At 66.0% G+C, this 54634-nt stretch carries 59 protein-coding genes (1 of these 59 cut by a window edge); 31 read left to right on the top strand and 28 right to left on the bottom strand.

Annotation, left to right across the window (positions count from 1 at the left end; genetic code table 11):
* The 4 genes from HTUR_RS11870 to HTUR_RS11890 all read right to left on the bottom strand — a co-directional run.
* Positions 1 to 450 carry the 5' end (the start) of a dipeptide ABC transporter ATP-binding protein gene (locus HTUR_RS11870; protein WP_012943567.1) on the bottom strand. It extends 1785 nt beyond the left edge of the window, so the window shows 450 of its 2235 coding nt (coding positions 1-450); its start codon is at positions 448 to 450; the stop codon falls past the left edge of the window.
* Between the two features lie 2 nt (positions 451 to 452).
* On the bottom strand, positions 453 to 1382 hold the full coding sequence (gene nikC, locus HTUR_RS11875; protein ID WP_012943568.1) for a nickel transporter permease: 930 nt from the start codon (positions 1380 to 1382) through the stop codon (positions 453 to 455).
* A complete protein-coding gene (nikB, locus tag HTUR_RS11880) occupies positions 1379 to 2329 on the bottom strand; it encodes a nickel ABC transporter permease (protein ID WP_012943569.1) in 951 nt (316 codons plus the stop codon). The genes nikC and nikB overlap by 4 nt, the downstream gene beginning before the upstream one ends.
* Before the next feature lie 566 nt (positions 2330 to 2895).
* Positions 2896 to 3144 carry a hypothetical protein gene (locus HTUR_RS11890; RefSeq protein ID WP_012943570.1) on the bottom strand — a complete coding sequence of 83 codons (249 nt, stop codon included), beginning with the start codon at positions 3142 to 3144 and terminating at the stop codon, positions 2896 to 2898.
* 107 nt (positions 3145 to 3251) lie between these two features.
* On the opposite strand from HTUR_RS11890, the gene HTUR_RS11895 reads away from it, so the two are divergent.
* From HTUR_RS11895 to HTUR_RS11915, 5 genes are all read left to right on the top strand, one after another.
* Positions 3252 to 4487 (top strand): HD domain-containing protein, encoded by a 1236-nt coding sequence (locus HTUR_RS11895; RefSeq protein ID WP_012943571.1) that lies wholly within the window; start codon positions 3252 to 3254, stop codon positions 4485 to 4487.
* Between the two features lie 258 nt (positions 4488 to 4745).
* The gene (locus HTUR_RS11900; RefSeq protein WP_012943572.1) at positions 4746 to 5864 is read left to right on the top strand and encodes a GNAT family N-acetyltransferase; all 1119 of its coding nucleotides are present in this window, start codon (positions 4746 to 4748) and stop codon (positions 5862 to 5864) included.
* 279 nt (positions 5865 to 6143) lie between these two features.
* Positions 6144 to 7169 carry an alcohol dehydrogenase catalytic domain-containing protein gene (locus HTUR_RS11905; RefSeq protein WP_012943573.1) on the top strand — a complete coding sequence of 342 codons (1026 nt, stop codon included), beginning with the start codon at positions 6144 to 6146 and terminating at the stop codon, positions 7167 to 7169.
* Positions 7170 to 7350: 181 nt separating this feature from the next.
* Positions 7351 to 8121 carry an NAD-dependent epimerase/dehydratase family protein gene (locus tag HTUR_RS11910; RefSeq protein ID WP_012943574.1) on the top strand — a complete coding sequence of 257 codons (771 nt, stop codon included), beginning with the start codon at positions 7351 to 7353 and terminating at the stop codon, positions 8119 to 8121.
* 107 nt (positions 8122 to 8228) lie between these two features.
* Positions 8229 to 8447 carry a DUF7535 family protein gene (locus HTUR_RS11915; protein WP_012943575.1) on the top strand — a complete coding sequence of 73 codons (219 nt, stop codon included), beginning with the start codon at positions 8229 to 8231 and terminating at the stop codon, positions 8445 to 8447.
* Positions 8448 to 8532: 85 nt separating this feature from the next.
* On the opposite strand, the gene HTUR_RS11920 is transcribed toward HTUR_RS11915, so the two are convergent.
* Both HTUR_RS11920 and HTUR_RS11925 read right to left on the bottom strand, forming a co-directional pair.
* A complete protein-coding gene (locus HTUR_RS11920; protein ID WP_012943576.1) occupies positions 8533 to 9666 on the bottom strand; it encodes a glutathione S-transferase family protein in 1134 nt (377 codons plus the stop codon).
* 71 nt (positions 9667 to 9737) lie between these two features.
* Positions 9738 to 10712 carry a calcium/sodium antiporter gene (locus HTUR_RS11925; protein WP_012943577.1) on the bottom strand — a complete coding sequence of 325 codons (975 nt, stop codon included), beginning with the start codon at positions 10710 to 10712 and terminating at the stop codon, positions 9738 to 9740.
* Between the two features lie 185 nt (positions 10713 to 10897).
* Between HTUR_RS11925 and HTUR_RS11930 the strand changes: the two genes are divergently transcribed.
* From HTUR_RS11930 to HTUR_RS11940, 3 genes are all read left to right on the top strand, one after another.
* Complete coding sequence (locus HTUR_RS11930) at positions 10898 to 12469, top strand: Na+/H+ antiporter NhaC family protein (protein WP_012943578.1); 1572 nt, start codon at positions 10898 to 10900, stop codon at positions 12467 to 12469.
* Entirely contained in the window at positions 12466 to 12738 is a 273-nt protein-coding gene (locus tag HTUR_RS11935; RefSeq protein ID WP_012943579.1) for a DUF7513 family protein, read from the top strand. Before HTUR_RS11930 ends, HTUR_RS11935 begins: the two co-directional genes overlap by 4 nt.
* Positions 12739 to 12823: 85 nt before the next feature.
* Positions 12824 to 13909 (top strand): DNA methyltransferase, encoded by a 1086-nt coding sequence (locus HTUR_RS11940; RefSeq protein WP_012943580.1) that lies wholly within the window; start codon positions 12824 to 12826, stop codon positions 13907 to 13909.
* Between the two features lie 253 nt (positions 13910 to 14162).
* Here HTUR_RS11940 and HTUR_RS11945 read toward each other — a convergent pair whose 3' ends face one another.
* A complete protein-coding gene (locus tag HTUR_RS11945; protein WP_012943581.1) occupies positions 14163 to 14825 on the bottom strand; it encodes a potassium channel family protein in 663 nt (220 codons plus the stop codon).
* A 105-nt stretch (positions 14826 to 14930) separates the two neighbouring features.
* Positions 14931 to 16295: a glycerate kinase type-2 family protein gene (locus HTUR_RS11950; protein ID WP_012943582.1), complete on the bottom strand. Its 1365-nt coding sequence runs from the start codon at positions 16293 to 16295 to the stop codon at positions 14931 to 14933.
* 280 nt (positions 16296 to 16575) lie between these two features.
* On the opposite strand from HTUR_RS11950, the gene HTUR_RS11955 reads away from it, so the two are divergent.
* The gene (locus HTUR_RS11955; RefSeq protein WP_012943583.1) at positions 16576 to 17988 is read left to right on the top strand and encodes an NCS2 family permease; all 1413 of its coding nucleotides are present in this window, start codon (positions 16576 to 16578) and stop codon (positions 17986 to 17988) included.
* 82 nt (positions 17989 to 18070) lie between these two features.
* Entirely contained in the window at positions 18071 to 18328 is a 258-nt protein-coding gene (locus HTUR_RS11960) for a glutaredoxin family protein (RefSeq protein WP_012943584.1), read from the top strand.
* 123 nt (positions 18329 to 18451) lie between these two features.
* Here the strand turns inward: HTUR_RS11960 and HTUR_RS11965 are convergent, their stop codons facing one another.
* Together HTUR_RS11965 and HTUR_RS11970 are read right to left on the bottom strand one after the other, a co-directional pair.
* The gene (locus HTUR_RS11965) at positions 18452 to 18661 is read right to left on the bottom strand and encodes a hypothetical protein (protein ID WP_012943585.1); all 210 of its coding nucleotides are present in this window, start codon (positions 18659 to 18661) and stop codon (positions 18452 to 18454) included.
* A 150-nt stretch (positions 18662 to 18811) separates the two neighbouring features.
* On the bottom strand, positions 18812 to 19783 hold the full coding sequence (locus HTUR_RS11970; protein WP_012943586.1) for a transcriptional regulator: 972 nt from the start codon (positions 19781 to 19783) through the stop codon (positions 18812 to 18814).
* Between the two features lie 251 nt (positions 19784 to 20034).
* On the opposite strand from HTUR_RS11970, the gene HTUR_RS11975 reads away from it, so the two are divergent.
* Complete coding sequence (locus HTUR_RS11975; protein ID WP_012943587.1) at positions 20035 to 21330, top strand: tRNA(Ile)(2)-agmatinylcytidine synthase; 1296 nt, start codon at positions 20035 to 20037, stop codon at positions 21328 to 21330.
* Positions 21331 to 21408: 78 nt separating this feature from the next.
* Here the strand turns inward: HTUR_RS11975 and HTUR_RS11980 are convergent, their stop codons facing one another.
* Positions 21409 to 22392 (bottom strand): arsenic resistance protein, encoded by a 984-nt coding sequence (locus HTUR_RS11980; protein WP_012943588.1) that lies wholly within the window; start codon positions 22390 to 22392, stop codon positions 21409 to 21411.
* Positions 22393 to 22543: 151 nt separating this feature from the next.
* Complete coding sequence (locus HTUR_RS11985; protein ID WP_012943589.1) at positions 22544 to 22747, bottom strand: VNG_1110C family protein; 204 nt, start codon at positions 22745 to 22747, stop codon at positions 22544 to 22546.
* Between the two features lie 258 nt (positions 22748 to 23005).
* Between HTUR_RS11985 and HTUR_RS11990 the strand changes: the two genes are divergently transcribed.
* The 4 genes from HTUR_RS11990 to HTUR_RS12005 all read left to right on the top strand — a co-directional run bounded on the left by HTUR_RS11990 (position 23006) and on the right by HTUR_RS12005 (position 28110).
* On the top strand, positions 23006 to 24115 hold the full coding sequence (locus HTUR_RS11990; protein WP_012943590.1) for an OBG GTPase family GTP-binding protein: 1110 nt from the start codon (positions 23006 to 23008) through the stop codon (positions 24113 to 24115).
* Between the two features lie 111 nt (positions 24116 to 24226).
* Entirely contained in the window at positions 24227 to 25423 is a 1197-nt protein-coding gene (locus tag HTUR_RS11995) for an MFS transporter (RefSeq protein ID WP_012943591.1), read from the top strand.
* Positions 25424 to 25596: 173 nt separating this feature from the next.
* Positions 25597 to 27267 carry a Na+/H+ antiporter NhaC family protein gene (locus HTUR_RS12000; protein WP_012943592.1) on the top strand — a complete coding sequence of 557 codons (1671 nt, stop codon included), beginning with the start codon at positions 25597 to 25599 and terminating at the stop codon, positions 27265 to 27267.
* 48 nt (positions 27268 to 27315) lie between these two features.
* Positions 27316 to 28110, top strand: a complete 795-nt coding sequence (locus HTUR_RS12005; protein ID WP_012943593.1) for a VOC family protein — start codon at positions 27316 to 27318, stop codon at positions 28108 to 28110.
* Positions 28111 to 28253: 143 nt separating this feature from the next.
* On the opposite strand, the gene HTUR_RS12010 is transcribed toward HTUR_RS12005, so the two are convergent.
* Together HTUR_RS12010 and HTUR_RS12015 are read right to left on the bottom strand one after the other, a co-directional pair.
* A complete protein-coding gene (locus tag HTUR_RS12010; RefSeq protein WP_012943594.1) occupies positions 28254 to 28457 on the bottom strand; it encodes a DUF7576 family protein in 204 nt (67 codons plus the stop codon).
* Between the two features lie 311 nt (positions 28458 to 28768).
* On the bottom strand, positions 28769 to 30052 hold the full coding sequence (locus HTUR_RS12015) for a Cdc6/Cdc18 family protein (protein WP_012943595.1): 1284 nt from the start codon (positions 30050 to 30052) through the stop codon (positions 28769 to 28771).
* 648 nt (positions 30053 to 30700) lie between these two features.
* Between HTUR_RS12015 and HTUR_RS27390 the strand changes: the two genes are divergently transcribed.
* Positions 30701 to 30877, top strand: coding sequence for a DUF7563 family protein (locus HTUR_RS27390; RefSeq protein WP_012943596.1), 177 nt, complete (start codon positions 30701 to 30703; stop codon positions 30875 to 30877).
* A 176-nt stretch (positions 30878 to 31053) separates the two neighbouring features.
* Here the strand turns inward: HTUR_RS27390 and HTUR_RS12020 are convergent, their stop codons facing one another.
* From HTUR_RS12020 to HTUR_RS12030, 3 genes are all read right to left on the bottom strand, one after another.
* Positions 31054 to 31299: a Sec-independent protein translocase subunit TatA/TatB gene (locus HTUR_RS12020; protein WP_012943597.1), complete on the bottom strand. Its 246-nt coding sequence runs from the start codon at positions 31297 to 31299 to the stop codon at positions 31054 to 31056.
* Positions 31300 to 31522: 223 nt separating this feature from the next.
* Positions 31523 to 32851: an FAD-dependent oxidoreductase gene (locus tag HTUR_RS12025; protein WP_012943598.1), complete on the bottom strand. Its 1329-nt coding sequence runs from the start codon at positions 32849 to 32851 to the stop codon at positions 31523 to 31525.
* Positions 32852 to 33006: 155 nt separating this feature from the next.
* Positions 33007 to 34302 carry a DUF389 domain-containing protein gene (locus HTUR_RS12030; RefSeq protein WP_012943599.1) on the bottom strand — a complete coding sequence of 432 codons (1296 nt, stop codon included), beginning with the start codon at positions 34300 to 34302 and terminating at the stop codon, positions 33007 to 33009.
* Positions 34303 to 34467: 165 nt separating this feature from the next.
* Between HTUR_RS12030 and HTUR_RS12035 the strand changes: the two genes are divergently transcribed.
* The 4 genes from HTUR_RS12035 to HTUR_RS12050 all read left to right on the top strand — a co-directional run bounded on the left by HTUR_RS12035 (position 34468) and on the right by HTUR_RS12050 (position 36949).
* On the top strand, positions 34468 to 34752 hold the full coding sequence (locus HTUR_RS12035) for a DUF357 domain-containing protein (RefSeq protein WP_012943600.1): 285 nt from the start codon (positions 34468 to 34470) through the stop codon (positions 34750 to 34752).
* 402 nt (positions 34753 to 35154) lie between these two features.
* Positions 35155 to 36126: a transcription initiation factor IIB gene (locus HTUR_RS12040; protein WP_012943601.1), complete on the top strand. Its 972-nt coding sequence runs from the start codon at positions 35155 to 35157 to the stop codon at positions 36124 to 36126.
* A 110-nt stretch (positions 36127 to 36236) separates the two neighbouring features.
* Positions 36237 to 36416: a DUF7836 family putative zinc-binding protein gene (locus HTUR_RS12045; RefSeq protein WP_012943602.1), complete on the top strand. Its 180-nt coding sequence runs from the start codon at positions 36237 to 36239 to the stop codon at positions 36414 to 36416.
* Positions 36417 to 36712: 296 nt separating this feature from the next.
* Positions 36713 to 36949 (top strand): UPF0058 family protein, encoded by a 237-nt coding sequence (locus HTUR_RS12050; protein ID WP_049914513.1) that lies wholly within the window; start codon positions 36713 to 36715, stop codon positions 36947 to 36949.
* 203 nt (positions 36950 to 37152) lie between these two features.
* Here HTUR_RS12050 and HTUR_RS12055 read toward each other — a convergent pair whose 3' ends face one another.
* A complete protein-coding gene (locus HTUR_RS12055; RefSeq protein ID WP_012943603.1) occupies positions 37153 to 37608 on the bottom strand; it encodes a DUF555 domain-containing protein in 456 nt (151 codons plus the stop codon).
* Positions 37609 to 37813: 205 nt separating this feature from the next.
* On the opposite strand from HTUR_RS12055, the gene HTUR_RS12060 reads away from it, so the two are divergent.
* Positions 37814 to 38743 carry a DNA-3-methyladenine glycosylase 2 gene (locus HTUR_RS12060; protein ID WP_012943604.1) on the top strand — a complete coding sequence of 310 codons (930 nt, stop codon included), beginning with the start codon at positions 37814 to 37816 and terminating at the stop codon, positions 38741 to 38743.
* A gap of 75 nt (positions 38744 to 38818) precedes the next feature.
* Positions 38819 to 39136 carry a DUF3784 domain-containing protein gene (locus HTUR_RS12065; protein WP_012943605.1) on the top strand — a complete coding sequence of 106 codons (318 nt, stop codon included), beginning with the start codon at positions 38819 to 38821 and terminating at the stop codon, positions 39134 to 39136.
* A 39-nt stretch (positions 39137 to 39175) separates the two neighbouring features.
* Here the strand turns inward: HTUR_RS12065 and HTUR_RS12070 are convergent, their stop codons facing one another.
* Complete coding sequence (locus HTUR_RS12070) at positions 39176 to 39421, bottom strand: hypothetical protein (protein WP_012943606.1); 246 nt, start codon at positions 39419 to 39421, stop codon at positions 39176 to 39178.
* Positions 39422 to 39887: 466 nt separating this feature from the next.
* On the opposite strand from HTUR_RS12070, the gene HTUR_RS12075 reads away from it, so the two are divergent.
* Positions 39888 to 40166 (top strand): acylphosphatase, encoded by a 279-nt coding sequence (locus HTUR_RS12075; protein ID WP_012943607.1) that lies wholly within the window; start codon positions 39888 to 39890, stop codon positions 40164 to 40166.
* A 24-nt stretch (positions 40167 to 40190) separates the two neighbouring features.
* Here HTUR_RS12075 and HTUR_RS12080 read toward each other — a convergent pair whose 3' ends face one another.
* Both HTUR_RS12080 and HTUR_RS12085 read right to left on the bottom strand, forming a co-directional pair.
* Positions 40191 to 40397 (bottom strand): hypothetical protein, encoded by a 207-nt coding sequence (locus tag HTUR_RS12080; RefSeq protein ID WP_012943608.1) that lies wholly within the window; start codon positions 40395 to 40397, stop codon positions 40191 to 40193.
* A gap of 166 nt (positions 40398 to 40563) precedes the next feature.
* The gene (locus HTUR_RS12085; RefSeq protein ID WP_012943609.1) at positions 40564 to 41061 is read right to left on the bottom strand and encodes a hypothetical protein; all 498 of its coding nucleotides are present in this window, start codon (positions 41059 to 41061) and stop codon (positions 40564 to 40566) included.
* A gap of 128 nt (positions 41062 to 41189) precedes the next feature.
* On the opposite strand from HTUR_RS12085, the gene HTUR_RS12090 reads away from it, so the two are divergent.
* From HTUR_RS12090 to HTUR_RS12105, 4 genes are all read left to right on the top strand, one after another.
* Positions 41190 to 42623 (top strand): bifunctional ADP-dependent NAD(P)H-hydrate dehydratase/NAD(P)H-hydrate epimerase, encoded by a 1434-nt coding sequence (locus HTUR_RS12090; RefSeq protein ID WP_012943610.1) that lies wholly within the window; start codon positions 41190 to 41192, stop codon positions 42621 to 42623.
* The gene (gene moaC, locus HTUR_RS12095; RefSeq protein WP_012943611.1) at positions 42616 to 43161 is read left to right on the top strand and encodes a cyclic pyranopterin monophosphate synthase MoaC; all 546 of its coding nucleotides are present in this window, start codon (positions 42616 to 42618) and stop codon (positions 43159 to 43161) included. Before HTUR_RS12090 ends, moaC begins: the two co-directional genes overlap by 8 nt.
* Before the next feature lie 30 nt (positions 43162 to 43191).
* Positions 43192 to 44229 (top strand): NAD(P)H-dependent flavin oxidoreductase, encoded by a 1038-nt coding sequence (locus tag HTUR_RS12100; protein ID WP_012943612.1) that lies wholly within the window; start codon positions 43192 to 43194, stop codon positions 44227 to 44229.
* A gap of 139 nt (positions 44230 to 44368) precedes the next feature.
* Complete coding sequence (locus HTUR_RS12105; protein WP_012943613.1) at positions 44369 to 44779, top strand: hypothetical protein; 411 nt, start codon at positions 44369 to 44371, stop codon at positions 44777 to 44779.
* 93 nt (positions 44780 to 44872) lie between these two features.
* Here the strand turns inward: HTUR_RS12105 and HTUR_RS12110 are convergent, their stop codons facing one another.
* The 5 genes from HTUR_RS12110 to HTUR_RS12130 all read right to left on the bottom strand — a co-directional run bounded on the left by HTUR_RS12110 (position 44873) and on the right by HTUR_RS12130 (position 48744).
* A complete protein-coding gene (locus HTUR_RS12110; protein WP_012943614.1) occupies positions 44873 to 45616 on the bottom strand; it encodes a beta-ketoacyl-ACP reductase in 744 nt (247 codons plus the stop codon).
* Between the two features lie 140 nt (positions 45617 to 45756).
* A complete protein-coding gene (gene phaC, locus HTUR_RS12115; protein ID WP_012943615.1) occupies positions 45757 to 47349 on the bottom strand; it encodes a class III poly(R)-hydroxyalkanoic acid synthase subunit PhaC in 1593 nt (530 codons plus the stop codon).
* Entirely contained in the window at positions 47346 to 47891 is a 546-nt protein-coding gene (locus HTUR_RS12120; RefSeq protein ID WP_012943616.1) for a poly(R)-hydroxyalkanoic acid synthase subunit PhaE, read from the bottom strand. The genes phaC and HTUR_RS12120 overlap by 4 nt, the downstream gene beginning before the upstream one ends.
* A gap of 50 nt (positions 47892 to 47941) precedes the next feature.
* Entirely contained in the window at positions 47942 to 48427 is a 486-nt protein-coding gene (locus HTUR_RS12125; RefSeq protein WP_012943617.1) for a hypothetical protein, read from the bottom strand.
* On the bottom strand, positions 48424 to 48744 hold the full coding sequence (locus tag HTUR_RS12130; RefSeq protein WP_049941722.1) for an AbrB/MazE/SpoVT family DNA-binding domain-containing protein: 321 nt from the start codon (positions 48742 to 48744) through the stop codon (positions 48424 to 48426). Before HTUR_RS12130 ends, HTUR_RS12125 begins: the two co-directional genes overlap by 4 nt.
* A gap of 265 nt (positions 48745 to 49009) precedes the next feature.
* On the opposite strand from HTUR_RS12130, the gene HTUR_RS12135 reads away from it, so the two are divergent.
* The 3 genes from HTUR_RS12135 to cdd all read left to right on the top strand — a co-directional run bounded on the left by HTUR_RS12135 (position 49010) and on the right by cdd (position 51746).
* Positions 49010 to 49645: a MaoC family dehydratase gene (locus HTUR_RS12135; RefSeq protein ID WP_012943619.1), complete on the top strand. Its 636-nt coding sequence runs from the start codon at positions 49010 to 49012 to the stop codon at positions 49643 to 49645.
* Between the two features lie 211 nt (positions 49646 to 49856).
* Positions 49857 to 51299: a phosphomannomutase gene (locus HTUR_RS12140; protein WP_012943620.1), complete on the top strand. Its 1443-nt coding sequence runs from the start codon at positions 49857 to 49859 to the stop codon at positions 51297 to 51299.
* Between the two features lie 48 nt (positions 51300 to 51347).
* Positions 51348 to 51746, top strand: coding sequence for a cytidine deaminase (cdd, locus tag HTUR_RS12145; protein WP_008894636.1), 399 nt, complete (start codon positions 51348 to 51350; stop codon positions 51744 to 51746).
* Positions 51747 to 51766: 20 nt separating this feature from the next.
* Here the strand turns inward: cdd and HTUR_RS12150 are convergent, their stop codons facing one another.
* Both HTUR_RS12150 and HTUR_RS12155 read right to left on the bottom strand, forming a co-directional pair.
* Positions 51767 to 53083 carry a TIGR00341 family protein gene (locus HTUR_RS12150; protein ID WP_008894635.1) on the bottom strand — a complete coding sequence of 439 codons (1317 nt, stop codon included), beginning with the start codon at positions 53081 to 53083 and terminating at the stop codon, positions 51767 to 51769.
* Positions 53084 to 53181: 98 nt separating this feature from the next.
* A complete protein-coding gene (locus HTUR_RS12155; RefSeq protein ID WP_012943621.1) occupies positions 53182 to 53691 on the bottom strand; it encodes a DUF488 domain-containing protein in 510 nt (169 codons plus the stop codon).
* Positions 53692 to 53749: 58 nt separating this feature from the next.
* On the opposite strand from HTUR_RS12155, the gene HTUR_RS12160 reads away from it, so the two are divergent.
* On the top strand, positions 53750 to 54586 hold the full coding sequence (locus tag HTUR_RS12160; RefSeq protein ID WP_012943622.1) for a nucleoside phosphorylase: 837 nt from the start codon (positions 53750 to 53752) through the stop codon (positions 54584 to 54586).
* The last annotated feature ends 48 nt before the right edge of the window (positions 54587 to 54634 follow it).

Here is a 54634-nt window from a genome sequence, read left to right on the forward strand (position 1 = left end):
GACTTCCGATCGCAGCGCTCGCGAACGGAGCCGCGAACTCGCGCCGCGCGCTAGTTCTCTGAGAAGCGGCTGCCGGTCCGGTTCGTTGCGTACGCGAAGCGCCTCGGCGATCTGTTCGCCGACGGTGTAGACCGGGTTGAGCGACGTCGAGGGGTCCTGAAAGACCGTCGCGAGCTCCCGAGCGCGGAGCCGCCGCAGCGTCCGGTCGTCGGCGGTCGTCAGCTCCCGGCCGTCGAACCGGACGCTCCCGTCGACGATCTCGCCCGGCTCCTCGAGCCGAACGATCGACCTCGCGGTGACCGACTTGCCGCAGCCGCTCTCACCGACGAGGCCGACGATCTCGCCGGATTCGATCCGGAACGACGCGCCGTTGACCGCGCGGACGGGCTCCGATCCCGCCCGGGAGCGGAACCGAACGTGTAAGTCGTCGACCTCGAGCGGTGCGCTCATGATCAGGTCCGCCTCCGATCCGCGTCGTTCACGTGATCAGGATCCAGTACGTCTCGTAGCCCGTCGCCCAGCACGTTGAAGCCGATAACGGTCACCGCGATCGCGATACCGGGGGCAGTGATGAGCCACGGCGCCGACCGGAGGTAGTTGCGGCCGTCGGCGATCATCGTGCCCCACTCCGCTGTCGGGGGCTGTGCGCCCAGCCCGAGGAAGGACAGGCCCGCCGCCGCGAGCACGACGGTTCCGAGGTTGAGCGTCGCGAGGACGAGCACCGGGCTCGCGACGTTCGGGAGCAGATGCCGCGTGACGATCCGTCGCCGGGGCGTTCCGCAGAGCCGCGCCGATTCGACGAACGGCCGGTCCTTGACCGCGAGGACGCTGCTGCGCACGACGCGTGCGTACGTGGCCCAGCCGACGGCCGAGAGCGCGATCACGACGTTGCGCATGCTCGGGCCGAGCGTCCCGGCGATCACGAGCGCCAGGACGAGCCCCGGGAAGGCGAGCTGGACGTCGACCAGCCGCATCAACGCGGCGTCGACCAGTCGGCTCCCGGTCGCCGCGAGCAGGCCGATCGCCGTCCCGACGACGAGGCGAACGAGCGTCGCGCCGACCGCCAGCGCGAGCGAGATTCGGGCGCCGTAAACCAGCCGCGTCGCGACGTCGCGCCCGAGCGCGTCGGTGCCCAGCGGGTGGGCGAGCGACGGCCCCGCGAGGCGGCGTTCGAGCGCCTGGGCCGTCGGATCGTAGGGCGACAGCGCCGGGCCGGCGATCGCGACGATCGCGAGGAGACACACGACGGCGCCGCCGAGCCGGATGTTGCCGTTCGATCGATACCGTCGGCCGAACCGGCGCCGAACGAGGCGTCGCCCCCGCTCGAGGAGCGCTCGCAGCCGGCGCGTCGGTCGGCGGCGCCGCGTCTCGCGGTCGCTCATCGGTGATCACCGCCGCTGCCGCGTTCGATCCGCGGGTCGAGCGCCACGTACGCGAGATCGACCAGTTGGTTCGTCACGACGAAGGCGAACGCCGTCACGAGGACGACTCCCTGCACGATCGGATAGTCGCGCGCGAAGATGGCGTCGACGAGTAGCGTTCCCAGTCCCGGTCGTTGAAAGACGACTTCGACGACGACGGCGCCGTTGAGGACGAAGCCGAACTGGAGGCCGACGATCGTCACGACGGGAACGAGCGCGTTTCGCAGCGCGTGCTTGTAGACGACGAGCCGTTCGCGGACGCCCTTCGAACGAGCGGCCGTCACGTACTCGGCCTCGAGGACCTCGAGCATCGACGTGCGAACGAGGCGAGTGATGATCGCGGCCATCCCGGTGCCGAGCGTGATCGCGGGAAGCACGAGGTGGGAGAGCGTGCCGACCCCGGAGACGGGCGTCACTCCGAGCCGGAGCGAACAGACGAGGATCAGCAGATAGCCCAGCCAGAAGTTCGGCATCGAGACGCCGACCAGCGCGGCGATCTGACCGGTCCGGTCGATCCACGTCCCGCGGTGGACGGCGCTGACGACGCCCAGCGGGACGGCCACCGCCAGTGCGACGGCCGTCGCCGCCAGCGCGAGTTCGAGCGTGTTCGGCAGGTGTTCGACCAACAGCGACGTGACGGGTTCCGACTGGTAGTACGACGTCCCGAGGTCGCCCCGAACCGCGTCGCCGAGCCAGGAGAGGTAGCGGACGACGAACGGCTCGTCGAACCCGTGTTCGGCGCGGAAAGCCGCGACCTCGCGCTCCGACGGTGGGCTCTGTCGCTGCTCTCGGAGGATCGTGTACGCCGGATCGCCGGGCGTGAGGGAGACGAAGCCGAACGTGACGAACGAGACGGTCGCCATGACCGCCGCGAGCGATCCGAGTCGGGCGAGGAAGGCTCGTAGCATCTCAGTCTTCGGTGCTCGAGGGCAAGGGGTTCGAACGATTAGTCGATCGGCGAGACGCGAGACTCGCGGACGTGCCGCCGTTCGGCGGGCGGGCTGAATCGCGAATCGACGGCTCGGGACACGACGGTGTCGCTGCTCGTCGCGACCGTCGCATCGGGCTGGCTTTCTCGAGTCGTACTGAGTCGATTGACACGATGGTCAAACTCACTTTAGTTAACTAAACTTGGATTGAGTATATTGAGCACTTTGGTCGAATTCTCGATTCCTCGTCTCGTGAATCGGGACCCACTTCAGTCGCACTGGTTATGAATTCACTAGACGTGATTAATAAATACTGCTATTTTATCTAATATTTTAATAATTAGGTGAAAGCGGTCTCAACGCTGGGCGACACAGCAGACACAATCAATGAGTGAAGCGTAGAGAGCGGAAAAACAGATACGGACGTCGCGGAGAACGAACGTGTCGCTACGGGCTACCCTGACAGCTCTTCCGGACAACGAGTCGGACGCGGGGCCGCCTACAGTTCCACACTCCCATCCTCGCCCGTCAGGGCGAGGCGGACATCACGCTGACTCGACCAGGATTACCGTCCCGATCCGGTCGTATCGGACGCTCCCCTCGCCGAGCGGTCGGCCGTCGAGCTCGAGATAGCCCGGTTCGATGCCCGTCACCTCGCCGGTGACCTCGGGGTCGTCGCCGCCGGTTCGGTCGCGCTCCCAGACTTCAACGATGTCGCCGACCGTCACGTGGTCACGGACGAGCTCCGCGGCGTGCTCGTCGGTGGCGTCCGGCGGAATCGTGAGTTCGGTCATGTAGCGGGGAGAGGACGGCGACGCGGGTAAGTCCCCCCGCGTCAGGTGACGGCACCTTATAACCGCTCGAACGACGGTTTTTGTGCAATCGACCCGAACAGACGGGTGTGACGACGATAAAGGACAGCGTCCACGACCACATCCGGATCGACGGCGTGGCCGAGGCCCTCCTCGATACGCCCGAACTCCAGCGGCTCCGCCGGATCCGCCAGCTCGGGACCGTCTCGCTGGTCTATCCCTCCGCGAATCACACGCGCTTCGAGCACAGTCTGGGGGTCTACCACCTCGCCTGCGAGGCGCTGGAGCACTTGAACGTCGACGGGCGACAGGCCGATCGCGTCCACGCCGCCGCGGTCCTCCACGACATCGGCCACGGCCCCTTCAGTCACAACCTAGAGCCGCTGACTCACCGGCGCACGGGCCGGTACCACGACGACGTTCACGATCTGCTGACCGACGGCGAGATCGGCTCGGTGCTTCGCGACCACGACCTGGCACCCGACAAGATCGCGGATCTGATCGCGGGCGAGGGGCGATTCGGCCAACTGGTCTCGGGCGAACTCGACGTCGACCGGATGGACTACCTGGTGCGGGACGCCCATCACACGGGCGTCCCCTACGGAACGATCGACCACGGTCGCCTCGTCCGCGAACTGACGTTCACGGACGGCGAACTCGTCTTGGACGAGGGGAACGTCCAGACCGCCGAGAGCCTGCTGGTCGCGCGAGCGCTGATGAACCCGTCCGTCTACAGCCACAGCGTCGCCCGGATCAGCAAGGCGATGCTCCGGCGGGCCGCCGAGCGCCTGCTCGACGCCCCCGAGACGGACGTCGACGCGGCGACGCTCCAGCGGATGGACGATCACGACCTGATCGCCGCCCTGCGCTCGTGTTCGGCAACGGAGACGTTCTCGCGCCGGCTGGACCGGCGGGACCTGTATAAGCGGGCAGTGTGGGCCGAGATCGACGACGTACCGGGCGGCATCATCGAGACCGACCACGAGGCGGTCCGCGAGTTCGAGCGGGAGATCGCCGACGACGCGGCGGTCGATCCCGAGTGCGTCATCGTCGACGTCCAGAGCCGCCCGTCGATGACGGAGTCGACCTCGAGGGTGGTCGTCAACGGCGACATCCGTCGGCTGGGTCAGCAGTCGCCGCTGGTCGAGGCGCTGCGCGCGGCCCAGTACTCCCAGTGGCGACTCGGCGTCTACTCGCCCTCCGAGATGCGCGAGCGAGTCGGCCGAGCGGCCGTCGACGTCCTCGGCCTCGACATCGAGGGCGCGCTGGTCAGCGAGGTCCGGAACGGGCGCGACGCGACGCTGGATCAGTTCGTCGACGACTGACTGCGAACCGCGGCCGGCCGCGAACGGAGTCGCTCGAGGGCGCGACTCACCGTGAGTCGGATCCGATCGGGAATACGAGGCGATCGGGGACGCTGTGCTCCGTTACGCTATCGTTACCGTCTCTATTTCATATTTTTCAGCGCCAGAACCCTTCGATCTCTGTGAAACAGTCCGTCGCGACTCTAGTTATATACAGGCTCGGGAACGTCAAGTTATCGGGCATTAACTTACCAGTCGTCTCCGGTCGTCTGTAGCAGAATGGCGCAGCCGACTGCGGCAACCACTACATCGGATGGGTATGCGGAGGGGCGTACCGACACCGAGACGGTCTCGAGAACGCTCGCGACGTCGGAGTCGGGACTCGAGGTAACAGTGTTCGACTCGATTCGATCTATCTCGGCGGCTCGCTGGAACGAGGTCGTCGAGCGGTCGACCTGCGGGAGCGTCTTTCATCGCTACGAGTGGCTCGAGGCCATCGAGGCCGGACTGGGAAAGACGCCGCGACACCTCGTCGTCGAAAAGGACGGCAACCTCATCGGGTTGTTACCGAACTTCGTCGTCGATATCGAGAAGACGCCGTTCCGGCGACTCTCGTCGTCGTATCCGGGGTTCGGGGGGCCGCTGGTCACGACCGACGTCGCCGAGTCGCTGTCGCTGCTCGCCGAAGCCGTTCCCGAACTCTGTACCGGGCGGACGGTCGTCCACCAGATCCGCGGCCTCGATACGAAGTACATGCGGTACAACAACTACCTGCAGTCGGAGGGGTACGAACCGTACCGGCGCGAGTGTCGGTTCGTGCTCGACCTCACGCAGGGGTACGGCGAGATCTACGACGGGATGAGCAAGACCAGACGCCGGGGGATCGATCGGGGAACGGACGGCGACTACGAGATCGTCGAGGAGGAACTCACGCGGCCGAATCTCGAGCGCTTCCATCGAGTATACGAGCAGGTGATGGACCGCGTCGACGGCGACGGCTATCCGCTCTCGTTTTTCGAACGGCTGCTAGATATGCGGGAGCGGCTGTTGCTCCTGACGATCCGGATCGACGGCGAGTACGCGGGCGGTTTCCTCGAACTGCTCGACGAGCAGCGGTCGTCGATTCACGGCTTCTTCGCGGCGGTCCCCGAGGACTACTTCGGCGATCACGCGTCGGAACTGCTCTACGACTACGTCATTCGGTGGGGGATCGACAACGGGTACGACACGTACGACTTCGGCAGTACGAACGCGAACTTCGAGAACGGCGTCTTCCGATTCAAAGAGGGATTCGGCGGCCGGATCCTCCCCATTCTCGTCTGGGAGCGCGGCTGTAGCCCCCTCTGGAAAATGCTCAAAGCGGGCCGGTCGCTCTACTGGCCACACCGGTACGAGTGATCCCGTACTCGGTCGGAGCGAAACCGAGCGGAAACGCCGAGGTCCGGGTGCGAGAATCGAACTGCGCGTCTCAGTCGGAACGGACTGAAGGATAACCACTACCCCAACCCGGACGCGAGTGCGTCCGAACCGAGTACGGATCGACGGAAAGGCGTTCCGTCGACTCTCCTTTCGTGAGAGCCGGATCGACTGCCGGTGGCAGGTCTCTCACCCCGCTCGAGACGACGCACCGACGGTCGACCCCGACGGTCTTTAGCCCCGAGGCCGATGCCTCACTCGATGCGAGCAGCAGCCTTCACCGAGTTGACCGGTCCCGAGGGAGTGAACGTGATCGAGCGAGAGGAGTCCGATCCCGGCCCCGGCGAGGCCGCGGTCGACGTCGCGGCCTGCGCGATCAACCGCCACGATCTGTGGATCCTCGAGGGCGACTCCGCGATGGTCGACGCCGATGACCTCCCGTTCGTGACGGGGCTGGACGTCGCGGGTACCGTGAGCGCGGTCGGGGAGGGTGTCGACGCCGTCGAGCCGGGCGACAGGGTCGTCCTCTGTCCGAACGAGACCTGCGGCTCCTGTCGATTCTGCCGCGAGGGGCCGGAGAACCGCTGCGAGCGGTTCTCGCTGTACCACGGCGGACTCGCGGAGACGGCCTGCGTCGAGGCCGATCGGCTCGTTCCGCTTCCCGACGGCGTGAGCGCGACGACCGCCGCCGCGATTCCGACCGCCTACATGACCGCCTTCCACATGCTCCGGCGGGCCGACGTCGGGCCGGCGGATCTCGTCTTCGTGCCCGGCGCGACCGGCGGCGTCGGCGTCGCCGCCGTCCAGCTCGCCGATATCCTCGGCGCCCGGACGATCGGAACCTCCTCGTCGGCGTCGAAACTCGAGCGCGTCACCGAACTGGGGCTCGATCACGCGATTCGGGCGACCGAGCCAGATGAGATCCGCGAGGAGGTCGAGGCGATCGGCACCCCCGACGCGGTCATCAACCACCTCGGCGGCGAGTACACCCGGCTCGGCCAGGAGGTCATGCGCCGCGGCGGGACGATGGTCGTCTGCGGCCGCACGGCCGGCGGCGAGTCGACGATCGACGTGCCGGACCTCTTCCTCGGCCACAAGCGCGTCGTCGGCTCCACGATGGGTACCCAGGACGACCTGCGCCGACTCGTCGAGCTGACCGCCGACGGCGACCTCTCGCCGGTGATCGACGAGACGTTCCCGCTCGAGGCGACCGACGAGGCGTTCGCGACGATGCAGGATCGGGAGAGCGTCGGCAAACTCGTTGTCGAACCGGAGAGCGATCGGTAGCGTCGGCTATCGACGCGTTTCGGCCGCTGGGCCACCGTCCACACGTTTCTCCCGGCCGAGCCCCTTCCTTGGGTGGGCTTTCGGTGGGACTGAAAGGGGCGTCCGGGCTCGAGTCGATGACTCGAGCCCGGACGGGGCTTTCAAGCCGGAGCTATTTCCCCGCACTCGGTGTCCGTCGGCTATGACCGAGATCGCCATCACGGGCGCATCGGGGCGGGTCGGCAGGCAGTCCATCGAGGCGTTCGACGACGAGACGCTCACGCTCTTCTCCCACAGCGAGAGCGAGGATTTAGACACCGAGACCCTCGAGATCGCGAACCGCGACGAGTTCGTCGAGGCCCTCGAGGGCCAGGACGTCCTGATCCATCTGGCGGCGAATCCGAGCCCGCGAGCCGAGTGGGACGAGGTCCGTGAACCGAACGTCGACGGCGTCTACAACGCGTTCCACGCCGCTGTGGAGAACGACCTCGAGCGGGTGGTCTTCGCGAGTTCGAACCACGCGGTCAACATGTCCAACGTCGTCTCGCCCATCCGTCCGGAGTCGACGGTCGGCAAGCCCGACATCGTCCGGCCGGACGACGAGATGGATCCCGACACCTACTACGGCGTCACCAAGGTCTTCGGCGAGGCGATGGGCCATTACTACGCCAACCGCCACGGGCTGGACGTGGTCAACCTGCGGATCGGCTGGCTGCTCTCGGAGGACGAACTCGAGGACGAAGTCTCAGACCGCGACGGCGCCGGCGAGCGATACGCCCGCGCGATGTGGCTCAGTCCCGACGACTGCCAACAGGTGATTCGCGCGGCCGCGACGACGACCCTCGAGTCGACGCCGCTGACCGCCCACGGCATCTCCGACAACTCGGAGCGGTTCCTCTCCCTGTCGGAGACGATGCTCGAACTGGGGTATCGGCCCCGAGACGACTCGGCCGACGTGTTGGGTGGCCAGTAGGTCGTCGGTCTCGGGGCGCGTCGGTCGCCGGTTCGATCCGCGAGGGGACGACGACGCCCCGTCGCGAGACCGTAAGACCGAATAGCGACAGGTTCCTACCCTGATGTATGGCCACAGACGTCGCCGACTCCACGGGGATGGGTCCGAACCGACAGATGTCGCTGTTCGGGTACGTTATGGCGGCTATCATCGCCGTCGCCCTGCTTCCGCTGCTCCCGGTGTTGATCCCGGCGTATCTCATCTGGCGGGCGTTCTTCGCGTCCGACGACTTCGAGCACAGTTTCGAATCGTGGCGCGAGTCGGGCAAGCCGCCGAGCGGCTCGTAACTCGCTCGAGTCCCGTTCGGGCCGGGCGAAGAACCGTGAATCGACAATAGAACGCGTATGCGCGCCTCCCGCTGCGTTTCGAGCCTCAGTCGTCGGCGCTGGCCGCGGCCAGATCCGCCGGCGGACTACCCGGCAGTTCGTCCCGCTCGTGGGGCGCCTCGAAGTCCAGATCGGGGCCTCGAGCCACGATTCGGTGGGGATTCACGTCGGGATGGGTCGTGTAGTAGTGTTCTTTGATGTGGTCCATGTCCACCGTCTCCGCAACGCCTGAGTCACGGGTCGCTTCGCTCACGGGTCGTTCCTCCCCGTTCGCTTCATCGAGGCGCTCCCCCGGGTCGCGCCTCGCACCGCTCCCCGTTCGTCCGTCCGGCGTCCCCTCTCTTCGGTCGTCGACGCCCGTCTGATACAGATCGCGCAGATACGGCCAGAGATTGTCGTACTCGCGGACGTACTGGACGTTACACATGAAGTGCGTGTGATAGACGTTATCGAACCGAACCAGCGTCGTGAACATCGCGACGTCGGCCTCGGTCAGCCGGTCGCCGGCGAGGTAGCGCTGGTCTGCCAGCACCTCGTCCCAGTGATCGAGCGCCGCGAAGAGGTTGTCGACGGCCTCGTCGTAGGGCTCTTGTCTGGTCGCGAAGCCGGCCCGGTAGACGCCGTTGTTGATCGGCTCGTAGATCTCGTCGATGATTCGATCGACCTCGTCGCGGTAGCCCTCGGGATAGAGGTCCACGTCTCGAGTCGCATAGTCATCGAACTCGGTGTCGAGCATCCGCATGATCTCTTCGGACTCGTTGTTGACGATGGTGTCCTCCCGTTTATCCCAGAGGACGGGCACCGTCACTCGACAGGTCGCGTCCGGGTCGGCCTCGACGTACAGCTCTCGGAGGTAGTCGGCGCCGCGGACGTGATCGCGCGTACAGCCCTCCTTCTCGGGCGCGAACTGCCAGCCGTCCTCACCGCGGTAGGGATCGACGACCGAGACCGAAATCGCGTCCTCGAGTCCCTTCAGCGCCCGCGTCACGAGCGTCCGGTGGGCCCAGGGGCAGGCGTAGGAGACGTAGAGGTGGTACCGTCCCGCCTCGGGCTGGAATTCGGCGTCGGGATCATCGCGGACCCGGTCGCGAAACGTCGTCTGCTGTCGCTGGAACGAGCCGTCGTCGTCGTTGGCCTCGTACGCGTCGGTTCGCCACTCGCCGTCGACGAGCATGTTCATAGACGAGAGAAGGGGATCGAGGCTCAAAGCCTCTCGCTAACACCGATGTTACCGCGAACCGCCGTGCTGCGTTAGCCGAACCCGAGAGCGCTCGCGAGCCAGTAGCCGAGGCCGATCGCGATGAGCGCGACTCCCTCCCGGCGGCTCACGCGTCGGCCGGTCGCGAGCAGCGCCGTGCCGATGGCGGTCACGACGAGCAACCACGCGAGGCTGCGCCCGACGGCCGGATCGACGGTCATCGGGCGCACGACCGCGGCGACGCCGAGCACGCCGAGGAGGTTGAACACGTTCGACCCGACGACGTTGCCGGCGGCGATCCCCATGTCGCCGCGTCGCGCCGCGACGACCGACGTCACGAGTTCCGGCAGCGAGGTCCCGGCGGCGACGACCGTCGCGCCGACGAGCCACGCCGAGATCCCCAGCGAGAGGGCGATCCCAGTCGCCGCGTCGACCAGCACGCGACCGCCCGCGACGACGAGGCCGAGGCCGGCGAGCAGCCGAACGCCTTCGCGACCGAGGGAAACCGTCTCGCCATCGGTCCCGCCGGTCAGCGCCACAGCGGTACTGTCAGCGGCGGTATCGTCGCTGTCGGCTCGCCGGATCGCGAGTCCGATTGCCCCGAGATAGCAACAGAGCAGGGCGAGCAGCACCGCTCCCTCGAGTCGCGACGCGTGACGGTTCGAGAGGATGACCGCGCCGATCACCGTCGTTCCGATCATCGCGAGCGCGTCGCGACGGAGCAGTGCGCTCGTGACGCGAAACGGAGCGATCACGGCGACGATACCGAGGATTACGCCGAGGTTGAACACGTTCGACCCGACGACGTTGGCGACCGAGACGTCGCCCTGTCCCTCGAGCGCGGCGGTGACGGAGACGGTGACTTCCGGCGCCGAGGTTCCGAACGCGACGACGGTGAGACCGACGACGAGCGGCGAGATCCCCACCGACGTCGCCAGTCTCGAGGCCCCGTCGACGAGCCAGCGGGCGCCGAACCAGAGGGCGGCGATCCCGACGGCGAGCAGCGCGGCATCTCCAAGGACTGTCATTGAGTGACCTGTCTGACGGAACCACTAAAAGCGTCGGGACGATTCGAAGGCGACCGCAACCGGCCCGCGAGGGCCAGATTCGTCGGACCGCTATCGTCCGAACAACCTGTCGTCTTTCCGTAGCTCTTCCCTTCCGTAGTAAGATTTTTCAGCAGTCGTTTAGTTAGACCGCATCGTGTTGTACGATGAGTGGTGCTAATGACGGTACACCGGACGGCGATCCGACCGATGCGTTCGTCGAGGGAACGGGCGATGAAGAGCCGCAAATAACGTTTTACGGCGGTCGGGGGATGAGCGCGCTGCCGATCGGCGTGTTCATCGTCTGGGCGATCGTCCAGACGGCGCTGTGGCGCATCTCGGATACCGGCGGGCTGATCGTCGGGATGCTGTTCGGACTCGTGATCGGGATGTTCTTCGTCCGCGGGAACTGGGCGTCCTACGCCAACACGATCTTCGAGGGGATGACCCAGCCGGTCGCGGTGACGGCCATCGTGGCCTGGATCTGGGCCGGCATCTTCGCGCAGCTGTTACAGGACGGCGGCTTCGTCGGCGGCCTCGTCTGGCTCGCCGACCTGGCCGGCGTCGGCGCAGCGCTGTTCCCGGCCGTCACGTTCGTCCTCGCGGCGCTGTTCACGACGGGCATCGGGACGGGATACGGCGCGGCCGTCGCGTTCGTCACGCTGTTCTTCCCGACCGGACTCCTACTGGGTGCGAGTCCGGTCCTCATGTTCGCCGCGATCCTGTCGGGTGCGATCTTCGGCGATAACCTCGCGCCCGTCAGCGACACGACGATCGTCAGCGCCGTCACGCAGGATTCGGACATCGGTGGGGTCGTCGCCTCGCGGTTCAAGTACGTCATTATCGCCGCGGTCCTGACCTTCGTCGGGTACGTCGTCGCGGGACAGACGATGGGCGGCATCGAGACCGGCGCGAGCGCCGGCGACCTCCTCGCCGAGTCGAGCGACCCGATCGGACTCGTCCACCTCGTCTCCATGGGGATCGTGATCGGCGCGGCGATCGCCGGTCGACACATCGTCGAGGCGATCTCGTGGGGGATCGTCGTCGCCATCGCCTTCAACCTCGTCCTCGGGCTGGCGAGCATCGGCGATATCGTCACGTTCTCCGCGCCGGAGGATGCACCACTGGCCGAACCGCTCGCGGGCCTGCCGATTCTCGAGATCGTCAGCGATCCGGATGCGGTCGGCGTTTCCGGCAGCGTCATGGACGGCGCGGCCGGCTTCTTCGAACTCTCGATTCTGGTCTTGCTGATCATCGCGGCCGCACAGATCATGATCCGCGGGGGCGCGTTCGAGGCGATCCTCGACTGGTCGCTCGAGAACCTCGCGACGAACGTCCGTAACGCCGAACTCACGATGGTCGCCTCGGCGGCCCTGATCAACGCGATCATCACGATCAACACGGCAGCGGAGGTCGCGATCGGTCCCTACATCTCGAAGATCGGCGAGCGGTTCAACCTGAACGGCTACCGCCGGGCGAACATCTTGGACGGACAGACCGCCGCGCTGGGGTACATCTTCCCGTGGTCCGGCGGCGTCCTCGCCGGCTACGGGGCGATGGAGCAACTCCCCGGGGAGTACGAGTGGCTGGACGCGGGGATGCTCGTCACCCCCATCGACGTCGTGCCCTACGTCTTCCAGGGCTGGCTGCTGGTAGCGGTGTTCGTCGTCGCGGCGTTCACCGGCTTCGGCCGCGAGTACGTGACCGACCGCGAGAGCGAGGAGGTGGCTCGCGTATGAGCCTCTTTGGCAAGTACCTCAAGGGCTGGCGGTTCCGCAGTTCCGAACCGACGTTCGAACCCGGCGACGAGATCAGCGTCTTCGTCGCCGAGTCAAACGGAACCGACGGCCGCGCCTACGTCGGCGACACCCGCCTGACGATCGAGGGCGCCGGACCGGAGACCGTCGAGAAACGCGTCCGGGTCCGCGTGACCGAGTTCGACCGGACGGACTCGAGGGGACGCGGCGAGTTCCTCGAGGTCGTCGGCGAGAGTTCCTACACCGACTGACGACTGCCGGCGGTGGGATCGACCCGTCGTCGTCTTGCGAGTGAGAGACACGCTTTTATGACCCAGCGGTTCCCATGCGAAGAATATGGCAGACGACGAGGGGGGCCAGCATCGCCAGAGCCGCCTGTTCACCGACGACGACGGGGATTTCGACGCCGAGCGCGCCCGCGAGGAGTCGCTCCCGGTGGAAGATGGCGAGGTGATCGACACCGACCAACTGGCCGACCACCAGCGCTACGTCGAGGGGCGGGGGATCTACGACGAGCGAAACCGGGTCAACGACCTCACCGGCAAGGAGTGGAAGTACGCGACGAAATCGGTGATCGCCGAGAGCTATCCGCCGGCCCTCCAGCACGACCTGCGCAGCGAACACGGCGGCCAGAAGCCGCCGCGGCTCTGTGCCGAACTGATCGGCCGGTTCAGCAAGGCCGGCGACACCGTCCTCGATCCGTTCGCCGGCGTCGGCGGCACGCTGCTCGGGGCGAGCCTCTGTGAACACGAGGGGACCGGGCTGCGCGAGGCCATCGGCTTCGAGCGGAATCGCCGATGGATCGAGCTCTACGAGACGGCCCTCGAGCGCGAGAACGAGGAGCGCCGCGAGCGCGGCGAGCCGCCGCTCGCCGGCCAGGAGATGCGCCACGGCGACTGCGCGGACCTGATCGACGAGATCGACGACGGCTCGGTCGACCTCCTGTTGACCGACGTTCCCTACTGGCACATGGACGAACTCGAGCAGACGCGCAACGAACGCGCGACTCGAGAGAGCAAACTGGGGGCGTTCGACGCGGCCGCCGCGCCCGACGAGGGCGACGGTGAGGAGACGGCGGCCGACGAGGGGACGGCGACCGAAACGGACGCGGAGACGGAAACCGGAACGAAAGCGGAGTGGCTCGAGGACATGGCCGCGAAGTTCGAGCGCTTTACCGATGCGGTCGCGCCGGACGGCCACCTCGTCGTCTTCATCGGCGACATGTACCGCGAGCAGTCCTACGAGTTCCTTTCCGCCGACCTCGCGCGGGCGATCGAATCGACCGCGCCGGTGACCCTCGCGGCGAACCTGATCTGGTACGATCCGACGAAGGACCTCCACGTCTACGGCTATCCGTTCTCGTTCGTGCCGTCGATGGTCCACCAGAACGTCCTCGTCTTCCGTCCCGAAACCGACAGCTAATTCGGGTCTGACTATCGTCATTCGGCCGTCTGACGCGGTTTTATGCCGTCAGAGTGTGTGGTCGAAACCGGCGCGCACTTGCCGGGCGCTCCCCATCCCACCTTCCACCCCATCCGCGCGCCAGTCTTCCTTCCCACTCGCTCCCCCTTTGGTTTGGTGCGAACGTTCGACCGTGCTCCCGGCGCTGCCGCCGACAGCGTTCGGTATCGCTGCTAACAGCGTCCAGTACCGCCGCTCCACTGCGATGTGCGCCTCAGGCCCTGGCGGGCAAGAGCGTCTCCCGGACCTCTTCGGCGCGGTCGGTCTCCGTAATGACCGCGATCTCGTCGCCGGCGGCGAGTTCGGTTCCCGGTAGCGGGATCGTCAGCGACTCGCGTGCCCGCCCGTGGGCGTAGATCCGTGCCCCACCGGGGAGCTCGAGTTCGCTCATTCGCTTGCCGACCGCCGGCGAGTCGTCGTCGATCTCGAGGACGGTCAGCTGCAGGTTCGACGCGATGTCGGCGACGACGTTGAAGTCGCCGCCGAGCATGGCCGTCTTGGCTCCGGCGGCGCCGAGGCGCTCGGGGTAGATGATCTCGTCGACGTCCGCGGCGTACTTCTCGTAGATGTCCTGGCGGTAGTCCTCGTCGATCCGGAGGACGGTCCGGCAGCCGTGGTGGTCGCCGACCATGCAGGCCGCGAAGTTGGCGTTCAGATCGGGAGTGAAGGTGCCGATGGCGGCGGCGTCCTCGATCCCCGCATCGACGAGCGTCGCTTCGTCGGCCCCGTCGCCCTGAACCGTCTCGAACCCGTCGGATTCGGCCCGATCGATCCGGTCGGGATCGTTGTCGACCACGACGACGTCGTGCCCCTCCTCGGTCATGATCCGTGCGGTTCGTGACCCGACCCGTCCGTACCCCACGATGACGAATCTCATGATACATGGGTACACGCCCCGAGGTCAAATACGTTGGCTCGCGAACGCCGCCGAGACGCGATGTCAGAACAGTACCGGTCGGCGCTCGAGCGGCGTCAGTGAGCGCTACTCGACGACGATCACGCGCAGGTCGTTCAAATTCGTCCCCGTCGGACCGGTGCGAATCAGGTCCCCGCGCTCGGCGAGGTACGGGTAGACGTCGTTGTTCGCGAGCGTCTCGCGGGCCCGCTCGCTGTCGTCCACCGACGTCTCGTCGACGATCGCCCCCGCAGCGTCGGTCGAGCCGTCGATCCCGTCCGTGTCGACGGCGGCCACGGTGATCCCGCCCTTGAGGTCGAGGGCGGCGCTCGTCGCGAACTCCTGGTTCGGCCCGCCCGCGCCGTCGCCCCGGACCGTCACCGTCGTCTCGCCGCCCGAGAGGATCACCGCCGGCGTCGAGACGGGAGTCCCCGTCGCCTGCACCTCTTCTGCGACGGCGACGTGGGTCGTGGCCGCGTCGCGGGCCTCCCCGCGGATCCGCGAGGAGAGGATCAGCGTCTCGTACCCTCGCTCGGCGGCCGCGTCGCGGGCCGCCTCGAGGACCGTCAGGCCGTCGGCGACGACGTGGTTCGGCACGGTCTCGAAGGCGGGGTCGTCGGGCCCCGGCGTCTCGTCGATTTCGTCGGCCGCGCCGCGCTCGAGGCGGTCCGCGACGGCGTCGGGGAGGTCGATCCCGTACCGATCGACGACCGCGAGCGCGTCCTCGTAGGTCGACGCGTCGGGAGCGAAGGGGCCGCTGGCGATCACGCTCAGGTCGTTGCCGACCACGTCGCTCAGGAGCAGCGAGACGACCGTCGCGGGGGCCGCCCGGCGGGCCAGCCGGCCGCCCTTCAGCGCCGAGCAGTGTTTCCGGACGGCGTTGATCTCGTGGATGTCGGCACCGCTCTCGAGCAGCGCGTCCGTCGTCTCCTGGAGCGCCGCGAGCGAGACGTCGCCCGCGGGGGCGGGCATGACCGCGCTCCCGCCACCGGTGATCGGCGCCAGCACGAGCGTCCCCTCGTCGGCCGCGTCGGCGGCCGCGAGCAGTTCTCGCGTGCTCTCGACGCCGCGCTGGCTCGGGACCGGGTGGTCGCCCTCGAGAACGGTGACGCGCTCGGTGTCGACGGGATCGTCCGTGACGACGACGCCGCCATCGATCCGATCGCCGAGGACGTCCTCGAGGGCCGCGGCGACGTGTGCGGCGGCGTTTCCGCCGCCGAGAACGATCACCTCGTCGTACGCCTCGAGATCGTAGCTCTCGTCCGCGATACGGAGGGTATCGTCGGTGGCGGAGCCGCCTTCTCGAGATTCCACTGGAGTCTCGCTACCCTCGAGAGTGACCGCCTCACGGATCACGCGCCGTGGATGGCCGGCCTCGATACCGGTCTCGACGCATTCGAGGGCGAGGTCGCGCGCGTCGGTGGTCGCCACCCGCTCGCGGTCCTCGATCACGCCGTCTCACCCGGCGGTCGTTCGACTGTTCGATTCGTTCCGCCCCTCGTCCCGGTCACCGCATCGACGGTCGACGGGACGGCTCGCTCGCGTTGCATGGACGGTGGATTTTTCAGAATCCGATAAGAGGGTTCGGGTCCGCCACTCGTGGTCAGTGAGAACACGTCACGTTTCTCACGAAACCGGGTCGACAAATGGTATCCACGAATATGTATCGATACGCGGCGAGGGCGGACGAGAACCTTTAACTAACCAGTATGGCTATGCTCGACCGTCCAATATGGGGGCATCTGATACGCTCGACGACTACTTCGGGGTCGACGAACGCGACTCCGACGTTGGTACCGAACTCGTCGCGGGGGTCACGACGTTCCTCGCGATGTCGTACATTATTCTGGTCAATCCGTTTATTCTCGCGGACGCGATTCAGATTCAGGGATACGAATACATCGAGGTCGTCCAGATGGTCGCCATCGGGACGATCATCGCGTCGGCCGTCGCCATCTTCGTGATGGCCTTCTACGCGAATCGGCCCTTCGGCCTCGCGCCGGGGATGGGGCTGAACGTCTTCTTCGCGTACACGGTCGTTCTCGGGATGGGAATCCCGTGGGAAACGGCCCTCGCCGCGGTCTTCGTCGAGGGGATTATCTTCATCGTTATCACGGCTGTCGGGGCCCGCGAGTACGTGATTCGGCTGTTTCCCGAGCCGGTGAAGTTCTCCGTCGGCGCCGGGATCGGGATCTTCCTCCTGTTTATCGGGCTGCTCGAGATGTCGGTCGTCGTTCCGGATCCGGACACCGCGGTCACCCTCGGTGATCTCGCGACGAGTCCGGCGGCGCTGCTCGGCCTGTTCGGGCTGTTCCTGACGTTCGTCCTCTGGGCGCGCGGGATCACCGGCGCGATCATCATCGGGATCGTCGCGACGACGGTCGTCGGCTGGCTCACCTATCTGACGGGGATCGCGGGCGCGTCGGTCCTTCCGACGGCGCTCGTCAGCGAGGGCGGTGAGCTCTCGTTCGCGGTCGTCACGTCGCCTCAGTACGACATCTCGCCGCTGCTGTTCGCGTTCGTCGACGGCCTCCAGGGCGTCGATCCGCTCACGTTCGTCCTGGTCGTCTTCACGTTCTTCTTCGTCGACTTCTTCGACACCGCCGGCACGCTCATCGGCGTCGCCCAGTTCGGTGAGTTCCTCGACGAGGACGGGAACCTCCCCGACATCGACCGGCCGCTGATGGCCGACGCCGTCGGGACGACCGTCGGCGCGATGGTCGGCACCTCGACGGTCACGACGTACGTCGAGTCCTCAACCGGCGTCGAGGAGGGCGGCCGAACGGGACTGACGGCGCTGGTCGTCGGCCTCCTCTTTCTCGCCTCGCTCGTGCTCATTCCGCTGGTCGCGATGATCCCCGCCTACGCCTCGTTCATCGCGTTGGTCGTCGTCGGGATCATCATGCTCGAGGGCGTCCTCGACGTCGAGTGGGACGACCCGGCGTGGGCCGTCTCCGCCGGTCTGACGATCACCATTATGCCGCTGACCTACTCGATCGCCAACGGACTCGCGGCCGGGATCATCGCGTACCCGATCATCAAAGCCGCGACCGGAGAGTTCGACGACGTCCGGCACGGGCAGTGGCTCATGGCGCTGGTTCTCGTCGGGTACTTCTACGTCTACACGAGCGGCATGCTCGGCTAACGCGCCGCTCGAGGCGATTTCGTCCGACCGGACCGCCGCAACCACTGCGTTCTTACGACTCGAGACCCGAGCATAGTACAGTATGGCCGACATCACGATGTACGAACTGCCCGGCTGTCCGTACTGTGCGAAAGTCCGCTCGAAACTCGACGACCTCGACCTCGAGTACGACGTAATCGAAGTCCCCCGCTCGCACGACGAGCGGACCGAAGTCGAGAAGGTCAGCGGCCAGACCGGCGTCCCCGTCATCACCGACGAAGAAAACGGCGTCGAGGGGATGTCCGAGAGCGACGACATCGTCGAGTATCTCGAGGAGACGTACGGCGAAGGCGCCGCGTAATCGCCGCGAACGCGCGGCTCGATCGACGGGACGGGTCTCAATCGACGGCTTTCTATCGCGACGACGCGGTCAGTTGCTGCTCTCGCCGCTGCACTCGTTCTCGGCGGAACCCGCTCAAGGAGCTCAGTTCCGCCACAGAAATCGGTCGAAGAGCAGATCCATTGCGGTGAGCGTCAGGTAGCCGACGACGAGGTACGCGGCCACGGCGAGGGCCGCCTCGGAGACGGTCTCGATGCTCGAACCGTAATTAAACGCGAGCAACGCGGCCGCCACGACGAGCGTCAGGAGCGCGCGCCGGCGGCTGGCGAGGGGAACGGCGGTCTGTATCGGCATCGTGTTCTACGCAATAGCTATTTTACCCCACTGAAAGGTGTTGGCATCGAATCGATTCGGTGGCTCGAGGCGCGATTCGGCTCCGAGAACGAAGGCGAGGCTGACGAACGTGGAGGAACAGAAACGACAACAGGAACGGGAACGGCGACCTCAGGCCGCCTCTTCGTGCTCGGCGCGCTCGCGGATGACCTTCCGCAGTTCGGCCGCGTCGCGGAGTTGCTCGAGCTCCTCGCGTTCGACCAGCGCGGTGCCGTCGACGGACTCCTGTTTGGCGCGGTCGACGACGTAGACCGAGTGGGTGTGGGTGACGTGGCCGATCGAACTCATGATGCGGGCGCGCTTCTCCGCGGCTTTCGTGAACTCGGAGTGGCCGGTAAGCACGACGTCGTCGTCCTTCTCTTCTTCCTCGTGGCTGACGGCTTTAAACGGCGAGCGAAGCGTCGGATGAACCTCGTAGCCGGCCCGCGTGAGGACGGCGACGACCTCCTCGTCGTCGGGGTCGGCTTCGGGGTCGTCCGGCGTCGCCTCCGTCTCGTGGACGTCGTCGGCCCCCTCGAGGACGGAGACGGGGCTCGTCAGTGGCGCGTCGAACAGGTCCTCGAGTTCCATCGCGACCTCGACGGAGGCGTTCATGCCGTCCTCGTACTTCGAGACGGTTCGGCGGGAGACGCCGAGTTCGTTGGCCAGTTGGCCGAGGCTCCAATCCCTGTCCTGGCGTTCGTCGGCGAGCAAGTCGCCATCGATGTTGACGTAGAGGCCGCCGGGTGCTGCGTAGATCAGCGGCGGCACCTCCTCGATGAACAGGTTGTACGCCGTGTCGGGGCTGAGGACGGGGACGCCGTGTCGGAAGTAGGTCACGTCGGGTTTGAGGTCCTCGTCGCGACTCCGCAGACCGATGACCAGCGGCGTCGCGTTGAGGTAGGTTCCGAGCCGTCGCATCTCGTGGCCCGTCGCCTCGTTGAACGCGTCGATGTTGCCGAGGATCTTGACCAGAATGAGGTCCTCTCCCCGGCGCGCAGCGATGTCGAAACTCTTCGGCCGGATCGCACACCGGTCGCTGACCACGAATCCCGCGTCCTCTAACATCGCGGTTACGTTGCCGACCAGTGCGGAGCGGGACATAGGGGGATGTAAGCTATTCCTCGTATAAGACGTTTTCCCCGGGATGTCCGGGTGCCGTGTCGCGGTTCGCCCCCGTACCGACAGTATACTTATATACGGGTTTCCGTTCTCCGGCGGCGACAGAGCCGGCGACTGATCCGAGTCGTCGCCGACCGTTTTGTCACCGACCGGCTCGTCGCCGTTTCGGCACGTCGGCCGAATCCTCGGTCCGTCCCGAAAGGCGTTACCCGACGCCGGTCCAATCGCCGGCGATGACCGTCGTCGGACTCGACGATACCGACTCCCGCGACCGCGGGATGTGTACGACCTACGTCGCCGCGCGGATCGCGGAGCGACTGCGCCGCGAGGGGTGTGCGGTCGAGCGGTGCCTGCTCGTGCGACTCAATCCCGCCGTCGAGTACAAGACGCGGGGGAACGCCGCGCTGGCGATCCATACCGACGCCGAGCCCGACCGGGCGTTCGACGTCGCACGCGAGCGCCTCGAGGCGCTGGCCGAAACCGCCGACGAGCGGACCCACCCGGGGCTGGTGGTCACCGACGAGGATCCCGCCACCGTCCCCGGCGAGGTGAGCGTGTTCACCCGGCGAGCCATCCGGGACCATCTCGAGATCTCGGAGGCCGTCGATCTCCTCGAGCGCCGCGGCTACCGCTCGTGGTCGGTCGGCGACGGCCGCGGCCGGATCGGTGCGCTGGCCGCCGTCGGCGCCTGGAACGCCCTCGAGGAGTGGACCCACGAGCACATCTCCTACCGCGAGTCCGACCGCTGGGGGACGCCCCGCGAGGTCGACCGCGAGAGCGTCTTCGTCGCCGCCGATCGCGGCTACCCCGAGGTCTGGGACACGGTCGACCGCGGCGAGAGCGAGACCGTCTGCGTCCCCCACACGCCCGGGCCGATCCTCCACGGGATCCGCGGCGACGACCCCGACGCCGTCCGCAACGTCGCCGACCGTATCGAGGGCGAATCCGTCGCCTCGAGCCAGCTGTTCGTCACGAATCAGGGAACGGACGTCCACCTGCGGGATGCGAAACTGGCGACCGTCGAGGACGACCGCGCCTACCGGACCGACGGCCGCGTCGCGAGCGAACCGGAGACGCGCCGCGGCGGGCACGTCTTCGTTACCCTCGAGGCCGTGGGCGATACCGCCACTCGAGGTGACGACCGCGAGCGCCTCGAGTGCACCGCCTTCGAGCCGACGAAACGGTTTCGCGACCGCGTCCGGGCACTCCGGGTCGGCGACCGACTCACCGTCTGCGGCGAGGTCTCGCGGGGAACGCTCAAACTCGAGAAGTTCGCGGTTCGGGACCTCGTGACGACCGAGCGCGTGACGCCGACCTGTCCGGACTGCGAGCGCCGGATGGAGAGCGCCGGCCGGAATCAGGGCTACCGCTGCCGGGACTGCGGGACGAGCGCCGACGGGAAAGCGGAGCGCCCGCTCGAGCGCGACCTCGAGGTCGGCTGGTACGAGGTGCCGCCGTGTGCGCGACGTCACATCGCGAAACCGCTGGTGCGCGGCGGGTTCGATGCGCCGACGCACCCCGAGCGGTAGCCCCGAGCGCCAGACGACGCCCCGTCGATCCGGGGTGGCGCTCGAGTCGGTTCAGACGGCGGAACCGGGAACTCGAGATTACCCGAGCGGCCGACCGACGCGGTCCCAGCCGCGGGCCTCGAGCCGTCGCAGCAGACTCGCGACCACCGATAGCAGCGGCAACTCGAGCAGCGGACCGATCACCAGCGCGAGCGCGATCAGCGGTTCGTTCGGGAAGGCGACGACGGCGATGGCCAGCGCCGTCGGCGAGTTTCGCGAGAGGATCGTACAGTTGAAGCAGGCGACCTCGCGATAGGAGAAGTCGAGCAGCCGGCCGATCACGAGCCCGAGCGAGAAGTTGATCGCGTAGAACGCGAGCACGGGGAGTGCGAGCAGAGCAAGCACGTCCGGGCGCTCGAGGACGAGGTCGCCCTGCGAGGCGAACATCGCGGCGACCGCGAGCGAGAGGAAGACGATCTGGACGGGGCCCAGTTTCGGCAGGAAGACGTCGGTCACCCACGCTCGGCTCTTCAGCGTCGTCAGGCCATATCGCGCGACGGCGGCGAGGACGAGCGGGACGACCAGCACCAGCGCGATCCCCTCGAGGAGGATCCCCAACCGGAGGTCGACGAGCGTGCCCGCAAAGGCGTAGAGGTAGACCGGGAGCAAGACCAACTGGAGCACGAGGTTGTACGGCAATAGGGACGTCGCCAGCGGAACGTCGCCGTTGGCCAGATCGGTGAAAATGAGGTACCAGTCGGTACAGGGAGTGACGAGCAACATGAGCAGCCCGACCCACAGCGCCGGGTGATCGGCGAGGAAGACGGCGCCGAGCCCCACCGCCAGCAGCGGATTCCAGACGAAGTTCACCGCGAGACTCGAGCCGACGACTCGCCGGTTCCCGAACGCTCGCCGCAGCCCCTCGAGGGGGATGCCGGCGAAGGCGGCGAACAGCATCACCATCAGGAACGGGAAGATGAGCCGGTCGGCGAGGGCGGGCACGCCGGACACCTGCGCGGCCCCGAGACCCACGGCGATCCCCGCCATCACGAACAACGTCTGGAACCGTTCGAAGACGTTCACGGCCGCCGCTACGGCCGGTTCCACTGAATGCGTGTCGGTCCCCCTCGAGTCGGCTCGGAGCGGCCGCGGAACTGAAAGCAGCGGAGAGAGCCGTGAAAACCTGAGAAGCGAGGGAGGAGACGAGAATCTGACTCGCGAGCGTGACGGACTCTCAGCGCATACTGACACCGCGGCGCGCGAGATACTCGCTTGCGGCCTTGATCTCGACGGGACTTCCGATGACGCGACACTGCCGGTCTCCCTCCGGGACGACGGTGACGGTAAACTCGTCGGAAAGCGATGGCTCGACGGCGTCGAGGGTCTCCCGAGGGAGGACGATCTGCGTGCTGTCGCGAAGCCGCGCCGCGTCTGGCATTACCCGAACGGTCAGTCGCGTATCGGTTATACCCGTCGAAACTGGCGTCTGTCGTCCCACGGACCGATCGACCGCCGTCGGCCGACTTCGCTCGAGGCCTCGGCATACGACGGGATTCGGCCGTTTGACGACCGGATCGGTCACCTGATAACTGGGCCAGGCGACCTGACGGCCGGCCCGGACGCCCGACGGGGACCACGGCCGTGCGACGGCGCGCATGGAAAGTGTTTTTCGGCGCGGGCGGTTGGATACTGACAAATGGGGCTCGAGGAGGAGATCGAGGAGATCGAAGACGAAATCGCCAACACGCCCTACAACAAGTCGACGGAGGCCCACATCGGCCGGCTGAAGTCCAAGCTCGCGGAGAAAAAGGAGAAGCTCCAGAACCAGAGTTCGGCCGGGGGCGGTACCGGCTACTCCGTCGAGAAACACGGCGACGCTACCGTCGCTCTCGTCGGCTTCCCGAGCGTCGGCAAGTCGTCGCTGCTGAACTCGATGACCAACGCCGAAAGCGAGACGGGGTCCTACGAGTTCACGACGCTGGATGTCAACCCCGGGATGCTCCAGCACCGCGGGGCGAACATCCAGATGCTGGACGTCCCCGGGCTGATCGAGGGCGCAGCGTCGGGCCGGGGCGACGGGCAGCAGGTGCTGGCGGTCGTCCGCAACGCCGACCTCATCGTCTTCATGCTCTCGGTGTTCGAGATCGACCAGTACGACCGCCTGCAGGAGGAGCTGTACGACATCAACATCCGCGTCGACCGGGAGCCGCCGCGGGTGACCGTGCGGCCGAAGATCAAAGACGGGATCAAGATCACCTCGAGCACCGAGCAGGACCTAGACGAGGAGACGATCAAGCAGGTCCTCCGCGAGCACGGCTACGTCAACGCCGTCGTCAACCTCCAGGAGAACGTCACTATCGACCGACTGGTCGACGGCCTGATGGAGAACCGCGAGTACATCCCCTCGATCACCTGCGTGAACAAGGTCGACCTGATCGAACCCGACTACAAGGAGACCGTCGACGAGCAGTTACGCGAGCGCGACCTCGATCCCGAGGAGGTCACGTTCATCAGCGCCGAGCAGGAGAGGGGCCTCGAAGTGCTCAAGGACCGCATCTGGGAGAACCTAGGCCTGATCCGCGTCTACATGGACAAACCCGGTCGCGGCATCGACTGGGAGGAGCCGCTGGTCATCGAGCGGGGGACGACCGTCGGCGAGGCCATCGAGAAGCTCGGCGGCGAGATGGAAGAGCGGTTCCGCTTCGCCCGCGTCACGGGCCCCAGCGCCACCCACGACCAACAGCAGGTCGGGAAGGATCACGTTCTCGAGGACGAAGACGTGCTGAAACTGATTCTGCGCCGGTAGATCTCTCGCAGCGAGCGCGTCGTGACGCCTCCGTTTCCGGGTGCCGTCTGGCGGATAACAACACTGAAGAGCGCGACCGAGAACTCACATCCTAGGTGACGCTTCCCGCCTGTGTGCTACACTTCGAAACTGAAACGCGTTATTAGCGATCTCTCGAGCGGCGGGCGCGGAAAGATACTTCTCTCCGTCGCCTTCGGCTGGTTTCTCTCGATCAGCGTCCGGATGATCTACCCGGCGTTGTTGCCGTATATCCGCGACACGTACTCGCTTACGCTCACGACGTCCGGCCTGCTCCTGTCGGTTCTCTGGATCGCCTACGCGTTCGGGCAGCTACCGGGCGGCATCCTCGCCGACTGGGTCGGAGAGCGCCTGCTATTGGTCGCCGGGTCCCTCCTCGCGGCGGCGATGCTCGCGCTCGTCATCGTCGTCAACTCGACGCTCCTCCTGTTCCTCGCGACGGCCCTGTTCGGCGGTGGAACGGCGCTGTACGGCGTTTCCCGGTTCACGATCCTGAACAAAATCTACCCCGACCAGCTCGGCACGGCGACGGGCGCGACGATGGCCGCCGGCGACGTCGGGAACGCGGTGATGCCGCCGGCCGCCGGATTCATCGCGACCGCGCTGGCCTGGCAGTACAGCTTCGGTGCCGCCGTTCCGCTCTTTCTGATCGCGGCCGTCAGCCTCTGGCTGACGCTTCCGGAACAGTCGTCAACGGCGGCGCCGCTGAGCGAGTCCCTTGATCTCGAGGGCATCGTTCCGACGCTGTCGCAACCGGTCGTCCTCCGTGGGACCGCGCTGCTCGTGCTGTGGGCCGTCATTATTCAGGCGTTCATGGGCTTCTATCCGACGTATCTGATCGACGTAAAGGGCCTCTCGGCGCAGGTCGCGAACGTCCTGTTCGGCTTCTTCTTCGCGCTCGGCATCCTGATGAAGCCGGTCGCCGGACGGGCCTACGACAGTATCGGCGTTCGGGCGCCCCTCCTCCTGATCATGGGGACGGCCGGGCTGGCCCTTCTCGCGCTCCCCGTTGTCGGAGAGGTGTGGCTCTTCGGCCTGCTGACCGTGCTCGCGAGTAGCCTCCTGGGATTCGAAACGATCGTGATCTCCGATCTCACCCAGCGGCTACCGGACGGGACCCAGGGGACGAACCTGGGCGCGCTTCGGACGGTCTACCTCGCGCTCGGCGCGCTGAGTCCGTTCCTCTTCGGAGCGGTCGCCGACCGGGGATACTTCGACGAGGCGTTCGTCGGTATCGCCGCTCTCGCCGGTGTCGTCGTCTGTATCGTGTTCGTCTCGGTCGATTACTAACACGGAGCGTCCCGCGGCTGACTCCCCGGTCATACTAATTGCGTCTGTGACTGCGGCGGGAAGAGCTCCTCGAGGAACGGTCGAATTAGCCATCCAACTATCAAAACTCGGTACTATAATCGGATAATACTACAATCAGTGGCATTATCAGGCAGTCCGACGATCGATCAGGTATGTCTGACTTCGGCGTGTTTTCGCTCCTTCCGCCGCTGCTCGCGATCGGGCTCGCGATCGTGACTCGGCGGCCGATGCTCTCGCTGTTCCTGGGCATCTGGTCCGGAGCGGTAATCTACACCGAAAGCCTCGGCATCGCACAGACGTTCAACTGGATCGTCGGCGCGATCATCGCCGACGACGGCTTTCACGTCCAGATCCTGCTGTTTACCCTCCTGCTGGGATCGGGCGTCGCGCTTATCTGGCGCCTCGGCGGCGCGACCGCGGTCCGCGAGTGGGCGACGGCTCACCTCGGCACCCAGCGTGCGGTCGGCTTTACGACGTGGATCCTCGGAATAGCCATGTTCTTCGACGACTACGCCAACACGGCCATCGTCGGCTCCACGATGCGCGAGATCTCCGACCAGCTGCGCATCTCCCGCGAGAAACTCGCCTACATCGTCGACTCGACGGCAGCCCCCGTCGCGACGATCGGCCTCTCGAGTTGGGTCGCCTTCCAGCTCTCGCTGATCAGCGATGCCTACGATGGGCTCGGGGCCGAGGGCGCGCCGACGGCCTTCGAGACGTTCTTCTGGTCGATCCCGTACAACACCTACGCCCTGCTGGCGATCGTGATGGTCGGAATCATCGTCATCACGCGCCGGGATTACGGCGAGATGCTCGACGCCGAACACCGCGCGTCCTCGACCGGTGCAGTCAGCCGCGAAGACGCCCAGCCGCTGCAGGAAGTCCAGAAGGACCTCGGCGAACCGATCGAGGACCGGCCGATGCTGCGGACGTTCTTCGGGCCGGTGGTCGTGCTCATCGCGGTGACGCTCGCGGGCGCGTTCTGGACCGGCTACCAGTCGTGGACGTCGACGCAGGCCGAGGAAGGCGCGTCGACGGCGATCGGCACCGCTGCGGCGGAGGAAGATGCGGTTCAGGTCTTCGTCGATATCGTCGGCTCCGGGGATTTCGCCGGCGCGCTGATCTGGGGCTCGTTCGCCATGGTCGCGACGGCCATCGCGATCGGGCTCGCCTACGATCTGTTCGATCTCGGTACCGCGGTCGACACTATCCTCGACGGGTTCCGACTCATGCTGACGGCCGTGACGATCCTCGTGCTCGCGTGGACGATCAGCGCCGTCGCGGAGGAACTCGGGACGGGCGAATACGTGACGGGAGTCGTCGGCGACGCGATCCCGGTCGAGTTGCTCCCGATCGTGATCCTGTTCGTCGCCGCTTTCATCGCGTTCACGATGGGGTCGTCGTGGGCGACGATGGGGATCGTGACGCCAATCGCCATCGAACTCGCCTACGACCTCACCGGAACGTTCGATATCATGCCGGTCATCGTCGGCGCCGTCTTCTCCGGCGCGATCTTCGGGGACCACGCCTCACCGATCTCCGACACGACGGTGCTCTCCGCGACCTTTACCGGCGCGGACCTGATCGATCACGTGCGCACGCAACTTCCCTACGCCGCGACCGTCATGTTCGTCGTCGTGATCTGCTACCTGCTCAACGGCTACCTCGGCGTCTCGCCGCTGTTCTTCCTCCCGCTGGGCGTACTCCTGCTCATCGCTCTCGTCCGCGGCTTGTCGGAACTCGACGCCGCCCGCAAGGGGCTCAACCCGGTCGCCGCTGACTCGCTCGAGGAGCCCGCCGAGGCAGACCGCCCGACTGAGTAGACCGCCGGCTTCGCCACGCTTTTTGAGGTCGCAGGCGTCGTTTCGCGTATGGACGGAACGCTCGACCACACGATGATCCGCGTCTCGGATCTCGAGGAGTCGCTCGACTGGTACCAGACCCACCTCGAGTACGAGGAGAAGGATCGCTTCGAGGGCGACGGCTTCACCATCGTCTACCTCGGTCCCGAGGAGATGCACGAGGAGGGCGCGATGCTCGAGATCACCCACAACGAGGGCGAGGAGCCCGAGGTGGGCGACGCCTGGGGCCACATCGCAGTGCGAGTGCCCGACGGCGAACTCGAGGAGTACTACCAGCAGCTAATGGACGAGGGCGTCGAGGACTACCGCGACCCCGAGTCCTGCGGTGGGAGTTACGCCTTCGTCAAGGATCCAGACGGCCACGAGATCGAGATCGTCCAGCGCGACCCCGACGAGGGCGCCCTGTGGTCGATCGACCACACCATGATCCGCGTCGAGGACGCCGACGAGGCGCTTGGCTTCTGGACCCGCAAGTTCGAGTACGACGAGGTCGGCCGCTGGGAGGCCGACACCTTCGCGAACTACTTCGTCGAGCCCCGCGACGCCCCGGCCGAGGCGATGTCCGTCGAACTCACCTACAACTACGACGGCCGCAGCTACGATATGGGCGACGCCTGGGGCCACCTCTGTGTCCGCGTCGACGATCTGACCGAAGACTGGGAGGCCCTGCTCGAGCGCGAGGCCCCCGACTACCGGGACCCGGAGAGCAACGACAACATGTACGCCTTCACGAAAGACCAGGACGGCCACGAGATCGAACTGATCGAACGTGACCTCGAGGCCGACTCGCTGTTCCCGTTCTGAGGCGGTCGTAACCTACAGAGATCTCTTCTTATCTGATGCGGTCACGGACCGACGATAAAGGGGAAGCCAGCGGAGAAAACCGTCGCGGCCGACACCGTTGATCGACGAGAGGATTCGATCTCCCGAAGGGGTGTGCAGCTCGGCTACTGGCGGTGTCTGTCGCGGGCCGCCTGCAGACACTCGTCGCTGCAGTAGTGGTACTCGAACACGTCCGCGCCGTCGCGAACTCGCCACGTCAGTCGCCGGTCGCGGGGCCCGATTTGGGATTCACAGGTTCGACACGCCGTTTTCTCGCGGAGTCGATTGTGACTCGAGGGAAGTTCGGGTCCGCCGTAGTGGTGTTCCATACGGTGACTGGACAGTCGACCGACTAAGACGATCGGCTGAATTACTGGACATCTTATATATGGGCCGTCGTTTCGAATTGTCGAATTTGGCGGACGAGGACGGTGGACATCGAGACGACGGTCTGGGAGGACACCCCTCGTTTTCAGTGAACCGGTTGCCTTCGTAGCGATCCAGAGTGGGTAGACACCCCTCATTTTCAGTGAAGCGAACTCGGAGCCGCAGTGAAACGAGAGCGAACTCACAGCGGCCGGATCGATCGGACACCCCTCGTTTTCAGTGAAGATCGTCGACGAGCAGCAGCGAGATATCGTTATATCGAGGATTCGGAGAGCGCGTCCAGAACGTTGCGCTGGTCGCTCGCGGACTCGAGGCAGGCGCTCATCACGACATCGGGATCGTGCAGCAGCCGGTGGGTCCGGTAGCTGCCTTGACCCTTGCCGCCGCCGGTGTGCCGGCTCTCGGTGATCTCCGGCAGCGTCCACTTCTTCATCAGATCGAGGACCCGCTGGTGGGTCAGCGACTCGCCGGCGACGACGTCGGCGACGACGCAGTAGGTGTCGTAGACTTCGCCCGTCGAGAAGGAATCCGAGAGTTTGGACTTCGTCAGGTACGCCAGCGCGTAAAGGGCGTAGCGAGAGTGGGGCGTCCCGTTCTTGATGACCTGAATGGAGCGGTTGAGATCGCTGTACTCGTCGGCCTTGCGCACGTGGTCTTCGGTCACTCGATCACTGCCGTCCTTCTCCGCGAGCTTGCCGGCCGAGCGGAGGATGTCCAGCGCCCGGCGGGCGTCGCCGTGGTCGCGAGCGGCGAGCGCCGAGGCCAGTTCGATCACGCCCGGTTCGAGGACGCCGTCCTTGAACGCGTCCTTGCGGCGCTCAAGGATCGCCTGCAGCTGGGTCGCATCGTATGGCGGGAAGATGATCGGATCGTCCTGGAAACTCGAGGCGACGCGCTCGTCGGGCGCGTCGGTGTAGTCAGTCTTGTTGCTGATCGCGACGACCGCGATGTAACAGCCCGTCTTGCCGGCCTCCTCGGAGCGGGAGAGCTTCGAGAGAATTTCGGCGGTATCGTCGCCGAGTTTGTCGATCTCGTCTAAGATAACGATCAGCGAGTCCGACTCGTGGAGGAGGCCGTCGCCGTCCCAAAGCGCGTCGTAGTAGCGACTCGCGCCGACGCCGTCCTTGGGGATGTAGCGGTCGGGATCGATCGCGTCCCGGACCTCGAAGGCCATCTTGCGGGCGGCTCGCGTCTCCGTGTTGTACTGATCGCAGTCGACGTACGCGGCGGTCAGATCGGTCTCCTGCATCTGGGCGATGCCGCGTGCGCGACCGGTGACATGTTTGGCGACGAGCGACTTGCCGGTCCCCGTCTTCCCGAAGAGAAAGCCGCTCTCGGGCGGATCGCCGAAGGCCGCCGGTTTGAGTAGCGCCTCGACGGTCTCGATCTCGCGGTCGCGACCGACGATGCGGTCCTTCTGGGGCACGTGCTGGGGCCGAAGGAGTTCCCGACGACGGAAAATAGACGTCGTTCCGTCCGCCATCGGATCGTCCTGGAGTTCCTCGATCGAGGGCGTCGGGATCGGATCAGTTCCCATTAGCGAAGACTTTCCCGACGCGAGTGATAAACGCACCGAACCGGATTTTCAGTGAAAGACTCGAGACGGGCCACGAGAGTGAGTGACCCACTGATCGGGTCGTGGACGGTGACGGCACACACACCCCTCGTTTTCAGTGAACGGCCGCGTAAGTGGGGGTCCGTAGTCCGCCCGCAGCCCGAGCCCCTTGATCGCGTTATTATATTATTTATTGTATCGGTAAAGTAGTAGTGTAGTTGTGGACCAACAGACTCTGAAAATGGACTTCAGTACGCAACACTTTCGATCAGCGTTTTCTTTATACTATGGCTCAATCTCCGCACCTACGGGTTTTCGTTTTCACTGAAAACGAGGGGTGTGCCCGTCGTCGTTCTCCGTCCCGGTCACTCGAGTCCGACCGACGACTGATATTGCACCGAGCTCTTCACCGGAATCGCTGTACGCGAGTGTCAACAGTGGTACGCCTCAGGTCGCTCGCAAGGTTCTCGGTGCCGGTGCTTTCCTCCCAACAGCAGAACGGACTCTGCGTATCGCCGCGCTCGAGCAGACTCGGACGTGAAATGACTGGGATACAATCGTCTCCCGTCAGCAACTTATGAAAACCACCGATATGTTTATCAGCGTTTGCTCGAAAGCGTGACGTAACTCATGCCAACGTGTGGCAACTGCGACGCGTACGTGACGAGCGACTTCGTTCGGGTGTTCGGCGTGAACGACGAGGTCCACGGCTGTCCGAACTGTTCGACGTACCGCGAACTCTCCGGCGGCGATGGCGCGGTTCGCGCAACCGAGATGGAACGCGAGGTCGACGGACCCCGCTTCTGAGCGACTGCGAATCGGTTTTTCCCGGCGTCCGCCGTCAGGTTGTCAGCACACGTCCGACGCTCAAGCGCGCCGATCGAGAGCGAGGCTTCGTTTGAGAGACGAACAGGCATCGCGAGTGGTATCGGATGCGAGGAAAAGGGACGGCCGATCGAGAGTGGCCGTTCTCGAGCGCGAGATTACGATTGTGTCTCGGTAGCCGTCTCCGTCTCCACGTCGGGGGCGGAAGCGGCGTCGTTTCGGTACTCCTCGAGTTCCTGCTCGACTTTCGCCTGGCCTTTCTTGAACTCGCCGGTCGATTCACCGATGGATCGCGCGAGTTTCGGGATCTTCTGTGCGCCGAACAGCAGGATCGCGACCCCGACGATGATCAGCAGTTCCGGGGCCCCGGGCGTCGGGACGAACAGCGGTGCGATCGATGTCACGTCTTGACTGCCTATCGGTGTGCATGTAGTCTTTTCCTCTCACCGGATCGATCCCGTTCCGTGACCGCTCGGTCTTCTCGTCCATTGTCAGCGATCGGATACTGACGCCTCGGCCGGTGAAACAGACAGAATCGGGTCGACGTATTCCAGGATTCCCCGCACTCGTACTCGAGCGCTAGTCAGCCCGTGGTGAACCAGTCAGCGCGTGGTGAACCGTTGTGAATTAGTCGTCGGCCGCGGCCGGTTCGACTTCTTCGACGCTCGAGTCGGCGCGCTCTACGTCCTCGAGGTACTCGTCGGCGTCCAGCGCGGCCTTCGAGCCCATGCCCGCAGCGGTGACGGCCTGCTGGTAGTGGTAGTCGACGACGTCGCCGGCGCCGAAGATACCGGGGACGTGGGTCTCGGTCTGGCCGCCGCCGTCGCCGCCCTTCGTCTTCAGGTAGCCGTCGGCGTCCATCTCGACGCCGGTGCCCTCGAGGTAGTCGGTGTTGGGCGTATGGCCGATGGCGAAGAAGACGGCGCCGACGTCGAACTCGAACTCGTCGGTCTCGGGGTCGTCGAGCCGATCGGTGGGATGGCCCTGGTCGTTCTCGACGAGGGTGACGTGGTCGACGCCCTCCTCCTGGGAGCCGTGGAGTTCGATGACCTCGGTGTTTTTCATGATCTCGATCTCCCCTTCCTTGACCTTCTCGTGGACGCGGTCGACCCAGTAGTCCTCCGCGCGGAACTCGTCGCGGCGGTGGGCGATGTAGACGGTGTCGGCGAATTTCGTCAGGAAGGTGGCCTCCTCCATGGCAGCGTCGCCGCCGCCGACGACGAGCATGTCCTCGCCGCGGAAGAACGCGCCGTCACAGGTCGCACAGGTCGAGAGCCCGTAGCCCATAAGCTCGTCCTCGCCGGGGATACCGAGCGTCCGAGCGCTGGCGCCGGAGGCGGCGATGACGGCGTCGGCGGTGTAGACGTCGCCGTTGGTCAACTCGACGCGGAACGGCCGCTGGTCCGAATCGACGGACTCGATGATGCCGTTCTCCAGTTCAGCGCCGAACTGTTTGGCCTGCTCTTTCATGTTGTTGACCAGTTCGGGCCCGCTGATCCCCTCGGGGAAGCCGGGGTAGTTCGCGACGTCCGTGGTGAGGGTGAGCTGGCCGCCGGGCTCGTCGCCCTCGATGACCAGCGGCTCGTTGTTCGATCGACCGGCGTAGATCGCGGCGGTGAGGCCGGCGATCCCGGTGCCGGCGATGATCAGTTTCCGGTGTTCGAGGACCTCGCCGTCCTCGACGTCGTCGGCGATACCGAGCTTCTCGTCCAGTTCGCCGGTCTCGTCGAGCGCGCTGGTGTCGTCCCAGCCGCCGATGAGCTCGTCGTCGATGAACACTTCGGGTGCGGTCTTGCGACCGTCGGCGCGCTCGACCATCTCCTCGAAGAGGTCGTCGTCGCCCGTGACGTTGTACGTCTCGTACTCGACGTCCTTGCTATCGAACAGGTCCTTGGCCTTCTCGCAGTACGGACAGTCCTCCTTGGTATAGATCTCGACTCGAGGCTGTTCGCTCATGTATCAGGGTTGGGATAGAGCGCCTAAACCCCTTGCGTTCTCAGCAATCTCGAGCGGTTGCTATGACGCGCCGCTGCCGTCGGTCGATCTCTGCTCGCGGTCGCGAGGCGTCTCGCGCCTGGCTATTGACTACGAGGCATGGGGTCCGCTTCTGACTACGAGGCACGTGGGGACCCGCTCTCGACGAACTCGACGGTCACGGCCACGTCGCGCTCGGTCCGGTCCTCGAGGCCGGCCTCGAGGGTCGGGACGAGAGTCGGATACGGAACGTCGGCGGGTCGCTGGACGACGACGGTGACCGCCGGCTCACCGTCGGTTCCGGGGCCGACGAACTCGGTGCGCACCTCGACGAGTTCGAGGTCGTCGTACGCGTCGTCCTCGAGGACGGTCCGCACCTCGTCGTTGACGGCGTTCTGGTGGTTCACGTACTGGCCGATGACCAGCCCGCCGGTGGCAAAGACGAGCATGCCGACGACGGCGGCGATGACGAGGGTATCGAGCCACTCACCGGGGACGTTGGCCCGGAGCGACCCCTGCGTCCAGCCGTCGGGCCGGTAGCCCAGATACCAGAACACCGCGAGACCGGCGAAGAGGATCGACGTGGCGTTGACGGCGACCAGCGCGCCGGCGCCGACGGCGACGGTCGTCTCGCCCCAAGCCAGCCCGATGCCGACCGCTGCGGCCGCCGGAATGAGCGCGACGGCGATCATCACGCCGACCAGCGAGACGGGGATCGCCGTCGCGAGGCCGAACGCGCCGGCGGCGCCGGCGCAGACGCCGACCACGAGCGCGAGCAGCCCCGGCGAGATCCGGTTCTGGACCTGCACGATGGCCGTGATGTCGATCGTCGAGGGAACGATCCCGCCGGACCGGACCAGCCACGCGAAGGCGAAGGCGCTGGCGATTGCGACGACGAGCCCCATCGCCAGCGAGGTCAGGCCGCCGGCGATCATGTCGCGGTCGTCGAGCACGAGGCCGACGGTCCCCGTCAGCGCGGCGCTGACCTGGGGCGCGATCACCATCGAGCCGACGACGATCGCCGGCGAGTCCAACAGCAGGCCCGCCGTCGCGACGATCGCGCTCAGGACCGTCATCGCGTAGTAGGTGACTCGACCGGGCGTCATGTTCAGCGCCCGCGTGCGGATCTCCTCGCGAGCGATGCTGTCGTCTTCCTCCTGGCCGTTGACGTACCGTTCCTCGAGCTCCTCGATTCGCGGCGTTCGAGCCGTCTCGATCGAGGAGACGACGATGAAGTCGTCCTCGACGCCGGCCTCACGCAGCGACGTGAGCACGCTGTCGACCGCCTGCGTCGGGACCGGGAACGTAACGAGTTCGCCGTTGCCTCGGTCGCTGTTCTCGTTCGTTCGGACGTAATCGAGGCCCTCGTCCTCGAGCACATCGAGCGCCGCGTCCCGCGTTTCAGCCGGGACGAACACCTGCAGTAGTCGCACTGGCGACGGAGTCGGGTCGTCACGTGATTCCTATGCGGTCGTTATACTGTTGTGGAATCGTTTCCTCTCGGTCGTCGTCGGGCACGCTCGTCGTGCCGGCGACGATCTGCCGACGACAGCCGAGCGAGACAACGCACTTACGGTCCCGACCGACGAGTATCGACCATGGCTGCGGATCTCGAGGAGAAGACGGATCGCTACGGCGAGTTGCTCGCGGAGGCCCTCGAGGCGGCGTCGGTCGCGCCGCCGGAGGGGACGCCGATGGCCGAGGCGGCGGCGGAGTGTTACGAGATGGCGGCGTCGTACCTCGAGGACGGTCGTCACTTCCGCGAGGGGGACGACCTCGTCAACGCGCTGGCGTCGTTCTCTTACGGCCACGCGTGGCTCGACGCGGGCGCCCGAATCGGCCTGTTCGACGTGCCGACGGAGGGCCACCTGTTTACGGTCTAGCGGCCCGCTCTCGGACAGACAGTCGCGTCGGGGTCGAGAATCAGCGGACGGAGCGCGGACGGCGAGATGATACCAATACAGTTGGACACTACACTTCTGTAGGTCGCTGTTGTACGGTCAACTGCAATGGTAACGGGACGTGCTGGTCGGGTCGTGCTGAGCTTGCCGGCGGTCACCCCTCACCGCCGGGTCGCCGGGGGACCGCGTCGCGGCGGCGACCCCGGAATCCGCACGAGTAACAGCAATATAACCGCAACATATATAATAGAAAATCCGAACAGTTTATAAGATGGGCGAAAGCTTTATATGCCTTACGGCCTTACCCTATGTTAGCTGAGGCGACCGGGTTTCTTCTGGTTACCCCACCCGGGAGCCCCGAGTAACGCACCCGATACGCACACCATGACAGACACCACCATCAAAACGTACACAGGCGAGGCTGAGAGCGAGGAAACGACAGAGGAGTCGGGGGAGCAAGAGCGCTGCCCCGAGTGTGGCGGCCGAGTCATCTCGGACGCCGAACACGCCGAGACGGTCTGTGAAGACTGCGGGCTCGTCGTCGAGGAAGACGAGATCGATCGCGGCCCCGAGTGGCGAGCCTTCGACGCCGCCGAGAAGGACGAGAAGTCCCGCGTCGGCGCCCCGACGACGAACATGATGCACGACCAGGGCCTCTCGACGAACATCGGCTGGCAGGACAAGGACGCCTACGGGCGAGCCCTCTCGAGTCGCCAGCGTCAGAAGATGCAGCGCCTCCGCACCTGGAACGAGCGGTTCCGCACCCGCGACTCCAAGGAGCGCAACCTCAAGCAGGCGCTGGGCGAGATCGACCGAATGGCGAGCGCGCTCGGTCTCCCGGAGAACGTCCGCGAGACCGCCAGCGTGATCTACCGCCGCGCGCTCGAGGAGGATCTCCTCCCCGGACGCTCCATCGAGGGCGTCGCGACCGCGTCGCTGTACGCCGCGGCCCGACAGGCGGGCACTCCCCGCTCGCTCGACGAGATTTCGGCGGTCAGCCGCGTCGAGAAGATGGAGCTGACCCGCACGTACCGATACATCATCCGGGAACTCGGCCTCGAGGTCAAGCCGGCCGACCCCGAACACTACGTACCGCGGTTCGTCAGCGACCTCGATCTCTCGGACGAGACCGAACGTATGGCCCGCGAACTGCTCGAGTCCGCGCGCCAGGAGGGCGTCCACAGCGGCAAATCGCCGGTCGGCCTCGCGGCCGCCGCGGTCTACGCCGCTGCCCTGCTGACCAACGAGAAGGTCACCCAGAACGACGTCAGCGAAGTCGCCAGCATCTCCGAGGTCACCATCCGCAACCGCTACAAGGAACTGCTCGAGGCCTCCGACACGGCAGCCCCGGCGTAAACGACATGTTTCGGGGTCTGTCATCGGCGGTTTCGATTCGACCTCGGGTGCGATGAACGGCTGATTAGGAAGCGACAACACTTTTGAGGCACGGTGTGGAATGCCATAGCATGGACGAGACGACCGTGCAACTGTTGTGTCCAGAATGTACGAAAGATTGGCAGATTTCTCCCGGTGAACTCCCCGCTGCCGCCGACATGTTTCACTGTCCCGGCTGTCACGCCTCGCGGCGGATGTCCGAGTTCACGCGAACCGATCGGGATCTCCAGACGTTGAAACAACTCGGCTAGCGATCAGGCCCCCTGCGGTGGCGAGCGCGATCTGCCCACTTCTCCAGTTCACTCGCGTCAGTGTCCAGCGGTAGTGACCGTTTACCGAACCTGACTGGAGCGTTCAACCCCCCGACGAAAGCGCTTATTATTCGTGTAATACCGCATTGTACGTGCTTCCTTCGAGCGATTTGGTCCGGGTAGGGATACCATTCCGTGAGTCCTAGCTGGTGACATCCTGTCGACTGAACTCAGGTCCCGTGCTAACGCGACTCAAGATAATAATATAACCCTGCAGTGGGTAGGATTGCATGGTTATGAAGAAGCAGGAGCTCATTCACCTTCACGGCCTTCTTGCGGAGGTATCGAACCAGTGCGCGGAGTGGGATGACTGTACTATCGACCTCGAGGAGTACGAGTCGCGGGGTATCCGACCGACATCAATCCACAAGTCGAAAACTGATCACAAAGCTGCTGTCTTCGCGCTCGCCGGGGGAATCACGAAGAACATGCGCGAGGGGGAGCAGGAAGCAGTCGCCGCTACTGCGGACTGAAACAGACGACATCTCCTTCGATAACGCAACCGCTGACTGGCGAGACTCGTCTTTGCGTCGCTACGCTGGATCGGTGTGAGCCTCGTTGGTAACGAGCGCCATTCTGCTACGTGTCACGATACGCACACCGCTATCCATTGTGATCGTCGGGCTCCTGTTCATTGCTGTGCGTCTCGGTCGCGAACACACACCGGGAGAATCAGCTACTCGACCAGATCCTCGAACTCGGGGAGGATCTCCTCGTCGTCGTCCGTCTCGTCGCCGTCGGTCTCCGCGGTCGACGACTCCTCCGTCTCGGTTTCCGACTCATCGTTAATTTCGTCTTCCTCGAGTTCCTCGACGCTGAGGACCTCGAGTGGAATGTTCTCGAGGAGTTGGCCGATCTCCTTGCGCGCGATTCGGGAGGCGTGTTCCTCGCGCTCGACGTTGAAGACGGTCATCTCCAGTTCGAGCGCGACCAGCGCCTCGTCGGCCGCGATGAAGGCGGGCGGGAGCTCCTCTCCCGATGGAGAGGTGCGCTCGCCCATGTTGATCTCGACGTAGTTCAGGTCAGGGTTCAGCATCTCACCCGTCTTCGAAATGGCGATGCGAATCGCCTCGTCCGGCGTTTCCACATCGAACACCGGCACGGCGGCTTCGACGACAACCCTGCAGTCCATACACGGATATTGTGTCGCATCCAGTATGAAAGTTCGCCTCAGGAGACAGGACACTCTGTTCGAGAGCTAGCTCTGCCCGGCGAGCGCCCCGTCGGCTGGATAGCTAGTGAATAGCACCCACTCAGCGGCCGACTCGACGAGACGGCTACCTTCCCGCCCCGTCGGTTCGAAAGGCAAAAGCCCGCGCCCCCGAACGGACGGCTAGATGGAGACAGGGACGATTCCGGTCGACGAACTCGAGGGTGGTCTCGACCTGTATCGCACGCTCGAGAGCGGACAGAGCTACCTCTGGCGGCGCAGCGACGGCGAGATGTACGGCGGGTCGCCGGCGCCGGAGGCGTGGTACTATACGGTCGTCGACGGCGAGGTGATCCGGGTTCGCCGCCGCGGCGGGCCGGACGGTGATCCGACCGCCGGCGTGGCGGCCGACGCGACGACCGGCCGTCTCGAGTGGGAGTCGACGACCGACGCCGAGCCCCTCGTCCGCCGGCTCCTGCGCTTAGACGACGACCTCGAGGCGATCGTCGACGCGGCGCCGGACGACCCCCTCCTCCGTGAGGCCTACGAGGCCCACCGCGGGATGCGACTGGTCGACGATCCGGCCTTCGGCTGTCTGATCTCGTTTATCTGCTCGACGCAGATGCGGGTCAGCCGGATCCACGCGATGGTCTCGACGCTGGCCGCCGAGTACGGCGACGCGATCGCGTTCGACGGCGAGACCTACCACGCGTTCCCCACGCCGGCCCAACTCGCGGCGGCGACCGAGAGCGAACTGCGCGATCTGGGGCTCGGCTACCGCGCCCCCTACGTCGTTCGCACGGCCGAGCTGGTGGCCGACGGCGAGGCCCACCCCGAGGAAGCCCGGGACCTCGAGTACGAGGCCGCGCGGGAGTATCTGACCCGCTTCGTCGGCGTCGGCGACAAAGTGGCCGACTGCGTGCTCCTGTTCTCGCTGGGGTTCGACGAGGCCGTTCCCCTCGACACGTGGCTCAAATCGGCCGTCGAGGAGTACTACCCCGACTGCGACCGGGGCTCCTACGCCGCGACCTCGCGGGCGATCCGCGAGCAACTGGGCGGGGAGTACGCCGGCTACGCGCAAACGTACATCTTCCACCACCTTCGAACCGGTGAATGACGGTGTGGACCGGCAAATGACGGAGTTCGCGTTCCGCGCGGAACGATTTTGTGAACGGGCTGTCCATATCTTCGTATGGTCGACGGATCGGTCCTTGCGCTGCTCGCGGCCGCCGGGTTCGTCGGCGCGCTCGGAATCGCGATCAAGTACTTCGGGATGGTGCGGCTGATCGCGGGCTACGATTCCGACCGCGTCACCGACGAGGCAGGACTGGCCGACTTCGTCGGGACGAACACGCTGTTCGTCGCCGCGCTTCTGGTGCTCATCGCCGTCGTCGAGCACGCGGAGCCCTTCGGTGACACGGACCTCGTCTGGCTTGTCTTCGTCGTCGCGGTGTTCGGCCTCACCGCCCACATGATCGTCGGCTCTCGGCGGTACGAACGTTCGGCGTGAGTAGCGTCGTTCAGTCGGCTCCCGCTGCCGGCTGGTGGCTCAGTCGTAGTCCTCGCGCCCAGTCATCGCCCAGTATGCCTGCGAGATGATCGTGACAGCGAAGATAACCGCGAGCCCAACCGCGACGTAGCGGGCTGCCGTCTCGCCGACCAGATAGTAGGCGAGTCCGCTCGCAATGAGGACGAACAAGATCGCACCGACGAGCAACTCGAGGAGCTCTCGGAGCGTTGCGTGGCTACCCGAGACGTCGAGATACTCGTCTTCGATGCGTTCGATGATACCCATAGCGTGATCGTTGTGTATCGCGGCCGGCGTCGAATCAGCGGAACTCCTCGAGCGCGGTCTGCTCTCGCTTTAGCTGTCGCGTCCGATAGCCGTACTCGGTTTCGAGGCGGTCTCCAAAGGCCTTGTCGAAGTGCTGTACACGGTGGACATCGATAGAGCACGTGTCTCCGTTACGATATCATGCACGGACTCGAGTGATGACGGTACGGTCGAGACTGGAACGCTCCTAATCGTGGCAACGGGGAATTCCGCGTCCTCCCCAACCGATTCGCTCGCGCAACGTCGTCGGCCGCCCTCGCTATCGCTCACGGTTCCTTCCAGTCACCGCTCGCTTTTCGAGGTGCTCGCAGGGCTCGCACCTCGCTTCGCTCGGACGCCCGACAGCGCGCGCCGCGGCGTGGCGTCGGTCGGGTAGCGCTCGCGTCGTAGAGTCGGCTTTTTGTCGCTCGCGGTCGACCCCTCGCACATGGCGGACCGAACCCGCGCACACGTCTTCGTCTCCGGTACGGTACAGGGCGTCTACTACCGCGCGAACACTCGAGACACGGCCCGCGAGAAGGGCGTCGACGGTTGGGTGAAGAACTTGGACGACGGCCGCGTCGAGGCGATCTTCGAGGGCCCCGAGGACGCCGTCGAGGGGATGGCCGAGTGGTGTCACACGGGCAGTCCCGCGGCCGACGTCGCGGACGTCGAGGTCGACTACGAGGAGCCACAGGGCGAGGACGGCTTCGAAATCCGGTACTGAACCGGTACGCGATCGGGCGCCGACTCAGTCGGACCGTCCGACTCCCGAGTCGTCGCGTTCGGTCCCCGCTTCGGCGACCTCGTCGTCGTCGTAGACGTCGATATGATGGACCGCGCTCGGGGAGAGGAGTCGGTCCCCCTCGAGTTCGATCCAGCCGTTGGCGTGGACGACGATCGGCCCCTCGTAGAGCGGGTCGTCGTCGACCGGGTCGTCGTAGATGGCGACGTCCACGTAGGCTCGCGTGAAGGGATTCGCGTCGTCGGAGACGATCGAGTGGCGAGAGGCGATCGGCGGGAATATCGTAGGATACTGACACCACTACCTCAGATAAGTGTACCGTAACGGACAGCACCTGCGCCGTGGAACGCGATGACTGCGGCACGATCGGAGCGAGCGGTCACATGGACTCGACCAAATACGTCTCGAGCCACGGCGGCTCCTCGCAGTACTTCCACTCGGCCCAGTCGGCCTTCTCGCCGGCGTAGTAGGCTCGATAGGCCGCGACGGGATCGCCGGGGCGTTTGTACTCGTCGGGCATCGTCTGGGGCCGGGGCGTCGGCTCGGCGGCGGGGAACGAAATCGCGTCGGGATCGATCCGCTCGATCACCCCCCAGGAGGCGTGGTCGTCGTCCTTGTCGTAGCGCTCGACGAACTCGGCGTTCAGGGCCTCGGCGTGGTCGCGCAGGCGGAGCCAGTTCGCCCGCGATTCCGTCGCCCACGTCGTAACGGGGTGGTCGACGTGGGTCGGCCGATAGAGGAAGTCGGCTTCGTAGCCGTTCTCCCGGGCCGCGGTACACAGCACCTGAGCGGCCTCGAGCAGCAGCTTATTGACGTGCTGGTCGCAGTGATAGCGCGCGGCGAGCCGCGGGTCCTCGTCGAGCCAAAAGACGTTCACGTCGGTAATTGAGGCTCGAGTGGATTGGGCCTATCGCCTAACGATGTTTGTCGGGTTCCGGCGCGAGTCACGACGCTACCGAAATTCGGTCCGCAACGTTGAACGGACGGCCCGTCGAACCCCCAGCCATGATCACAGGCGAGCGGATGGGCGCCGTCGACGAGAACGCCGCGGCGCTTGGCGTGCCGCGAAAGCAGTTGATGGAGTCGAGCGGGAACGCCGTCGCCCGCGCGGTCCGGGACGTCGCTGAGCCGGGCTCGAGCGTCGCGATCGTCGCCGGGCGAGGCAACAACGGCGGGGACGCGTTCGTCGCCGCCCGGTTTCTGGACCGGCACGACGTGACGACCCTCCTGCTCGGCCGGGCCGAGACCATCGGCACGGAGATCGCCCGCGAGAACTGGGAGGCCCTCCAGCGGGCCGAGTACGACACGCGGGAGATCACGGACTCGAGCGGGTTCGAGCTCCCCGACTGCGACGTCGTCGTCGACGCGATGCTGGGGACGGGGATCAGCGGTGACCTCCGGGAGCCCGCGGCGACCGCGGCCGAGGAGATCAACGCGGCCGATGCGACCGTCGTCGCGGTCGATGTCCCCTCCGGCTTCGACGCCGACGGAGGCGATCACGCGGACAACGGCGTCAACGCGGACCGCGTCGTCACGTTTCACGACGCGAAACTGGGACTCGAGGACCTCGACGCGGAGCTCACGGTCGCGGACATCGGCATCCCGGCCGCCGCGGAGCGGTTCGTCGGGCCCGGCGACGTCGACCTCGCGCGGCCCGATACTCGCGAGGGACGGCCGAATATCATCGGCGGGGGTCCCTACACCGGCGCGCCGGCGCTGGCCGCCCAGGCCGCCTTGCGGGCCAGCGCGGAACTGGCCTTCGTCGCCGCGCCCGACGCCGTCGCCGGCGAGATTCAGGGCTACAGCGAGGATCTCATCGTCCAGCCCTATGAGGAGGACGTGCTCACGCCCGATGTAGCCGACGATCTCCTCGAGACGGCCGAAGAGTACGACAACGTCGTCGTCATCGGCCCCGGTCTCGGCACCGCCGACGAGACCCTCGAGGCGACCCGCCAGTTCCTCTCCGCGTACACGGGACGGGCCGTCGTCGACGCCGACGCCCTCGAGGTCGTCCCCGAGATCGAGACCGACGCGACGCTGGTCTGTACGCCAAACCGCGGTGAACTGGCGCGGATGGGCGGCCCGGACACCGACGATCTGGCGTCGGCGGCGGACGAGATCGAGGAATTCGCGGCCGAACTCGGTCACGTCGTCCTCGCGAAGGGGGCAAACGATGTGATCACCGACGGCGAGCGCACGCGGATCAGCCGCTCGGGCACCGTCGGTATGAAGGTCGGCGGCACCGGCGACACGTTGGCGGGGATCGTCGCCGCCCTGCTCGAGCACGCCGAACCGCTCGACGCCGCCGCGGCGGGAGCCCACGTCAACGGGATCACGGGGGAACGGCTCGCCGAGCGCAATGAACACGGCTTCCTCGCGTCGGATTTGCTCGAGGAACTTCCCGCGGTCCTGTGGAACGGGGGTGACGGGGATGTCTGAGGAGCCGACGCCGGCCGAGGGCTCGAATCCGGACCCGAGGGCGGACGCCGAGTCCGACACCGACGCCGACGACCTCACCCATACCACCGACGAGGGCGACGTCCAGATGGTCGACGTCGGCGACAAGCCCGACAGCGAGCGCCGCGCGGTCGCGGCCGGGGAGATCCGCCTGCAGTCCTCGACGATCGAGGCGATCCGCGACGACCAGATCGGAAAGGGCGACGTGCTCGCGACTGCCCGCGTCGGCGCGATCCAGGCCGTCAAACACACCTGGGAGACGATCCCGATGTGCCACCAGATTCCGATCACCAACGTCGATACCGACTTCGAACTCGACGAGGACCGGGTCGAACTCGAGGTCGCCGTCGAGACGACCGGGAAGACGGGCTGCGAGATGGAGGCCCTCGAGGGCGTCACGACCGGGCTCAACGTCGTCTGGGACATGGTCAAGGCCGTCGAGAAGGACGACGACGGGCAGTACCCCGAGACCGGAATCGAGAACGTGCGGGTGGTGACGAAGGAGAAACACCAGAAGTGAAATACCGGTGACGCGAATCGGAGCGCGTATATGGCGCTCCGGACACCGCTCTGTGACGCCCTCGAGATCGAGTACCCGATCGTGCAGGCGCCGATCGGGAGTGCGACCACTCCAGAGCTCGCCGCCGCGGTCTCGAACGCGGGCGGGCTGGGCCATCTCGCGGTGACGTGGCGCGACCTCGAGGAGACCCGTGCAGTGATCCGCGAGACTCGCGAGCGAACCGACGAGCCGTTCGCGGTCAACCTCGCGCTGGACGATGCGACGACGATTCTCGAGACTGACACGCATCTCGAGGCCGTCCTCGAGGCGGGCGCGCCGATCGTCTCCTTCTCGTTCGGCGACGCGGCTCCATACGTCGATCGGGTCCACAAGGCTGGTGCGACAGTGATGCAGACCGTCGGCAGCGCGGCGGCCGCACGCGAGGCCGTCGAAGCCGGCGTCGACGTCGTCGTTACGCAGGGCCTCGAGGCCGGTGGCCACGTCCAGAGCGAGGTCGCGACGACGGCGCTCGTTCCGCGGGTCGCGGACGCGGTCGGCGACGCGGTGCCGATCGTCGCGGCGGGTGGGATCGCCGACGGCCGGAGCATCGCCGCGGCGCTCGCACTCGGCGCGGACGGCGCGTGGCTCGGCACGCGGTTCGTCGCGTGCGAGGAGGCGAACGTCCACGACGAGTATCAGCGGCGGCTCCGCGAGAGCGACGAGACCGACACCGCGTACACGACCCTGTACGACAAGGGCTGGTCGGGGATGCCCCACCGCGTGCTCGAGAACGAGACCCTCGAGCGCTGGCGGGCGGCCGGTGAACCCCCGATCGGCGAGCGACCGGGCGAAGATGAGGTCGTGGCGCAGACGAACGACGGCAACGGCGAACCCATCGAGCGGTACGATGAGGCGTTGGCGACGCCCGACCTCGGGGGCGATATCGAGTCGATGGCGCTGTACGCCGGCCAGAGCGTCGGCGGCGTCGACGAGGTTCGGTCCGCGCGGGCGGTCGTGGAGGCGCTCATCACGGAGACGCGCGAGACGGTGTCGGATCTCTCGACGGTCGCCGTCCCAGCGGACCGATAGGCGTCTCTTCTCAGCGTGCTCGAGCGATACTGATCCGAGCCGACTCGACATACTGACCCAGACCGACCTGGAACTGCAATGCTAGCGTAGTAGGGCCAGATGGTTACTATTTTGACAGTCGGTGAGAGACGAACGACTGATGCCGTCGATCGAGCCCCGACTTCTGCCGGTGGCGATCGTCCTCCTGCTCGTGCCGGTCTCGGCGGGGTGTCTCTACTACGCGGTCTACAAGGACGCGATGGCTCGAGGCGCGAACGCGATCGGCTGGGGCGCGGCCGTCTTCCTCCTACCCCCGATCGGGGGACCGGCGTACGCGGTGTATCGGCGTCGGCTTCCCGACCGGACCGATCCGCCCGGACGGACCGAGCGAGTGCTCGGCGCGGTCGGTATCGGCGGGATAACCGCGGTCCTGTTCTCGACGTCGATCACGCCGCCGGATCCGTACAGCACGGCCCCGGTCGCACTCCTGCTGTTCGTGGTATTGGTTCCGCTGGCGGCCATCGTCTGTTACGACGTCGACCCCCGAACCTTCGGACATTCGGAGTCGTGAACAGCGCGTTCGCTATCCGTCGATCGGTTCGAGAACAGGTCGGTCGAATCACAATACAGCGGCCGTCACGGACGGGATCGGGATCGGCGGTGCCTAGAGGTCCATCCCGCCGTTGACGTCGATCACCTCGCCGGTGACGTACGAGGAGTCCTCGCTGGCGAGGAATCGTACGACTGCGGCGATGTCCTCGACCTCCGCCAGTCGCTCGAGCGGGATCCCCGAGACGATCCGCTCTAAGACCTGATCGGGGACGGACTCGAGCATGTCGGTTCGGGTGAAGCCGGGGGCGACGCAGTTGGCCGTCGAGCCCCCCTTCGCGAGCTCGAGGGCGATGGTTCGGGTGAAGCCGAACATACCGCTTTTCGCGGCGGCGTAGTTGGCCTGGCCGAAGTTCCCCTGTTTGCCGACGACGCTCGAGATGTTGATCAGCCGGCCCTCGTGGGCGTTCCAGATGTCGTCGAAGAACTCCTGGGTGCAGTTGAACATCCCACCGAGGTTGACGTCCATCACTCGGTCCCAGTCCTCCCGGGACATCTCGGTGAACTGCACGTCGGCCGTGATGCCGGCGTTGTTGACCAGGACGTCGGCCGGACCGAACGCCTCGTGACAGACCTCCCGCATGTGTACGACCTCCTCGCGGTCGGTGACGTCGGCCTGGGCCGCGACGGCGCTCCCGCCGGCGTCCTCGATCGCGTCGACCGCACTTTGGGCGGCGTCTTCCGAGGAGCGGTAGTTGATGACGACGTTCGCACCCTCTGCGCCGAGGTACTCCGCGATCCCCCGACCGATGCCGCGTGCCGAGCCGGTGATGATACAGGTTCGCCCATCCATGGACATGACTCACCGCTTCAACGGCCGCCGATAAATAACGACCTATTGGTTATCAGTACATACAACTGGAATAATGGTTCGTGGGCCGCTCGAGCGAAGACGAGGACCTCGAGCGGGCCGCGAGCGTCCCCGACAGCCGCATCGAGTTATCGACTTTCGGCCTGTTCGATCCAGTCTTCGATACGACTGGGCGAGATCCCGGTCTCGGCGGCCAGTTCGGCGACATCGGCGTCGACTAACTGCTCGAACGTCTCGATGCCGGCCTCGGCCAGCGTATCCGCGTAGGCCTGTCCGACGCCGTCGAGGTCCGTCAGGTCGTCGGTCTCGGACTCGATCGCCGACCCGGCGTCGACGTCCTCGTCGGTGACCTCCTCGACGACGTCCGCGTCGACGTTCATCTCGCCCGGTTCGGCGGGCTCTTCCTGAACGTCGTCTTCGCCGCGTTCGACGATCTCCTCGTCCGATCGGTCCTCGCCGTGGCGGTCGCTGGTCTCGGCGTCGAGTTCGGCCTGGGTACTGCTCTCGGCGTCCGTCTCGAGGCCCGATCCGTCGGCGAGGTCCTCAGGACCCGACTCGTCGCCGGCGACGTCTTCTGCAAGTGCGGCGTCTTCCGTCTCGGGTTCGGGCGTCTCAGGCTTGGATTCGACATCCGTACCGTTCGACCGTTCCTCGAACCACTCGCTGACCTGCGGCCAGAGTTCCTCGTGGCTGCGCGAGGAGACGGACATCCCGATGTGGCCCGTCGCGAACTCCATGACCTCGGTGTCGTCGGAGCCGATGACCTCGTTGAACGGCTTGGAGGCTCCCGGCGGGATGAGGTGGTCGTACTCGGCGACGATCTGGAGGACCGGCATGTCGATGTTGGAGACGTCGACGTGTTCGCCGCCCAGGTAGAGCTCGTTGTTGTAGAGCTTGTTGTCCTGGTAGATGTCGCGGATGAACTCCTCGTAGGCCTCGCCGGCGACGTCGATGCCCTCGTCGAGCCAGCGCTCCATCCGGGCGAAGTTTTCGACGAAGTCCCCGTCCTCCATGTTGTCGTAGAACCGGACGTACTTCGTCACGTTGTTCGCGACGGGGTCCATCAGCGCGAAGCCGACGTCTAAGAACTCGGCGGGCACGTTGTCGAAGGTCTCGGTGACCGTCTCGGGGTCGTAGAACTCCTCGCCGCCCCAGAGCTCGAGGACGCCGCCCTCGCCGGCGAAACAGAGGCCCGCGGCCATCAGCCCGAGGTTCTTGACCTTCTCGGGGTACAGCGAGGCGTACATGGCCGACTTCGTGCCGCCCATGCAGTAGCCGAGGATATTGATCGACTCCTGACCGGAGCGCTCGCGGACGACATCGACGCAGTTGTCGATGTAGCGGTTGACGTAGTCGTCCAGCCCCAGCGAGCGATCCAGCTTCGAGGGTTCGCCCCAGTCGATCAGGTAGACGTCGAAGCCCGACTCGAGTAAGGTCCGAACCACCGAGCGGTCCGGCTGCAGGTCGAGGATGTACGGCTTGTTGATCAGCGCGTAGACGATGAGGATCGGCACGTCGTGTTGCTCTTCGGTCTGGGACTCGTAGTGGAGGAGTTTCAGCTTGTTCTCCTCGTAGACGACCTCGCTGGGCGTCTGGCCGACCTCGATGTTCTCGACGGTTTCGGTGCGGTCCGGGGCGACCCGACTCTTCTCGGCCAGATCGGCGGTCGCCTCCCAGGCCTGGCGCTGCATGTTCAGGGCGGTCGCGAACGGATTGTTCATTGCTCCTCTAAGTGCTCGAGAACGCGGTCGATTTTCTTCTCGACGTCGTGCTGGCGGCGCTCGAGTTCGACCAGTCGGTCGCCGATTTCGACGACGTCCGCCTCGGTCGCGAAGCCGAGCGTCCGCAGGGTCTCCTGGGAAGTCTCCTGGGCCTGCTGTTGCATCTCGAGGACGTCACCGACGGTCTCGCCGGTCATCTTCGCGAAGGCGGTCGTTGACATGACGTCCTTGAACGCCTCGTTGGCCGTGTTGAGCCAGATGTCGCGGAACTCCTCGACGTCGACGTCCTCGCCCTCGACCTGGTCGTTCATCCGCTCGACCATCTGCTGGGAGGCGTTCATCCACGTCTCGTAGGCCTTGGCGTAGCCGTCGACGCCGTCGGAGAGCTCGTTCTCCTCGGTCGCCTCACCGACGGCGTCAGACCAGCTCTCGACGAACTGGGCCTGGGCTTCCATGTTCTCCTCTAAGGCGTCCATGAACTGTTCGTTCCACTGTTCAACGACCTCGTTCCACTCCTGGGACTGGGGCTGTGAATCTGCCATTGGAATACTAGTAGCGAGCCAACTGCAAAAGGCTGCGGCTGATTCGCTCGTTATGCGGAGATGTCGATCTCTTCGGCGGCCTCTTCGACGTTCTCGGCGGCGGCGGAGACGTTCTCCTCGACCTGCTCGTGGGCCTCGAGGTAGGCGTCGAAGGAGGTGTCGACGACTTCGGCGTAGCTGGCGGCGAACTCGTCGTAGGCGGCCTCGGACTCCTCGATGGCCTCGACGACGGCCTCGAGCGACTGGGACTGCGCTTCGGTCGCGGAGTCGAAGCCTTCGTCGACGAGTTCGCGGAGTTCGTCGAACTCGGCGGCTTCCTCGGGCAGCGAGGCCTCGAGGGCGTCAAAGTAGGCGTGGACGGCGCCCTTGGTCAGTTCCGCGTTGGACTCGAACAGCGCGCCCGACGATTCGACGGCGTCGCCGAAGGCGCCGATCGAGGTCTTCTGTGCCTCGAGGGCGTCGTGGGTGAGGTTCTGGGACTGTTTGAGTGCGGTGCGCTGTGCGTCGAAGACGGCGGTGAATGGGTTCTGAGTCATGATTGATCCTCTCGGTTTCGTTTGACGGGGACGACGACGGTCTGGACGATGTCGCCCTCTTCGATGTCGAGGGCGTCCCGTTCGGGTTCGGGAATACTGATCCGACCGCCGCTCTGGACGCGGGCTTTGAACGTCGCCGTTCCCATGTTCATCGGACCGAAACTCGAGCCCGTATCGAACGGGTTCGAGCTACTGGCCTGCATCATCTTCTTGAACATTTCCTGCTGGGATTCGGCAACCTGCTCGCCCGCCTCCTGCATCTGTTCGGTGAACATTGCAGGCGGGAACCAGGGCGATCGGTCGGAGTCGTCCGTCATCACCTGTATCAACGGGCGCTCACCACATAAGGGTTTCCACTAGATACCATCTAATGCCATCTAATGGATCTTATCGGATCGGATGTCTCCGAGTACCGCTCGTATCACCGAGTGTTATCGGCAACAAATTCCTGTCTGTCGGTTGTACTGATGGTAATTCCGGACCCAGAGGCCGTCTAATCATAAATTACTAGCGATGGCCCTCGGTAACAGTGTGTGCTCAAGCCAAAGAAGTCATAATGACCACACGCTTACCGACCCATAGATGTCCCACCAGAACGCTGCGAAACGGAACCTCGCTGCCATGACCGATGCCTGGTCGGCGATGACACAGACCCTCCTCCAGAGCGCGACCGCCGCGAACCGGGCGGCCATCTCGGCGATGGTGCCGCCGACCGCCTCGAACGGGTCGGAGACCGAGACGGTTCCCGCGTCGATCCCGTCGATCGACCACTCCAATCTCGACTGGCAGTTCGACCGGACCGTCGACGATCCGGCCCACATCAGCGTCGGCGACATCGTGACCTTCGAGAAGGTCATCAGCGACGACGACGTCCGCGCGTTCGCCCACGTCAGCGGCGACACGAACCGGCTCCATCTCGACGAGGAGTTCGCCGCCGACACCCGCTTCGGCGAACGGATCGCCCACGGCACGCTCGTGTCCGGGCTCATCAGCGCCGCCCTGGCTCGGCTGCCCGGGCTCACCATCTACCTCTCCCAGGACCTCGAGTTCAGCGGCCCCGTCGGGATCGGCGACCGCGTCTCCGCCCGCGTCGAGATCGTCGAGAACCTCGGAAACGATCAGTACCGCCTCGAGACGGTCATCCGAAACGAGGACGAGGACGCGACCGTCATCAACGGCGAGGCCGTCGTGCTGATCGACGACCTACCCGAGGAGTAGCGCCGCGTTCCGACCTCGAGTTGGTCACCATCCGGCCGTTCGCCGCCCATCGCCCTTCGAGGGCGAACAGCTCCCGCCAGCCGCGCTGAATCGGCTTCCCCCGCCGTTTTCGCAGTTTCACGAGTCCGCCCGAGCAGACGGATCGCCGTCGAGAGTGCGAACGCGACGCGTGTGCAGTGTTGCTAAGTAGTTCCTCGCGGAACGGCCCCACATGACGCTATTCGGGACTGCCGGGATCCGCGGTCCAGTCGAGGAGATCACCCCGTCGCTGGCGCTTTCCGTCGCGCAGGCCGCCGGCGAGCCGGGGGCGACGTTCGTCGTCGGCCGGGACGGCCGGGAAACCGGGCCCGCGCTCGCCGCCGCCGTCGAAGCCGGTCTCGAGAGCGCCGGCGCGGATGTCTACCGTCTCGGACAGGTGCCGACGCCCGCGCTGGCGTTCGCCTCGCAGGGCCGACGGGGCGTGATGCTCACCGCGAGCCACAACCCGCCCGCGGACAACGGGATCAAGCTCTTCGCCGACGGCGTCGAATACGACCGCGAGGCCGAACGGAAAATCGAGGACCGGCTCGCGGACGGCACCTCGCCCGCGGTCGCCGACTGGGACGAGTGGGGTCGGTCGGCCGAACTCGAGATCCTCGATCAGTATCGCGACGCCGTCATCGATTTCGTCCGCGGCCGCTTCGTTGATTCAGGAGATGAGATCTCGTCTCCGGGTCCGCTCGCCGGACTCTCGATCGCCGTCGACTGCGGCAACGGCATGGCGTCGCTCGCGACCCCGCAGGTACTCGAGCGGCTGGGGGCCGACGTCGTCGCGGTCAACGCCACCGTCGACGGTCACTTCGTCGCCCGCGAGAGCAAACCGACGCCCGAGACGCTCACGGAGTTCACCGACTTCCTCGCGGGGAGCGAGCGATCGCCCGCCTCGGAACAGCGGGGCGCCACCGCCGCGAGGGCCGACCAGTTCGACCTCGGGCTGGCCCACGACGGCGACGCCGACCGGCTGGTCGTTCTCGGCCCCGACGGCGACGTGATCCACGAGGACACGATCCTCGCCGTCGTCGCCGCCCACTACACCGAGATGAGCGACGCCGACGACCCCGTCGTCGTCACCACGCCCAACGCCTCGGCCCGGATCGACGAGCGGGTTCGCGAGGCCGGCGGCCGCGTCGAACGCGTTCGCCTCGGCGCGCTCCACGAGGGGATCGCACGGGAGCGAGCCGAGGGAGGTCCGGACACCGAGATCGTCTTCGCCGCCGAGCCCTGGAAACACATCCACACCGCCTTCGGCGGCTGGATCGACGGCGTCGCCAGCGCCGCCGTCGTCGCCGCACTGATCGCCGACGCCGGCGATACGGCGACCCTTCGCGACCCCGTCACCGAACGGCCCTACCGGAAGGTCAGCGTCGACTGTCCCGACGACGCCAAGACCGACGCGATGGCCGCCCTCGAGTCCGACCTCCCCGACGCCTTCCCCGACGCCGCGGTCGACACGGACTACGGCGTCCGCCTCGAGTTCGAGGACGCCTCCTGGATCCTCGTCCGCCCCAGCGGGACCGAACCCTACGTGCGCCTCTACGCCGAGAGCGACGCCGTGGACGAACTGGTCGCCGAGGCGCGCGAAGTCATCAAATCGGCCGTCGCTGCCTCGCGGTGACGGTGGTCGAGAGGGACCTTTTTCCGTCCGCTCGAATCAGTACCGGTCATGACCGACTCCGACTTGCTCGAGGCCGCCCGCACCGTTCAGGACTCCGCTCACGTCCCCTACTCCGAGTACCCCGTCGGCGCCGCGCTCGAGACCGCCGACGGCGAGGTCTTCGTCGGCTGTAACCTCGAAAATGCTAACTTCAGTAACAGCCTCCACGCCGAGGAGGTCGCCGTCGCCGAGGCGGTCAAAAAGGGCCATCGCGACTTTGCGCGACTCGCGGTCAGTTCCGGCCGCCGCGACGGCGTCACGCCTTGCGGGATGTGCCGCCAGACCCTCGCCGAGTTCTGCGACGACGATCTGGTCGTCATCTGCGACGAGGGCGAGGATGCGGAGCCAAGCGAGTACACGCTCGGCGAACTGCTGCCGAACACGATCACCGAGGAGATGCTCGAGTGACGCGTCGTCGCCGTCCCGGGTCACCCCTTTTCGACGTAGTAGACGACCACCTCCGCGCGGTTGGACCCGACGAGCGGTCCGGTCGGTAACGGAATCGCCGACTCGGCCCGGATGCTCCCTCGAGAGCGGATATCGTCGTCGATCAGCGGCGGTTCGGTGCCGACGGGATGGGCGACTCGAACCACGACGCGTTCCGGCTGTCGGAGCGGGACCGGATCGTCGTACTCGACCGAGACGTCGATGAGCGAGAGGTCGTCGTACTGGGGCGACTGGACGACGGCTTCCACGTCCTCGTGGACCTCCTCCTCGTACACTCCGGTCCGGTAGGTGTCGTAGGTCACGACCCCGAGAAACACCGAGAGGACGACGATGGTGACGGCGAGCGCGACGGCGCGCTTTTCCGTCGCGACGCGGGCCTCGTCCTGCTGGAACCAGTCGTCCGGCCGATACCCCTTGTGCCAGAGGACGGCGAGACTGGTGATGTTGATCGTGAGGATGTTGACGAGGACGAGGAGGCCCGCGGCGATGGCGACCGACGGTAAGCCCCACGCGATACCGATGCCGACGACGCCGAGGGGCGGAACGAGCGCCGCGGCGATCATGACGCCGACGAGGGCGGCCGACGTGCCCGCGGTGAGCGTCCACGCGCCCGCCACCCCGGCGCCGATCGCGATAGCTAGCGAGAGCAAGTCCGGAGTCAACCGGCCCTGAACCTCCGATATCTCGAAGATGTCGAGCATCGGCGAGACGAGCCCGGTCGTCCGGATGGCGAACGCGAAGGCGGCGGCGGTGACGACGCTGACACCGAGTCCGATCGCCTGCAGCTTGATGCCGCGCCGGAACAGCGCGCGGTCGTTGATGACCGTGCCGACGCTCGCGCCGAGCGCCGGGCCGATCAGCGGGGCGATCACCATCGACCCGACGACGACCGCCGGCGAATCGAGCAACAGGCCGGCGGTCGCGACGACCACGCTCATGATCGTCATGACGAGGTACGTATTGAATCTGGGCGTGAGATCCTTCGCCTGGGCCTGTAGCTCCTCGCGGGAGATGCGCCCGGTGTTCTGCGCGTATCGTTGCTCGAGCTCCTCGTACTGCTCCGAGACGACGGTCTCCGCCTCAACGATCACGGTGTAGGAGTCATCGTCGAGGCCCGTGTCTCGGAGGTCGTCGAGAACCGATTCGACCGCCGGTGCCGGCAACGGGAACGTGATGACGACCGAGGGGTCCTCGCGACTCTGCTCCTCGACGAGGGTGTAATCGAGTCCCTCTCCGTCGAGCAGCTCCTCGACGGCCTCGCGCTTCTGTTTCGGAATCAGAATCTCCACGAGCCGCATGGGCTCACGTCCACAATACCGTGGATAAACGTTGGACCTGACGTCGAGTCACGTCGGCGGAAACCGTCGCGAGTCCCGACTCCGCGTCGGCGGTCCGGTCACGGCGAGCGCTCCGACAGCACCTCGCGGAGAACCGTCCGGTGACACCGCTTCTTCTCGGTGTTCTCGTAACAGACCAGCGCCAGCGACTCGCCCTCGGCCAAGCGCGACTCGAGATCCTCGAGCGCGGCCTGCGCGTCGGCCGATTCCTCGAGATGCTCTCGATACGCCTCCTCGAACTCGACCTCGTCCCACGCGGCGTTGTGGGCGCCCTCTTCGCAGAGCCCCCGCATCTTCATGTCCTCCTCGCGCTGGCGGAACGACTCGAGCAGGTCCGTCGGTGGCCCCAGTTCGGGCCGATTCTCGTCGACGGCACCGTGGAACCACCGCGTCGGCTGTCGAACGACGCCGACGCGGGTCGTCTCCGGCGGCAGGTCGACCAGTTCGTGCTGGATCGCGGCGACGTAGGTGTCGGTGAGCGTTCCGGTGTCTCCGTCAGCGCCCTCGTCCCCGACGACATCGCCGCTCTCGTCGACCTCCGCGGTCTCGTGTTCGTCTGCGTCGGCCATACGCTCGCTACGGGCGCCCTGCAGTTATATACCGCGCCGCCTCGAATCGCCGGACCGAATGACCGACGACATCGACGTGAGCGACAGCGAAGACCCGAACGCCGACGTCCAGTACCACCTCGAGGTCGGTCCCGAGGACGTGGCCGACACCGTTCTCCTACCGGGGAACCCCGAGCGCCTCGAGAAGATCGTCGCCTTCTGGGACGACCACGAGATCGCCGCACATCACCGGGAGTACCGGACCGCGACGGGAACGTACGAGGAGACGCCGATCTCGGTCACGTCGACGGGGATCGGCAGCCCCTCCGCGGCTATCGCCGTCGAGGAACTCGCTCGAGTCGGTTGTGACACCTTCGTTCGGGTCGGCTCCTGCGGGGCGATCCAGCCCGAGATGGACGTCGGCGACCTCGTCATCACGACGGGCGCGGTCCGCCAGGAGGGGACCAGCGGCGAGTACGTCCGCGAGGACTACCCCGCGACGGCCGATGGGGAGGTCGTCAGCGCCCTCGTCGCCGCGGCGGAGCGGCTGGGCTACGACTACCACACCGGCGTCACGATGAGCGCCGACTCCTTCTACGCGGGGCAAGGCCGCCCCGGCTTCGAGGGATTCGAGGCCGCGGGCTCCGAGACCCTCGTCGAGGACCTCACGGAGGCGAACGTGAAAAACATCGAGATGGAGGCCAGCGCGATCCTGACGCTGGCGAACCTCTACGGCCTCCGCGCGGGCGCGGTCTGTACCGTCTACGCCAACCGCGAGACCGGTGAGTTCCGCACGGAGGGGGAGTCTCGAGCCGCCGAGACCGCGACGCTCGCGACGCACCTGCTGGCGGAGATGGACCGCGTCAAACGCGAGGCCGGCGCCGATCGGTGGCACGCGGGGCTCTCGCTCGAGTGAGGAGACGCTCGCCGCTCTCGATGAATGTCACAAAAACGGCCGTACTGT

It is taken from the genome of Haloterrigena turkmenica DSM 5511, from assembly GCF_000025325.1.
GTDB lineage: Archaea > Halobacteriota > Halobacteria > Halobacteriales > Natrialbaceae > Haloterrigena > Haloterrigena turkmenica.

Bases quoted from the DNA above. Each gene is read 5' to 3' on its own strand.
- HTUR_RS12075 (WP_012943607.1), top strand. From the start codon at position 39,888: ATGGCGGACCGAACCCGCGCACACGTCTTCGTCTCCGGTACGGTACAG.
- HTUR_RS12065 (WP_012943605.1), top strand. From the start codon at position 38,819: ATGGTCGACGGATCGGTCCTTGCGCTGCTCGCGGCCGCCGGGTTCGTC.
- HTUR_RS12025 (WP_012943598.1), bottom strand. From the start codon at position 32,851: ATGAGCGAACAGCCTCGAGTCGAGATCTATACCAAGGAGGACTGTCCG.
- HTUR_RS11900 (WP_012943572.1), top strand. From the start codon at position 4,746: ATGGCGCAGCCGACTGCGGCAACCACTACATCGGATGGGTATGCGGAG.
- HTUR_RS11960 (WP_012943584.1), top strand. From the start codon at position 18,071: ATGGCCGACATCACGATGTACGAACTGCCCGGCTGTCCGTACTGTGCG.
- HTUR_RS12140 (WP_012943620.1), top strand. From the start codon at position 49,857: ATGACGCTATTCGGGACTGCCGGGATCCGCGGTCCAGTCGAGGAGATC.
- HTUR_RS12105 (WP_012943613.1), top strand. From the start codon at position 44,369: ATGCCGTCGATCGAGCCCCGACTTCTGCCGGTGGCGATCGTCCTCCTG.
- HTUR_RS11975 (WP_012943587.1), top strand. From the start codon at position 20,035: ATGACCGTCGTCGGACTCGACGATACCGACTCCCGCGACCGCGGGATG.
- HTUR_RS12040 (WP_012943601.1), top strand. From the start codon at position 35,155: ATGACAGACACCACCATCAAAACGTACACAGGCGAGGCTGAGAGCGAG.
- HTUR_RS12015 (WP_012943595.1), bottom strand. From the start codon at position 30,052: ATGGGAACTGATCCGATCCCGACGCCCTCGATCGAGGAACTCCAGGAC.
- HTUR_RS11935 (WP_012943579.1), top strand. From the start codon at position 12,466: ATGAGCCTCTTTGGCAAGTACCTCAAGGGCTGGCGGTTCCGCAGTTCC.
- HTUR_RS12090 (WP_012943610.1), top strand. From the start codon at position 41,190: ATGATCACAGGCGAGCGGATGGGCGCCGTCGACGAGAACGCCGCGGCG.
- HTUR_RS12110 (WP_012943614.1), bottom strand. From the start codon at position 45,616: ATGTCCATGGATGGGCGAACCTGTATCATCACCGGCTCGGCACGCGGC.
- HTUR_RS11905 (WP_012943573.1), top strand. From the start codon at position 6,144: ATGCGAGCAGCAGCCTTCACCGAGTTGACCGGTCCCGAGGGAGTGAAC.
- phaC (WP_012943615.1), bottom strand. From the start codon at position 47,349: ATGAACAATCCGTTCGCGACCGCCCTGAACATGCAGCGCCAGGCCTGG.
- HTUR_RS12035 (WP_012943600.1), top strand. From the start codon at position 34,468: ATGGCTGCGGATCTCGAGGAGAAGACGGATCGCTACGGCGAGTTGCTC.
- HTUR_RS11985 (WP_012943589.1), bottom strand. From the start codon at position 22,747: ATGCCAGACGCGGCGCGGCTTCGCGACAGCACGCAGATCGTCCTCCCT.
- nikB (WP_012943569.1), bottom strand. From the start codon at position 2,329: ATGCTACGAGCCTTCCTCGCCCGACTCGGATCGCTCGCGGCGGTCATG.
- HTUR_RS11890 (WP_012943570.1), bottom strand. From the start codon at position 3,144: ATGACCGAACTCACGATTCCGCCGGACGCCACCGACGAGCACGCCGCG.
- HTUR_RS11990 (WP_012943590.1), top strand. From the start codon at position 23,006: ATGGGGCTCGAGGAGGAGATCGAGGAGATCGAAGACGAAATCGCCAAC.
- HTUR_RS11970 (WP_012943586.1), bottom strand. From the start codon at position 19,783: ATGTCCCGCTCCGCACTGGTCGGCAACGTAACCGCGATGTTAGAGGAC.
- HTUR_RS12160 (WP_012943622.1), top strand. From the start codon at position 53,750: ATGACCGACGACATCGACGTGAGCGACAGCGAAGACCCGAACGCCGAC.
- HTUR_RS12150 (WP_008894635.1), bottom strand. From the start codon at position 53,083: ATGCGGCTCGTGGAGATTCTGATTCCGAAACAGAAGCGCGAGGCCGTC.
- nikC (WP_012943568.1), bottom strand. From the start codon at position 1,382: ATGAGCGACCGCGAGACGCGGCGCCGCCGACCGACGCGCCGGCTGCGA.
- HTUR_RS12120 (WP_012943616.1), bottom strand. From the start codon at position 47,891: ATGGCAGATTCACAGCCCCAGTCCCAGGAGTGGAACGAGGTCGTTGAA.
- HTUR_RS11955 (WP_012943583.1), top strand. From the start codon at position 16,576: ATGGGGGCATCTGATACGCTCGACGACTACTTCGGGGTCGACGAACGC.
- HTUR_RS12125 (WP_012943617.1), bottom strand. From the start codon at position 48,427: ATGACTCAGAACCCATTCACCGCCGTCTTCGACGCACAGCGCACCGCA.
- HTUR_RS12005 (WP_012943593.1), top strand. From the start codon at position 27,316: ATGGACGGAACGCTCGACCACACGATGATCCGCGTCTCGGATCTCGAG.
- HTUR_RS12060 (WP_012943604.1), top strand. From the start codon at position 37,814: ATGGAGACAGGGACGATTCCGGTCGACGAACTCGAGGGTGGTCTCGAC.
- HTUR_RS11920 (WP_012943576.1), bottom strand. From the start codon at position 9,666: ATGAACATGCTCGTCGACGGCGAGTGGCGAACCGACGCGTACGAGGCC.
- HTUR_RS11910 (WP_012943574.1), top strand. From the start codon at position 7,351: ATGACCGAGATCGCCATCACGGGCGCATCGGGGCGGGTCGGCAGGCAG.
- HTUR_RS12045 (WP_012943602.1), top strand. From the start codon at position 36,237: ATGGACGAGACGACCGTGCAACTGTTGTGTCCAGAATGTACGAAAGAT.
- HTUR_RS11915 (WP_012943575.1), top strand. From the start codon at position 8,229: ATGGCCACAGACGTCGCCGACTCCACGGGGATGGGTCCGAACCGACAG.
- HTUR_RS11965 (WP_012943585.1), bottom strand. From the start codon at position 18,661: ATGCCGATACAGACCGCCGTTCCCCTCGCCAGCCGCCGGCGCGCGCTC.
- HTUR_RS12100 (WP_012943612.1), top strand. From the start codon at position 43,192: ATGGCGCTCCGGACACCGCTCTGTGACGCCCTCGAGATCGAGTACCCG.
- HTUR_RS11940 (WP_012943580.1), top strand. From the start codon at position 12,824: ATGGCAGACGACGAGGGGGGCCAGCATCGCCAGAGCCGCCTGTTCACC.
- HTUR_RS12010 (WP_012943594.1), bottom strand. From the start codon at position 28,457: ATGGAACACCACTACGGCGGACCCGAACTTCCCTCGAGTCACAATCGA.
- HTUR_RS12055 (WP_012943603.1), bottom strand. From the start codon at position 37,608: ATGGACTGCAGGGTTGTCGTCGAAGCCGCCGTGCCGGTGTTCGATGTG.
- moaC (WP_012943611.1), top strand. From the start codon at position 42,616: ATGTCTGAGGAGCCGACGCCGGCCGAGGGCTCGAATCCGGACCCGAGG.
- HTUR_RS11945 (WP_012943581.1), bottom strand. From the start codon at position 14,825: ATGAGATTCGTCATCGTGGGGTACGGACGGGTCGGGTCACGAACCGCA.
- HTUR_RS12155 (WP_012943621.1), bottom strand. From the start codon at position 53,691: ATGGCCGACGCAGACGAACACGAGACCGCGGAGGTCGACGAGAGCGGC.
- cdd (WP_008894636.1), top strand. From the start codon at position 51,348: ATGACCGACTCCGACTTGCTCGAGGCCGCCCGCACCGTTCAGGACTCC.
- HTUR_RS27390 (WP_012943596.1), top strand. From the start codon at position 30,701: ATGCCAACGTGTGGCAACTGCGACGCGTACGTGACGAGCGACTTCGTT.
- HTUR_RS12070 (WP_012943606.1), bottom strand. From the start codon at position 39,421: ATGGGTATCATCGAACGCATCGAAGACGAGTATCTCGACGTCTCGGGT.
- HTUR_RS12130 (WP_049941722.1), bottom strand. From the start codon at position 48,744: ATGACGGACGACTCCGACCGATCGCCCTGGTTCCCGCCTGCAATGTTC.
- HTUR_RS11930 (WP_012943578.1), top strand. From the start codon at position 10,898: ATGAGTGGTGCTAATGACGGTACACCGGACGGCGATCCGACCGATGCG.
- HTUR_RS11925 (WP_012943577.1), bottom strand. From the start codon at position 10,712: ATGACAGTCCTTGGAGATGCCGCGCTGCTCGCCGTCGGGATCGCCGCC.
- HTUR_RS12000 (WP_012943592.1), top strand. From the start codon at position 25,597: ATGTCTGACTTCGGCGTGTTTTCGCTCCTTCCGCCGCTGCTCGCGATC.
- HTUR_RS12050 (WP_049914513.1), top strand. From the start codon at position 36,713: ATGAAGAAGCAGGAGCTCATTCACCTTCACGGCCTTCTTGCGGAGGTA.
- HTUR_RS12135 (WP_012943619.1), top strand. From the start codon at position 49,010: ATGTCCCACCAGAACGCTGCGAAACGGAACCTCGCTGCCATGACCGAT.